General features: G+C 70.5%; 33 protein-coding genes and 1 pseudogene (1 of these 34 cut by a window edge). 17 read left to right on the forward strand and 17 right to left on the reverse strand.

What is annotated here, in order from left to right; translation table 11 throughout:
* Together RIC11_RS08440 and RIC11_RS08445 are read left to right on the forward strand one after the other, a co-directional pair.
* Positions 1–2,302 carry the 3' portion of an ABC transporter permease gene (locus RIC11_RS08440; protein WP_350210236.1) on the forward strand. 65 nt of this gene lie to the left of the window's left edge, so the window shows 2,302 of its 2,367 coding nt (coding positions 66–2,367); its start codon lies beyond the left edge, outside the window; it ends in the stop codon at positions 2,300–2,302.
* Between the two features lie 124 nt (positions 2,303–2,426).
* Positions 2,427–3,638 (forward strand): efflux RND transporter periplasmic adaptor subunit, encoded by a 1,212-nt coding sequence (locus RIC11_RS08445; RefSeq protein ID WP_350210238.1) that lies wholly within the window; start codon positions 2,427–2,429, stop codon positions 3,636–3,638.
* A 5-nt stretch (positions 3,639–3,643) separates the two neighbouring features.
* Here the strand turns inward: RIC11_RS08445 and RIC11_RS08450 are convergent, their stop codons facing one another.
* Positions 3,644–4,348, reverse strand: a complete 705-nt coding sequence (locus RIC11_RS08450; RefSeq protein WP_350210240.1) for a hypothetical protein — start codon at positions 4,346–4,348, stop codon at positions 3,644–3,646.
* A 260-nt stretch (positions 4,349–4,608) separates the two neighbouring features.
* Here RIC11_RS08450 and RIC11_RS08455 point away from each other — a divergent pair, with 260 nt between their 5' ends.
* On the forward strand, positions 4,609–6,576 hold the full coding sequence (locus RIC11_RS08455) for a TolC family protein (protein ID WP_350210241.1): 1,968 nt from the start codon (positions 4,609–4,611) through the stop codon (positions 6,574–6,576).
* 104 nt (positions 6,577–6,680) lie between these two features.
* On the opposite strand, the gene RIC11_RS08460 is transcribed toward RIC11_RS08455, so the two are convergent.
* The 5 genes from RIC11_RS08460 to RIC11_RS08480 all read right to left on the reverse strand — a co-directional run bounded on the left by RIC11_RS08460 (position 6,681) and on the right by RIC11_RS08480 (position 21,782).
* Positions 6,681–11,825: a WD40 repeat domain-containing serine/threonine protein kinase gene (locus RIC11_RS08460; protein WP_350210243.1), complete on the reverse strand. Its 5,145-nt coding sequence runs from the start codon at positions 11,823–11,825 to the stop codon at positions 6,681–6,683.
* 81 nt (positions 11,826–11,906) lie between these two features.
* On the reverse strand, positions 11,907–14,090 hold the full coding sequence (locus RIC11_RS08465; protein WP_350210246.1) for a site-2 protease family protein: 2,184 nt from the start codon (positions 14,088–14,090) through the stop codon (positions 11,907–11,909).
* Positions 14,091–14,093: 3 nt separating this feature from the next.
* Positions 14,094–15,005 (reverse strand): efflux RND transporter periplasmic adaptor subunit, encoded by a 912-nt coding sequence (locus RIC11_RS08470; RefSeq protein WP_350210248.1) that lies wholly within the window; start codon positions 15,003–15,005, stop codon positions 14,094–14,096.
* Positions 14,992–16,929, reverse strand: a complete 1,938-nt coding sequence (locus RIC11_RS08475; protein WP_350210250.1) for a biotin/lipoyl-binding protein — start codon at positions 16,927–16,929, stop codon at positions 14,992–14,994. The genes RIC11_RS08470 and RIC11_RS08475 overlap by 14 nt, the downstream gene beginning before the upstream one ends.
* Positions 16,926–21,782, reverse strand: coding sequence for a beta strand repeat-containing protein (locus tag RIC11_RS08480; protein ID WP_350210252.1), 4,857 nt, complete (start codon positions 21,780–21,782; stop codon positions 16,926–16,928). Before RIC11_RS08480 ends, RIC11_RS08475 begins: the two co-directional genes overlap by 4 nt.
* A 328-nt stretch (positions 21,783–22,110) precedes the next feature.
* On the opposite strand from RIC11_RS08480, the gene RIC11_RS08485 reads away from it, so the two are divergent.
* The 4 genes from RIC11_RS08485 (at position 22,111) to RIC11_RS08500 (ending at position 28,923) form a co-directional block, all read left to right on the forward strand.
* Positions 22,111–24,600: a DUF1549 domain-containing protein gene (locus tag RIC11_RS08485; RefSeq protein ID WP_350210254.1), complete on the forward strand. Its 2,490-nt coding sequence runs from the start codon at positions 22,111–22,113 to the stop codon at positions 24,598–24,600.
* Between the two features lie 177 nt (positions 24,601–24,777).
* Positions 24,778–26,220: a DUF1501 domain-containing protein gene (locus RIC11_RS08490; RefSeq protein ID WP_350210256.1), complete on the forward strand. Its 1,443-nt coding sequence runs from the start codon at positions 24,778–24,780 to the stop codon at positions 26,218–26,220.
* A 202-nt stretch (positions 26,221–26,422) separates the two neighbouring features.
* Positions 26,423–27,178 (forward strand): SDR family NAD(P)-dependent oxidoreductase, encoded by a 756-nt coding sequence (locus tag RIC11_RS08495; RefSeq protein ID WP_350210258.1) that lies wholly within the window; start codon positions 26,423–26,425, stop codon positions 27,176–27,178.
* Between the two features lie 308 nt (positions 27,179–27,486).
* Entirely contained in the window at positions 27,487–28,923 is a 1,437-nt protein-coding gene (locus RIC11_RS08500; protein WP_350210260.1) for a hypothetical protein, read from the forward strand.
* A 408-nt stretch (positions 28,924–29,331) separates the two neighbouring features.
* On the opposite strand, the gene RIC11_RS08505 is transcribed toward RIC11_RS08500, so the two are convergent.
* From RIC11_RS08505 to RIC11_RS08525, 5 genes are all read right to left on the reverse strand, one after another.
* Entirely contained in the window at positions 29,332–30,216 is an 885-nt protein-coding gene (locus RIC11_RS08505) for a transglutaminase family protein (RefSeq protein ID WP_350210262.1), read from the reverse strand.
* Between the two features lie 67 nt (positions 30,217–30,283).
* Positions 30,284–32,860, reverse strand: coding sequence for a circularly permuted type 2 ATP-grasp protein (locus RIC11_RS08510; RefSeq protein ID WP_350210264.1), 2,577 nt, complete (start codon positions 32,858–32,860; stop codon positions 30,284–30,286).
* Entirely contained in the window at positions 32,860–36,312 is a 3,453-nt protein-coding gene (locus tag RIC11_RS08515) for a transglutaminase family protein (protein WP_350210266.1), read from the reverse strand. Before RIC11_RS08515 ends, RIC11_RS08510 begins: the two co-directional genes overlap by 1 nt.
* Positions 36,313–36,393: 81 nt before the next feature.
* Complete coding sequence (locus RIC11_RS08520; protein WP_350210268.1) at positions 36,394–37,386, reverse strand: alpha-E domain-containing protein; 993 nt, start codon at positions 37,384–37,386, stop codon at positions 36,394–36,396.
* 111 nt (positions 37,387–37,497) lie between these two features.
* Positions 37,498–38,982 carry a circularly permuted type 2 ATP-grasp protein gene (locus RIC11_RS08525; protein WP_350210270.1) on the reverse strand — a complete coding sequence of 495 codons (1,485 nt, stop codon included), beginning with the start codon at positions 38,980–38,982 and terminating at the stop codon, positions 37,498–37,500.
* 486 nt (positions 38,983–39,468) lie between these two features.
* Between RIC11_RS08525 and RIC11_RS08530 the strand changes: the two genes are divergently transcribed.
* The gene (locus RIC11_RS08530) at positions 39,469–40,080 is read left to right on the forward strand and encodes an RNA polymerase sigma factor (RefSeq protein ID WP_350210272.1); all 612 of its coding nucleotides are present in this window, start codon (positions 39,469–39,471) and stop codon (positions 40,078–40,080) included.
* A gap of 291 nt (positions 40,081–40,371) precedes the next feature.
* Positions 40,372–41,187, forward strand: coding sequence for a spondin domain-containing protein (locus RIC11_RS08535; RefSeq protein WP_350210274.1), 816 nt, complete (start codon positions 40,372–40,374; stop codon positions 41,185–41,187).
* 77 nt (positions 41,188–41,264) lie between these two features.
* Here the strand turns inward: RIC11_RS08535 and RIC11_RS08540 are convergent, their stop codons facing one another.
* The 3 genes from RIC11_RS08540 to RIC11_RS08550 all read right to left on the reverse strand — a co-directional run bounded on the left by RIC11_RS08540 (position 41,265) and on the right by RIC11_RS08550 (position 44,812).
* A complete protein-coding gene (locus RIC11_RS08540) occupies positions 41,265–42,038 on the reverse strand; it encodes a hypothetical protein (protein ID WP_350210276.1) in 774 nt (257 codons plus the stop codon).
* 416 nt (positions 42,039–42,454) lie between these two features.
* Complete coding sequence (locus tag RIC11_RS08545; RefSeq protein WP_350210278.1) at positions 42,455–43,633, reverse strand: S1 family peptidase; 1,179 nt, start codon at positions 43,631–43,633, stop codon at positions 42,455–42,457.
* Between the two features lie 303 nt (positions 43,634–43,936).
* Positions 43,937–44,812 (reverse strand): type III secretion system chaperone, encoded by an 876-nt coding sequence (locus RIC11_RS08550; protein WP_350210280.1) that lies wholly within the window; start codon positions 44,810–44,812, stop codon positions 43,937–43,939.
* Positions 44,813–45,209: 397 nt separating this feature from the next.
* On the opposite strand from RIC11_RS08550, the gene RIC11_RS08555 reads away from it, so the two are divergent.
* The 3 genes from RIC11_RS08555 to RIC11_RS08565 all read left to right on the forward strand — a co-directional run bounded on the left by RIC11_RS08555 (position 45,210) and on the right by RIC11_RS08565 (position 48,249).
* Complete coding sequence (locus RIC11_RS08555) at positions 45,210–45,602, forward strand: hypothetical protein (RefSeq protein ID WP_350210281.1); 393 nt, start codon at positions 45,210–45,212, stop codon at positions 45,600–45,602.
* 253 nt (positions 45,603–45,855) lie between these two features.
* Positions 45,856–46,638, forward strand: coding sequence for a hypothetical protein (locus tag RIC11_RS08560; RefSeq protein ID WP_350210283.1), 783 nt, complete (start codon positions 45,856–45,858; stop codon positions 46,636–46,638).
* A gap of 153 nt (positions 46,639–46,791) precedes the next feature.
* Positions 46,792–48,249, forward strand: a complete 1,458-nt coding sequence (locus RIC11_RS08565; RefSeq protein ID WP_350210284.1) for a Gfo/Idh/MocA family protein — start codon at positions 46,792–46,794, stop codon at positions 48,247–48,249.
* Between the two features lie 463 nt (positions 48,250–48,712).
* Here RIC11_RS08565 and RIC11_RS08570 read toward each other — a convergent pair whose 3' ends face one another.
* Entirely contained in the window at positions 48,713–51,013 is a 2,301-nt protein-coding gene (locus RIC11_RS08570) for a serine/threonine-protein kinase (protein ID WP_350210286.1), read from the reverse strand.
* Between the two features lie 463 nt (positions 51,014–51,476).
* Here RIC11_RS08570 and RIC11_RS08575 point away from each other — a divergent pair, with 463 nt between their 5' ends.
* From RIC11_RS08575 to RIC11_RS08590, 5 genes and pseudogenes are all read left to right on the forward strand, one after another.
* A complete protein-coding gene (locus RIC11_RS08575) occupies positions 51,477–52,160 on the forward strand; it encodes a vWA domain-containing protein (protein ID WP_350210288.1) in 684 nt (227 codons plus the stop codon).
* 209 nt (positions 52,161–52,369) lie between these two features.
* Positions 52,370–53,134 (forward strand): PP2C family serine/threonine-protein phosphatase, encoded by a 765-nt coding sequence (locus RIC11_RS08580; protein WP_350210290.1) that lies wholly within the window; start codon positions 52,370–52,372, stop codon positions 53,132–53,134.
* Positions 53,091–55,193: a protein kinase domain-containing protein gene (locus tag RIC11_RS08585; protein WP_350210291.1), complete on the forward strand. Its 2,103-nt coding sequence runs from the start codon at positions 53,091–53,093 to the stop codon at positions 55,191–55,193. Before RIC11_RS08580 ends, RIC11_RS08585 begins: the two co-directional genes overlap by 44 nt.
* Positions 55,194–55,284: 91 nt before the next feature.
* Positions 55,285–55,512 (forward strand): annotated as a pseudogene (locus tag RIC11_RS20715) (REP-associated tyrosine transposase); the annotation flags it as partial.
* Positions 55,513–55,514: 2 nt separating this feature from the next.
* Positions 55,515–55,856, forward strand: coding sequence for a hypothetical protein (locus RIC11_RS08590; protein WP_350210293.1), 342 nt, complete (start codon positions 55,515–55,517; stop codon positions 55,854–55,856).
* A 173-nt stretch (positions 55,857–56,029) separates the two neighbouring features.
* On the opposite strand, the gene RIC11_RS08595 is transcribed toward RIC11_RS08590, so the two are convergent.
* Both RIC11_RS08595 and RIC11_RS08600 read right to left on the reverse strand, forming a co-directional pair.
* The gene (locus RIC11_RS08595) at positions 56,030–56,353 is read right to left on the reverse strand and encodes a cupin domain-containing protein (protein WP_350210295.1); all 324 of its coding nucleotides are present in this window, start codon (positions 56,351–56,353) and stop codon (positions 56,030–56,032) included.
* A 377-nt stretch (positions 56,354–56,730) separates the two neighbouring features.
* Entirely contained in the window at positions 56,731–57,339 is a 609-nt protein-coding gene (locus RIC11_RS08600; RefSeq protein ID WP_350210297.1) for a hypothetical protein, read from the reverse strand.
* Between the last annotated feature and the right edge of the window lie 332 nt (positions 57,340–57,671).

Raw genomic sequence — 57,671 nt, forward strand, 5'->3', positions numbered from 1 at the left:
GATCTCGCTGGTGGTGGCCGCCGGCGTGGCGACCTTCATCGAGTCGCGCACGCTGCTCGCGTCGCTCGAAACGACGCGCGACCGGTTCTACGAACGCTTCGAGTTCGCCGACGTGTTCGCGAAAGCCAAACGCGCGCCGGACCCACTCGCCGACCGCATCGCCGAGCTGCCCGGCGTGGCGCGCGTCGAGACCCGCATCGTCGAGGCGGTGAACCTCGACGTGCCCGGCCTGCCGGAGCCGGCCGTCGGCCAGTTGGTCTCCCTGCCCGAAGGACGCGACCCCCGGCTCAACCGGGTCTACCTGCGTCGCGGCAGGCAGCTCGCCCCCGGGCGCGACGACGAGGTGCTCGCCAGTGAGAAGTTCGTCGACGCGAACCACCTCCAGCTGGGCGACTGTGTGACCGCGATCCTCAACGGGCGGCAACAGGCGCTCGAGATCGTCGGCGTCGTGCTGTCGCCCGAGTATGTCTTCCAGGTCAAGCCGGGCGACTTGGTGCCCGACCCGCGGCGCTTCGGCGTGTTCTGGATGCAGGAGCAGGCGCTCGAGACCGCGTTCGACATGGAGGGCGCTTTCAACGACCTGGCGATCGGCCTGGCCCGCGACGCCAACGTCGCGGAGGTGATCGAGCGGGTCGACCGACTGCTGGAGCCCTACGGCGGCGTCGGCGCGTACGGCCGGAAGGACCAGCTCTCGCACCTGCTGCTGCAGAGCGACATCGACGGCCTGCGAGTGCACGCGACGGTCGCGCCGACGATCTTCCTCGCCGTGGCCGCGTTCCTGCTGAACGTGGTGCTGGCCCGCGTGCTCGCGTTGCAGCGAGAGCAGATCGCCGCGCTCAAGGCGTTCGGCTACACGAACGCCCAGATCGGTTGGCACTTCCTCAAGCTGGTGCTGATGATCGTGCTGCTCGGCTCGGCGATCGGCTTGGCGGGCGGGGTCTACCTGGCGCACGTGTTCACGCGGCTGATCGCCGAGGTCTACCAATACCCCCGGCTCTACATCGAGGTGCGGCCGTCGGTCGTGGCGCTGGCGGTCACGGCGGCCGGCGGCGCGGCCACGCTCGGCGCGATCGGGACGATCTGGCGGGCCGTGCGGGCGCCGCCCGCCGAAGCGATGCGGCCCGAGCCCCCCGCGTCGTTCCGGCCAACCCTCCTGGAACGCGTCGGGTTGGGACGGCTAGCGCCGAACGTGGTGCGGATGATCTTGCGGCAACTCGAGCGGCGTCCCGCGCGGAGCCTGGTCTCGGTGCTCGCGATCGCCCTGAGCGTGGCGATCGTTGTGGTCGGCCAATTCGTGCAGGACGCGATCGACTACACCGTCCAGCACCAGTTCTTCCGCGTGCAGCGGTACGACATGGCCGTGTCGCTGGTCGAGCCCGACGGGCCGCCTGTCGCCCACGACTTGGCCAACGTGCCGGGCGTGCTGCGGGTGGAGCCGTTGCGGACGGTCGCGGCGCGGCTGTCCAACGGGCCACGCGAGCGGCGGGTCTCGCTCGTAGGCTTGCCCACCGGCGGACGCCTGTTCCGCCTCATCGACAGCGGCGGGGCCTCGTACGAGCCCCCCAGCGGCGGCCTCTTGCTCTCGTCGAAGCTGGCCGACCTGCTGGGGGTGAGCGCCGGGGGCACGGTGCGCGTGGACGCGCTGGAGGGAAAGCGCCCCGGCGCGCCGATGCGCGTCGTTTCGTTGATCGACGATCTGCAGGGGCTCAACGCGTACACCACCTTCGAGGGGCTGAACCGGTTCATGGGCGAGGGGCCGCGCGTGAACACCGCCTACTTGGCCACCGACGCCGCGCAGCAGGACGCCACGTTCGCCGCGCTGAAGGAGACCCCGCGTGTCGCCTCGGTCACGGTGAAACGCAACGCGATCGAGAGCTTCCAAGAGACCTTGGCGAAGAACCTTGGCACGATGAAGAAGATCAACCTGTTCTTCGCGTGCGTGATCGCTGTGGGCGTGGTGTACAACGCCGCGCGGATCGCCCTCAGCGAGCGTTCGCGCGAACTCGCCACGCTGCGCGTTGTCGGCTTCACGCGGGGCGAGATCTCGGCCATCCTGCTCGGCGAGCTCGCGGTCATGACGCTCGCCGCGCTGCCGATCGGCTGGGGGCTGGGGTACGCGTTCGCGTGGATGCTCACGGCGATGGTGGACCAAGAGGTCTTCCGGTTCCCGCTCGTGGTGGAGAGGTCCACCTACGGCGTCGCGACCTCGGTTGTGCTGACCGCCGCGACCGTCAGCGGCCTGCTCGTGCGCCGAAGCCTCGACCACCTCGACCTGATCGCCGTGCTGAAATCCCGTGACTAGAAGCCGCCGAGATACTTGGCAGGGCCGTCGGCTTCCTGCCGTCGGCTACTTGTCCCACCCTGCAGCCGTGTCTGTCAGCCGATGGCCGTTAGCCTCCCTCACCGTCTCGGCGGTTGATTGAATCATGCACAACTGGCTCGGCAGGTCGTTTTTCTTTCTGATCGGCGCGCTCGTCGTCGGTGGGCTGGTGCTCGCCTTCTGGCCGCAGCCGGTCTCGGTCGAGGTGGCGACCGCCGCACGCGACACCGTGCTCGTCACCGTCGACGAGGACGGCAAGACCCGCATCCGTGAGAAGTACGTCGTCTCGGCGCCGCTCTCGGGACGGCTGCTGCGGATCGAGATGGACCCCGGCGACACGGTCACCGCCGGCCAGACGCTGCTGGCGGTGATCCAGCCGCGCGACCCCGACCTGCTCGACGCGCGGGCGATCGCCCAAGCCGAGGCCCGCGTCGCCGCCGCCAGAACGGTGCTCGAGCGCACCGCCCCGCTGCTCGAGCAGGCGCGGATCGAAGCGGACACCGCCGAGGCCGACCTGGTCCGCGCACGCAACGCGGCCGCGGCCGGCGAGGGGGTCGTCACCGCCAGCGAGCTGGACAACGCCCGCGCGCGGCACCGGCTGGCCACCGAGGCGGTCCGGTCGGCGCTCTACGACCGTGAGATCGCCGCGTTCGAGCTGCAGCAGGCGGAGGCCGCGCTGCTCCGCTCGCGGGGCGACCGGGGCGCCGCCGACCAGCAAGACTGGGCCTTCCCGATCCGCTCGCCGATCGACGGGCGTGTGCTCCGCGTGTTCCAAGAGAGCGCGGCGGTCGTCACGGCGGGCACTCCGCTGCTGGAGCTGGGCTCGCCGTCAGACCTGGAGATCGAAGTCGACGTGCTCTCGAGCGACGCGGTCACCGTCGAGCCCGGCGACCGCGTGCTGCTCGAGCGGTGGGGCGGAGAGCAGCCGCTCGAGGGCCGCGTCCGCTTGGTCGAGCCCGCCGGCTTCACCAAGGTCTCCTCGCTCGGCGTCGAGGAGCAGCGGGTGAACGTGATCATCGATTTGGTCGACCCGCCCGAAGAACGCCGCTCGCTCGGCGATGGCTTCCGCGTCGAGGCGCGGATCGTCACCGACACGGCCGCCGACGTGCTGACCGTGCCGGGCAGCGCGTTGTTCCGTGTCGCCGACAGGTGGGCCGTATTTCGCATCATCGACGGCCTGGCGCAGCTGACTCCCGTCGAGCTCGGCCGCCGCAACGACCGGCTAGCCGAGGTGCGAGAAGGCCTCGCCGAGGGCGACCCGGTGGTCGCGCACCCGAGCGACCGCATCGCCGACGGCGTAGCGGTCGAACCGTTGTGAGCCGCTCAAGGCACGAGGAACACGGCGCCCGTCGTCGCCGCTGCCTGCACGGCGAGGCCCCGCAGGCTGGGCCGCGGCAGCACGAGCTGGTGCGGGTTGCAGGACCCCGGGCGGTACGCGCCCAGCGTGTACTGGTGCTCGCACGGCCCGTACGCGCCGACCCAGTACGGCACGGCCGGCAGCGCGCCGAAGAAGTGAGCCGCCGAGATGGCCGACGGGGTCAGGTGGTCGTGCTCGCACAACGCGTGGTGGTGGCCGTACCGCTCCAGGTTCGGCTGCTCGAACAACAGCGGGCGGTGGTAGACCGCCGGCGCGGCCCAAGCGAACCCGCTCGGCCCGAACCGCGCAATCGGCGCGCCGGCCGCCGCGGGGCCACGGATCGACTCGGCCGCCAGATCTCTGATCCGGTTTTCCGGCCGGAGCCGCTCGTTGTTGGCGGCGACTTCCGGCGCCGGGTCGCCCGCTAGCTCGATCGCGCTGAGCGGACGGTTGAGCAGCACGTCGGCCGGCCGCGTCGGGCCGATGTCGGCGTCCGCGAGCGGCAGGCGCTCGGGTTTGACCTCTTCTGGTGAGGGGGAAGCTCGCACGGCGGAGTCCGGCGCGGCCGGGTTGAGCAACACGCCGCCGGGCTGTTGCCCGAGGGACACGCCGCCGGCGGCCGAGGCAACCCAAGCCAATGCGGTTGCGGCTCGTTTGGCGTTTCCGTTCATCGCGGTCCCGTGTTTGGTTGGCGGCGCAAACTTGGCCGCGGCTTCGGCCCCGTGGTCTTTCTTCGACCGCGCGGGGGGCCGCCGTTGAGCCGCCACGCGGCCCCGGCGGGGATGATTGGCTGCAGTCCGGCCCGCCAGGGGGCCGATGGCAGAATCGTCACAACCGGCGCCCGCGGTGTATCCGGACTGCGCGCGCCGACCTGCTGGCGCCGCCGGCGACGCAAGCGCCGGCGCGCCCCCGTTTCCGACAGGCCCGCGCGATGCAAGCACCCGACTCACGACCGGCGGCGTCCGGCCCGGCGGGCCGGCTGCGCCTGGCGCGGGTCTTGCTCGCCGCTGCGGTGGGGTGCTCGTCGACAGATTCAACCGTCCGCTACTACGATTCGGCGGCCGCGTCGGTCAGGTACGCGGCCGCGCCGGACACGGTCAGCTCGCTGCGGATCGAGGAGCCTTGCGTGGGCGTGCGGGTCGACGACGAAGCCCTCGTGCCGCCCCGCCCGCCGAACGAGACCGACGGCATCGACTACCAGGAGATCTCTCTCGACGAGGCGATCCAATACGCGCTGAGCCACGCGAAGGTGCTCCGCGACCTGGGGGGCGTGATCAACACGCCCGACGTGCTGCAGGACACCGTGTACGACCCGGCGGTCGTGAACACCGACCCGCTCACCGGCGAGGAGGCCGCGCTGTCGGCGTTCGACACCACGCTCGCAATGGGCGCGTTCTTCGAGAAGAACGACCGCGAGTTCAACAACACGTTCATCGGCGACGGCGGCCTGCTCATCCAGGACCTGATCGACGCCAACTTCGAGCTCCGCAAGCAATCCGCCACCGGCTCGCAACTCGCCGCGCGCCACCGGATCGAGATGGACTACGACAACAGCGTGGGCAACCGCTTCGGGAACCCCAGCGCGTCGTTCCAGTCGATCCTCGAGACCGAGGTCCGCCAGCCCCTGCTGCGTGGCGCGGGGGTGAGATTCAACCGCATCGCCGGCCCCGGCTCCCGCCCCGGCGCCTTCAACGGCGTGCTGCTCGCCCGCACCCGCACCGACATCGGCCTCGCCGAGTTCGAGGCCGCCGTGCGTGACCTGGTGGCGAACGTCGAGAATGCCTACTGGGACCTCTACTTCGCCTACCGCGACCTCGACGCGAAGAAACGCGCCCGCGACTACGCGCTCGAGACCTACCAGGCGATCGCAGCGAACAAACAGAGCGGCCGGCCCGAAGGCGTCGAGGAGAACCTCGGGCAGGCGCTCGAGCAGTACTGGAATTTCCAGGCCGCGGTGATCGACGCGCAGGCCGGCCGCACGGCCGACGGCACACGCACCGGCAACGGCATCGGCGGCGGCGTCGGCGCCGCGCCGGTCGGGGTCCGATTGGCCGAGCGGCGGCTGCGGCTGATCCTCGGCATGCCGATCAACGGCGGCTCGATGCTGCGGCCGGCCGACGAGCCCGTCGTCGCGCCGGTTGTGCTCGACTGGCCGGTCTTGGTGCAAGACGCCATGATCGCGCGGCCCGAGCTGCGCCGGCAACGCTGGCGCATCAAGCAGCTCGAGCTCGAGTTGATCGCTTCGCGCAACTTCTTGCTGCCCCGGCTGGACGTGGTTGGCCGCTACCGCTGGCGCGGCTTCGGCGAGGACCTGATCTCGCAGTCGGACCAGCGATTCGCCAGCGCGTACGGCAACCTGTCGGGCGGCGATTACCAGGAGTGGCTGCTCGGCGTGGAGCTCGAAGCGCCGATCGGCTTCCGCTTCGCGCACACCGCCGTCCGCAACGCGGAGCATTCCCTGGCCCGCGCCCGCGCCATCCTCGACGAGCAGCAACGCGACGTCGTGTTCGGCCTCACCAACGCGACCGCCGACCTGCAACGCGCCTTCGCGGTGAGTCAGGCGCAGTACAACCGGTTCCAGGCCGCGCGCCGGCAGATCGAGGCCCTGCAGAGGGCCGAGGAAGCCGGTCGCACCACGATCGACCTGGTGCTCGACGCCCAGCGCCAGGCGCTCGACACCGAGATCGCTTACCACCTGGCGACGATCGACTACGCGTTGTCGATGCGCAACGTGTACTACGAGACAGGCACGCTGCTGGAATACAACAACATCCGCCTCGCCGAGGGGCGCTCGCCGGTCGGCGCGTACGACGACGCCCTCGAGCTGGCCGCACGCCGCACGCGACCGATCGAGCACGTCGACCGTGGCGTCACCGTGTCGCGCGGGCCGGTGGAGTGATAGCAGAAAGCGGATTGCGAAGTTCGGACTCAGGGCGCAGAAACACGCGGGTTTCTACGGCTGGCCCTTGAGCACCGGCCACCGGCCACCGGCCACTGACCACTTCAAAACTCCAGCGCCACGACGCCGCCGGATGCGTCGCCGCTCAGCAGGGTTCTCTCGTCGGCCGCGTAGCCCAGCACCGTCACCGGGCCCGCATGGCCCGCGAGAGTCAGCAGGCGTCGCGATCCGGCGATCCCCGCGACCATCTCGGCTTGGTCCTCGATGAGTAGCGCTAGCACCTGGCCGCTACCCAGGCCGACGATTAGCCGCTCGCCATCGGGAGAGAAGGCGGCGGCGTTCACGCCGGGCTGGTCGAGCCGCGCTACGCTCCACCGGTCGGCCGACCGCTGCAACAAGTCGCAGGCCCCGCCTTCGTACACCACGGCGACCCGCCCGCCCGTGGGCGACACCGCTAAGGCGCTGAGCCGTTCGTCCCGCGGAGGGGGGAGTCGCTCCCACGGGCCGACTCGATTGAGGTCGATCAGGTACAGCCCACGCTGCGGACCACCGATTGCGACCGCCGCCCAGCTGCCCGACGCGGCCAGCCGTTGGCCCCGCCCAACGATCGACTCGCCGAGCGCTTCCGTTCGTTCCGCTGCCGCGGCGACCCGATAAAGCGAGGTGCTCCCGTCGTTGTCCACGAGCACCAAGCTCGATCCCCCAGACGCCGGCAGCGGCGTCGCGGCGACGACCGGCCCCGGTAGGTCGAGCGGGATGGCGCGTGGCGTGGCGCCCGCACCGGCCCAGCGATGGGCGACGCCCCCTCGGTCCACCGCCAGCACCGCCGGGTCGCCCGCGCCGAGCAACAGCGAAGCCGCTAGGGGCCGCGACCTCACACGGACAACCGAGCCGTCGGTCTGCCGCCAGTCGGCGGCCCCTTCGCCGTGAACGATCGAGCCGCCGCTCGGCGACGCGGCGATCCCGGTCGGCCTACCGACCGACCACCACGCCGGCGCCGCGGCGTCGCGCGGCGTCGGCTCGCCCGACACGGCGTCGAACGTCATCAGCTCCGCCGACGCCGTTAGTGCGACCAGACGCCCGTCGATGTTCGCCGCGTCGAGGATCGGCGACGCCGCGTCGAGCCGCCGCGGCGCGCCGTCGCGCCAGCGGTGGAGCGTGGTGACGCCGCCCCACGCCTGCAACGCGAACAAGCGGCCCCCGTCGCTCACGCCCACGCGTGTGACGGGGTGCGGCTCGTCGAGCAGCCATTCCCCGAGCAGCTCTCCCCCGTTTCGGCCGATCCGCCAGCGGCTGACCACCCCGCCGCTGTCGCCTACCAACAACTCGCCGGTCGACGCTTCGTGGGACATCGATCGGATCGGCCGCCAGTGGGGCCGGACCGACGAGGCCATCAACTCGACCCGCCCCCCGTCCCGCGACCACAGGTAGAGCTGGCCGTCGCGGAGGCCGACCGCCACGCGGCTCGCGTCCGGGGTGAGCGCGGCGACCGCCGCCACACGCGGGCCGCCCGCCCAGAGCTCGCGGCGCGCGCCGTCGGCGAGCGACAAGGCGAACGCCGGGCGCCCCGGCGCGGCGGCCACGAGCACGCCCGCTTCGGTGACGTCGACCACGTCGCGTCGGCCGAGGTCGAAGCGGTCCAGGAGTTGACCCGTGTCACCGCTCCACACGCACGCGGCGTCGTCCGCGGCCACGCTCACCAGCGCCGGCGTGGGCGAGCCGATCGCCCAGACCCGGAACGCGCGGTTGTCGGAATGCCCCACGTAGAGGGCTCGCGGGTCGGCCGTGGCCCGCCCCCGCGGCCAGACATGGACGAAGCCGCCGGCGTCGGCCGCGGAGACGGCGCCCGTCGCCGGGTCCAACGCCAGCCGCGTTACGGCGGCCGCGCGGTCGTCGTCGCTCTCCAGCACGAGGTCCACGGGCGGCGCGTCGATCCGCCAACGCACGACCCGCCCCGATGCGTCCGCCGTGTAGGCGAACGCCCCGGCGCCGACGGCCGCGGCCACCAGCGGCCGGTCGTGGTACTGACGCACTCGCTTGGGCGCGGCCGCGTCGGCCTCCGCGGCCGGCGCCAGCCGCACGAGCGACGCCTCGACGCCGGTCGTGACGATCAGCTCTCCGCCGTCGGCGTAGTGGATCGTCGCCACGGGGCCGAGGTGCGAGTCACGCAAGCGGACGGGCGTCGCGTCGATCCAGTCCTGGGCCGGCGGCGCGTCGCCCGACCAGGGGCCGGCGACCTCGTACGCGGCGCCGTCGGTGCAGCCGTAAGCCAGCCGCGCGCCGCGATCGGCGTCGGTCATCGCCGCGCACGTGACGCCGGCCGAGCCGGCCGAGCCCGCGTTGTGGCGGTACGACCAAGGCAGCTCGCCGCCACCGACGCGCCAAACCCGGACAATGCCCTCGGCGTCGGCCGAGTAGCGCAGCCGGCCGTCGGGAGAGTAACCCGCGCCGACGATCGGAGCGCGATGCCAGCGGCCATCGGTCGATTCTTGGACCAGCTTGTCGTTGTCTCCGATGCCCCACACCGACACCGACGTGTCGGCGCCGCCGACGACCAACCGGTGGTCGGTCGGGTGGAAGGAGAACGCGGTCGCCCCGTCGGGGCCGCCCTCCAGGCGCTTGCCGCTGGTGGTGTCCCAGACGGCGAAACGCTCGCCGCGCGAGGCCAGGTAGCGGCCGTCGTGCGAGAGCACCATCTCTTCGATCGGTGTGGGCGCCGCGAAGCTCCGCGTGGCCGCGTCCGGCCGCTGGGTCGGAGAGAGCGTGACCTCCGTAGCCCCGCCGGCAGTTGTCGCGACCGCTAGCCACCGGCCGTCGGCCGAAGTGGCGACCCGGGACTCGCCGTCGCCGGCGCCACGCAGCTCGGTGGCCTCGTCGCGCCAACGGGCCAGGCGCTCAAGGCGTCGCCACTCGCGGGCGTCGCGTTGTTCGGGCGTGAGCGCGGCGCCGAGCTCGTGGAGCGCCTTCGACGCCGCGTAGGCGCCGTCCTCGGCGAGGATTGAGCGGACCGACGCGATGGCCGCCAGGTAGCGCTGGTCGCGGGCGGCCTCCCGCGCCACGTCGGCCTCTTGCTGCGCGTCCCGCGCTTGGGCGGTTGCTTGCTGGGCGAGCCGGTTCGCGGCGTCGGCTTCGCTCTTGGCGCCGGCGGCCTGGGCCAGCGCGGCGTCGGCTTGCTGGCGGGCATCGGCCGCTTCGGTCGTTGCGAGCCGGGCCTCGGCCTTGGCGGTATCCGCCAGGCGGGTCTGCTCGTCGGCCCGGGCGGTCGCCCGGTCGGCGCGGCGGATCTCTTGGTGGGCGAGCCGGCCGTAGTAGCCGGAGATCCCGATGAAGACCAGCGCCGCGAGCAACGACGCCGCGGTCGCGTACTGCAGCGTGCGGTACCACGCGTCGCGCGACTGGCGGCGCTGCTGCGCGGTGAGGACCTCGTTGCGCAGCTGAGCGTCGGCCTCGGATTCTGCGTCGAGCATCGACAACGCGAGGTCGTAGTCGCCCCCCGCGTAGGCCGCTTCCGCGTAGTAGCGCAGCGTGCGCTCGAGCCGCCGCTGCGCTTTGGAGTTGCCCGGCCACAGCGCGAGCGCGTTCTCGAAGCCGTGCCGCGCGCGGGCGTAGGCCTCGTAGAGGCCCTTGGGCTCGGCGTCGCGGTCCTCCCGCATCTCCTGTGCGGACTTCAGCTCGCGCGACGCGCGTCGCGCGATCTCGACGCTTTGCGCGTGCTCTTGGTAGCCCTTGATCGATTCAATGAACTCGCTCGCGCTGGCGTGCCGGTTGGCCGGGTCGGTCGCCATCGCCTTGTAAGCGATTTCGAGCAGCTCGGTGCGGCGGCTGGTAGCCGCAATCGTGTTCCGCGCGGCGGACTGCAGCAGGCGGAAGCGGTCCTTGCCACGGTGCGGCGGCCGCCCGGTCACGATCCAGTACAACAGCGCCCCAAGCAGGTAGATGTCGCTGTACGGGCCGGGCGGGGTCTCGACCTGGGCGCGGGCCAACGCGCGGTCTTGTTCGCTCTTGGACAGCGAGTCGCGGCCCTCGGGCGTGAACTCGAGGAACCGGCGGTAGTAGGGCAGGGCCAGCTCGGGCGCCATGTAGCTGGGCGTGCCGCCGGGCTCGATCGCGCCCCGGTCTATCCGTGCGGCGAGGCCCCAGTCCATCACGAGGACCTCGCCGAAGTCGCCCAGGCGGATGTTGTTCGGCTTGAGGTCCATGTGGATCACGCCGCGCGAGTGCGCGAACGCGATCGCTTGGGCGACCTGCACGAGGACCGCCAGGTTGTCGGCCTCGGACATCGACCGCTGGTCGCGTGCGTCGTCCCAGTCGAGGCCGCCGACGAACTTCATCGAGTAGAACGGCAGGCCGTTCCCGTCGACGCCCAGGTCGTGGACCGGGATGATATTAGGGTGCTCCAGCGACCCGGTGATGACCGCTTCGCTGACGAGCTTGCTGCGGTCGCGGTCGGTCGGGTTATCCGACCGGACTTGCTTGATCGCCACGAACCGGTCGAGGGTCGCTTGCCGCGACTTCCACACCTGGCCCATGCCTCCTTCCCAAGGGCCCTCGGCGTGCTCGTAGTCGAGCGTGTCGGGCGGGGAGGCTTCGCCGGCCGCGGGCGGCCCGGCGCCGCCTAGCAGGTGGGACTTCAGCCGCACCCGTTCCGACTCGATCGAGATCGATTCGCCCGGCTTTAGCGACGCCGAAGTGCGGCCCGTGGGCATGCCGCGCGGCGTGGGCCGGCTGGCGCCGGGCAGGTCGCGCTCGGTCGGCCGGCGTGGCTTGGGCGTGGCGGGCGATTCGGTGAAAGCGAACGTGTCCGACTCGCGGTCGATCGTCGCAGCGTTCGGGTCGGACCGCGACGAGCCGCCCGCCGACCCCGACCCGCCCGACGCGGAGCCGCCGCCCGAGCCCGACTCGGCCAAGTCGGGCGTGGCGTCGTCGTCGGCGCCCTCGATGGCGAGGGTGAAATCCTCGTTCGGCGCGGCGTTGAGGTCGCCCGTGGGAGCGCCGCCGGCCAGCGTCGGCTCGTCACCCCCGGTGGCCTCGCCGCCGGGGTCGAGCGCGAAGGTCGCGTCATCGGCCGGCGACACGCCGAAGAACCCCGAGTCGAACTGCGGGGTGGCCTCCTCGTCGGCCGCGGGCGGGGCCTGCGCGTCGAGAGTCCGCTGCTCGTCCGCCGGCGAGCCGCCCTCGCCTGCGCACCAAGGGCACGCGGCGTGGCTCGCCGGGTCCCACCGCCGGTGGCAGTTCGGACACTCTTGCATGGGACTCGAGGGGTTGCTGAGGACCTTACGAAACCGACCGAACGCGACCTCAGACTAATCCTTACCGACCGCCGAAGCGAATCACCCGGCAGCTGCGCCCGGCCACAGCAGCCGCCGCGCCCGCCTGCCGAGCCATCCGAGGATCGATTCGTCGCCCGTGACGATCCGCGCCTGACCCAGCGCGCCGCTCTGGCACGCGGGGGTGCTTTCTTCCAGCCGGACCCAAACGCGGTAGGTCGCCCCCTCGCGCAGCGGGTCGCGGAGGGCCGATTCGAGGGCCACGTCGCTCGACGCGTCGGGGCGCGCGGCCGCGTGCTCGCTGGCCGCTAGGGCGACCGCTTCGACACGCCCGGCGAGCACCGTTCCCGGGTCGCGGTCGAGGGCCACCCGAACCGGGTCGCCCACCCCGACGAGGCCGCTGTCCTGTTGGTCGAGCAGCACGACCGCACGCAGCTCGTCGGAGGCCACGGCCCCTAGCTCTTCGCCGGCCTCGACCACACAGCCGACGTTCTCCGCATCCAGCGGCGCGCCGGTCCAGCGGGGCAGGGGCCCCGCCGACAGCGGGCCAGCAGGCCCGGCCGACTCCGCCGGCGGGGGCAGCACGCGGCCGGCCAGCGGCGCGCGGAGCGTGCCCGCTCCGGCGAGCCGGTCGAGCGTCGCCGATTGACGCCGCAGCTCGGCCAAGCGGGTCGTCTCGCGTGCGCTCTGGACAGCGAGCGAGTGGTCGCTGACCGACAGCCGCTCGAGCGCCGCCACGCGGGCCTCGGTGGCGGCCAGCTGTTCGCGGAGTTCCATGCGGTGGGCCTCGCGATCCGCGTCCCACACCCGCGCTACCGCCGCGCCGGCCTCGACACGTTGGCCGTACTCGACCAACGACGTCAGGTCGCCGGCGAAGGGCGCGGCCAGCACAGCCGCTCTCGCCGGTTGCAGGCGGCACGGCGACAGCAAGGTCTGCTCGAGTCGCAGCCCCAGCAGCACCGCGGCGGCGCCCCCGCCAAGAACAACAAGGCTCGCCAACCGCAAGCCGGCGCCCAGCCGGCGGCCGGGCGGCGCCGCCCCGACGGGCCGCCATGCCGCGGCGGCCAGGCCGATCACCAGCCACGCGACCAGCACGACAACGACCGTGTCACCGAGGGCCTTCAGCCCGACCGACGCCGCCAACTGCCGCGCGGCCCACAGCAGCAAAGCGATCACGAACGCCAGGTAGGCCGTCGACAGGGCCGCGTAGGCGGCGAGCCAACCGCGCGGCGCGTCGAGCGGCTCTTCGATCGGCGTCGCGCCGCTGACCCACCGCCGGAGGCCGCCCCACAACGCGCGGCGGCTCTGCTCGTGCAGGTTCGGCACGCCCCACAGGTCGGCCAGCAGGTAGTACCCGTCGAAGCGAACCAGCGGGTTGAGATTGACTGCCAGCGTCGACACCGAGGCGAGCACCGCGGTCATCAGCGCGAGCGTCCGCGATAGCCCCGGCTGCAAGACCAGCCACACGGCCGCCGCGGCGATCGCGACGAGCGCCTCGAAATACACGCCGCCCAGCGCGACCACCGCCCGCCGACGGCGGCTGGCGAGCATCCACGCGTCCGACACGTCGCAGTACGCGCACGGCGTGAGGGCCAGCAGCACCATGCCCGCGTCGTGGCACTCGCACCCCATGCGGCGGCACGCCAAGGCGTGACCCAACTCGTGCCACACCTTGGTGAGCACCAGCGCCGCCACGAAAGCCCAAGCCAAGCGGGAGTCGCCGCTCTCGAGGGCGCCGCGCAACTCCGCTGCGGCCGTGTCGACCCGACCGGCCAGACGCGCCGCCACCAGCAGCCCGACCGCAACCACACACCAGAGCGCAGGCCAACTAAACAGGGCCCGCCCCATGCCGCCGAGCCGGTCGAGCAGCGGAGTCGGGTCGAAGCCCGGCAGCTGGATAACGAAGGGGCTGACTCTCCCTCTCCGTCGCGACGGCCGCGCCTCGGCTCTCGCCTCCGAGCCCTGCACGAGCAGGCCGCACTCGCTGAGCGTGGCGCAAACCGCCAGCGCTTCGCCGGCGGAGATCGGCTCGTCCGACCACCGCTCGTTGAACCGGCGCCGCAGCTCGGCGACCGGCGTCGGCGCGGCGAGCGACCTGAGCACCCACAGCTCGCGCGGACCGAGTCGGAAGTACTCTAGCGACACCGGGTCCTTGATCGTGGCGCCGCCGCCGGCGCAAGCCGTCACCACCAGGTCCGGCCGCGCCTGCACCGCGCCGTCGCTCGAGTTGCCACGCGGGTGCGACATCTTTCAGGGGGCAGCCGCGGTGGCCCGTTCTCCGGGGGGGTGGATCGTGAGCACGGCGCGGAGGCCCGGCCGCAGCAGGAGCTCGGTGTTGTCGATCTGGGCCACGACGCGCGACTGCGAGTTTGCGGGTTCGACCTCGGGGCTGACGAACACGACCTCGCCGCTGGCGGAGATCCCTTGTCCGTCGGGCAGGCGGACCTCCACGGTCACCGGCCTGCCAACCAGGCCCGACAGCGCAGCGGCGACCTCGACGTAGCCCTCCGCCCAGAGCCGGTCCACACGGACTATCCGCGCGACCCGCTCGCCGCGGTCGACCCACTCGCCCGCGTGCTTGTACCGCTCAACGACCACGCCGCCCGTCGGCGCGGCGATCTGCAACCGTTCGGCGCGGTGCTCCGCCAGACGCAGCTCGGCCGCCAGCCGCCCGAGCCGGAGCTCGGCCAGCTCGCGATCCAGCCGCGCGCTCTCGATTGCCAGCTCGGTCTTCTCCAACGCGAGCCGCAGCCGGTCGACCTCCTTGGCGGAAACGGTGTTTGGCAGGGCGGCGTTCACACTCTCGGCGCGGGCCAGCTCGGCTTCGGCCACCCGGTGCTCTTTCTCCGCCAGTCGCACCCGCACATCGGTCCCTGCTTCGCGGCGGGCGACACGCAGGTCTTCTCGCGCTACGGCCGCCGCGAGCTGCTCGGCGCGAGCGTCGACGCGGCCGAGGACCTCCCCCTCGGTGACCGCTTGGCCTTCCGTCGCCGAGAACGCTACCAGCAGCCCCGACTCGGGCGCCGGCGCGTCGACCGACTCGGCCAGCGTCAACAACGCGGGCTCGACGACGATCGGCTCTTCGGCGCAGGCGAGGCTCGCGGCCAGGCAAGCGACAAGGCCGATGGCTAGGCGGCCGCCGACGGAATCAGAACCACGCACGACGGGCAGCGTCCCAAGCTTCATAAAACCAGACCATGGCGAGGCGATGGCGACCGCAGTCGATCTTAGCCGTCACCCGCGACTGGCCGCGAGCATCTGGCGGCGCGTCGCCCTGCGGAGCCGCTTCGATCCGCACAACCGGACGCCCCTTCGCGTTGAGCGTGGTCGAAGCGGCGATCCTCTGGACCACGGCGGCGTGTTCTCGACCGGGAGCGGCCTGCAACACATACCGGATCTTCAACGGCCCTTCCTGGTGCGCTTGCAGCACGCGGCCCGTCAGCTCGTCTGGCGCCAGCAGCTCGAGCCGTTTCGGCCCTTCGGTGGCGGCGATCTCGAGCAGACGCTCGCCCCGCCCGACCGCGCGGCCGTCGAGATAATCGTGCGGCCGCCAGCTCGTGACCGTGCCCGCGAGCGGGCTGACGACCTCCAGCCGCCGCGCCTGCTCGTCGAGCAATTCGGCGCGGCGTTGCTGGTGCGTGAGCTGCTCGGCGAGCGCGACCTGCCGGGCCGCGAGCGCGGCCGTTTCGGAGGCCGACTCGGCCGTGTTCGCGCGGGTGCTCAGCTTCTCGGTTTGCAGCGCCGCGAGCTCTTGCTTCGTGAGCGCGATGGCCTCGGCGAGTTCTTCTCTCTTGACCTCCAGCTCCTCCGAGCGGAGCCGCACCAGCGGCTGGCCGGGTGAGACCTTGTCGCCGTGGTCGACGAGGACCTCGGACACGATCGCGTCCCGCGGGGCGAACACCCGCGCCGAGTTGGCTGGCACGAGCTGCCCGTCGACCGTGACTTCCAGGCTGCCGTGGGAGCCGAAGAGCACCAAGGCGGCCGCCAAGATCGCCGCCGCCGCGGCCAGCATTGCCGTTGCGTGCGACCTCAGTCTGCGGACGAGCGTGTCGACCGGGCCCGCCGGCTCGCGGGCTGCCGCGGCCGCGGCCAGCCTACCGAGCGGGGCGAGTCGGCGAGGGAGCTCCGGTTCGAGGCCGCCCTCGAACGCCTCGACGAGGAGCGCCAGGTTCGCCGCGTTCGGCTCATCGGGGGCCGTGAACGGGGCGATCCACCAGGCCGCCGTGTCGGTCTGGTCCGCGTAGAGGTCGCTCGCCTGCAGCACGGGAGGGGCGGGCGTTGCTGCGGCGGGGTCTTCGGGCGGGCCGATTGTTGTTGCGCCGTCGGCGGCGCGCCACAGGGCCTCCCCCGCAGCGAGCGTCGTGTCGGCCATCCGCTCGATTCGTCGGACCGCGTCGGCCCGGGGCGAGAAGCCCCGCGATCCGCTCAGCGCCGCCACGCGCCATCCGCCGCGGCGCCGCAGCAGCACCGCGACCCGTCGCCGCTCGCCGGCCGCCGCGCCGAGCGCGTCGGCCGCGGCGCGGGCGACGTCGTCGGCTGTGCTTGTCTGCAGCAAGCGGGCGACGAGGCGGGAGGTCTCTCGATGCCGCTGCGACGACTCGGCAGAATCCACTGCCAAGCGCCGGAGCTCGTAACGTTCGGCGACTTCGGCGACCGCACGGAGCAGGTCCACGGCGGCCTCCCTTGCGGCGTCGGTGGCCCGCTCGGGCAACGCGGCCGCGAGCGCCCCGCTGGGGCCGCGCACGCCGGGAATCGCCGCGGCGACCCGCGGCCCGTCGGCCGCCGTCCAGGCGGCGGCGCCGTCGCGCCGGAGGGCGTCGACCGCTTCCGTCGGCGGCGGTCCGACAGTCGCTTGGCGTAGGGGGGCTACCCGCCCGGCGGGGTCGAAGCCGTTGGGAGCAACGGCCCACTGTTCGACGGCCGTAGCGCCGAGCGCGTCGGCGAGTGTTTCCAGCAACTCGGCGTAGAACACCGCCGGTGGATCGGACCGCCGGGACGCGCGGTCGAGGTCCTCCAGGCGCGCCTCGGCGCGTTCGGTGGAGGAGAGCGACCACTGCGGCGGGGCTTCGAAACGGGGAGAATTCACCGCGCGCCCTCCGAGTCGTTGGCGCCGGTCGCTTCGGCGTATCGCCGCCACCGCGATTTGAGCCGCCCGGCCGGACCGCGGCTCGCGGCCAGCCAAAGCGAGGCGGCCGCCACCGCGCCGCCCGTCTTGCCGTCGGCCGCGCCCTGGTCTCCTTCAGCCGGGGCGGGTGCGGCCGGGGCTTGGTCCTGAGGTTGTCGGGGCGTTTCTTCGGGCTGGGTCTCGGGAGCGGTTTGCTGGTCCTCGGGGTCGAGGTCCCCCTTAACCCATTCCTCCAGCGGCTGCACGCCGCGCGGCGTCTCGATCACGATCCGGTAGCGCCCCTCCGAGTAAGGGCCGTTGTCGATCAGCTCGCGGATCTCGCGGATGAAGTCCTGGTCGCTCGCGTCGGCGTCGACGGGCCCCTCCCACTGCTGCGGCCACACCTCGCCGGGCACGTCGGTCGCCCACTGATCGGGATCGTTTGGGTCGACCCTGCCGTAGAGGATCACCTCGACCGTGGCGATGTTCACCGACCGCTCGCCGAACTCGACCCGCCGCTCCACGCTGGGGGTCTCGGCGGTTGGGATCGGCGTGGGCTGCGGCAGGCGGCGGGCCGTTGGCTCGTCGCGGGGGATCGGCAGCGTGTAGCCCTCGACCGCGCGGATGTCCGGCTCGACCGCGTTGACCGACAGGTTCAGGTTGCGGAACGCCGGGGGCTGGCCGTCGGTCGGCGCGGTCACGTTGTCGTAGAGGTTGATCGCCGGGTCGTTGAAGACCGTGATCGCGGTGGGGAGCGAGTCTTGCAGCGGGTTGGCCGGGATGAAAACGTCCGCGTAGTTGTAGCGGATCGTCGCGACGCGGAAGTCGATCTCCGGCGAGCTCTGCTGGGTCAGCCCCGGTGAGGGCGCAGCCGCGTCGAGCGACTCCGGCGCGAGCGTCACGCCGGGCAGCGCCACCGAGCCGGGCAGCGCGGTGGTGAAAGCCACCCGCGAAGCGGGCACACCCGGCTGCAGCGGGTTGGCCACGTCGGCCCAGTCGAGCACGACGATCAGGTTGTCTTCGCCCCGCGAGCCAATGCCGGCCGTGACGCGTTGTTCGAAGTTGGTTCCGGCGAGGACCAAGCCCGTGGTGGCCGCGTCGGCGCCGTCGTCGGGCGGGTCGAGCACGAAACGCGGGCCGCTGTCGACGAACGCCTGGCCCGTGATCCCGTTGACGGTCACGAACGGATCGACGCTCGTCACCACGCCCGTCGCGCTCACCAGCCGTGTCGTCAAAAGGGCGCCGGGGTCCATCGTGTCGGGCGCGGCGGTGTCGATCGTGAGTTCGCCCGCGGCCAGCGCGGTGAACACGCCGCCGGCGGTCCGCACGACCACGCCGTCGGGGGCGGCCGGCCCCGGGCCGCCGGCGGTGAAGAGCAGGTCGCCCGGCTCGGGCGAATCGGGCGCCGCGAGCGTCTGCAGGAAGGCGTTGGCCGCGCCGACCTCAAGGCCGAGCAGGTCGGGCTGCGTGGCGGTCGAGTCTTGGACCAAGCCGACGGTGGCGTCGCCTTCGACTACCGCGACCACGCCATATAAGTCGCCGATCGCGGCGCCGCGCTGCACGACGGCGCCGCTCAAGTCTTCGAGGCCGCTCCCGTCGGGCCGCGGCGTGGAGGTTCCGCGCGGCTCGACGGCGATCGGCGAGAACGGGGTCGTCGCATCGCCGGGGATCAGCTCTAGCGGAAAGGCGCCCGGTCCTTCGGCGGGCAAGCCGGCGATGTCGAACCCGCCGCCCGCGTGCAGCGCGAGGTTCGGTCCCTCGTCCGCCGCTAGAGAGACCCGCCGGAGCAGCACCGCGCCGGCGTCGCTTTGGATCGCTATGCGCTCGGCGGCGAGCGGGGTGAGCTGGCCGTCCGCGCCGGGGACCTGTGACACCGTTCCGCTCGCGCGTAGGTAAAGAACGCCGGTGAGGGCCGGGTCGGTCGCTCCGGTTCGCAGGTTGACTGCCCCCGCAGCCACGATCGACACGTTCATAGCGACCAGCGCGAGGAACCGCGTGGAGTCCAGCGGCGCCGGGTCGCCTAGGTCGAACACCGCGCCGGCGTCGCCGAGGAGGATGTCCGAGCCGGCCGCGGCGAGCACCGCCGAGGTGGTCACCGCGGTGAGGGCGTCGGGCGCGTCGGTGAGGTCGCCGTCGGTGGTGAGCTCGAGCGTGGCGGCGGCGCTCTGGCCTTCGAGCAGCGTGCCGGGGGCGGCGCCGCCGAACTCCAAGCCGGTGTCCTCCGCGATCCGCACGCTGCCGCCGGCCGCGTCGAAGCTCAGCGACCCGAACTGCGCGACCGCCCGGGCGGGGAGGCCGACGGGCGTGACGCCGATGTCGATCGTCGGCGCCGAGCCGGTCACGGAGAACGCCGCCCGGCCCGCGACGGCCAGCAGGTTGTCTGTGCCGAACGCATCGTCGTCGGCCAGTGTGATCGAGCCGACGGCCGATAGCGTCGCGTCGCCCGTGACGACGAGGCTCGCGTCGGGGCTGTCGGTGATCGGTCCGGCGCTGATGAGGACCAAGTCGCCCGCGGTGCTGCTGGCGACCAACTCGGTCCCCGGCAGCGGGTCGCGTGCCGGCGAACTCTCCCGCACGCTCACGGAGTTGGGCGACTGGAACCAGAGCGCGCCGGCCGAGAACACGCCCTCGCCGCCCACGGCGATGCTCGATCCGTCCAGCCGAACCCGTCCGCCCACCGTCAGCAGGTCGCCCTGCGTGTCGGCCAGTGCGATCGCCCCGCCCGCGAAGAGCGAGGCCCCGCCGGAGACCGTTATGCTCGAGCCTGTCGCGTCGTCGATCGCGCCGGCGCTGCGGAGCGTCAGCCCGGCGGCGGAACTCGCGGCGCTCAGCAGCGTGGCGTCGTCTTCGGCGATGGCGACCGAGCCGTCCGGCGCGTTGAATCGCAGCGAGCCGAAGCTAGTCGTCGCCCCGGCATTCTCGCCCGCAGCGTCGACGCCGACGCGGATCGACGGATTAGAGCCACCGGAAACGAACGAGACGTTGGAGCCCACCGTTAGCGAGTTGGCCGGTGAAGCGCCCCCCGCGAGGCTGATTGCCCCCTCCGCGCTAAACGCCGCGGCGCCGTTTACAGAGACTTGCGTCGTGCCGGTGTCGGTCAGGGGGCCGGCCGTCGCGACGGTCAGCGAACCGGCCGAGTTAATACCGACGAGCCGCGTCCCGGGCCGCGCGTCGGCTCCGCTAACGCCCTCGTTGACGGTCACCAGGTCCGCGGTGAAATTCAGCGCGTCGGCGGCGAACAACCCCCCTCTGCCCAAGTCGACCTGGCCTGCGCGGAACGTGGCGACGGCCGGGTCGGCGTTCCGCGCAACGATGAGCGATTCGCCCGGTGCATCGGCGAGCAAGACATTGCTATCGGCAGTGAACATCGCGGGACCAGCAACCACGACCTGTGCGCCGGCGACGTCGGTGATCGATCCGCTCGTCAGCTCGAGTTCGCCAGCCGTGCTAGCGCCGGCGAGCGTCATCGAGCCGAGGGCGCCGGCCGGCGAGCCGGGCCGCGCTCGCTCGACGACCTCGACAGTCCCTTCGGCGTTGAAGGTCAGCGTGGTGGACGAGAACGTCCCCCCGACGCCGACCTGAACCGCCGACGCGGCGAACGACGTGCCCACCCCGGTCGGCGCCGCCCGGAATGAGCCGGTCCAAGCGAACACGTCGCTGGGCGTGTCGGCCAGCACGATCGAGCCTTCCGATTCGAGCGACGCACCGCCCGTGTGCTCGACGCTTGTGCCTGGCGCGTCGGTGATGCCGCCGTCGCTCACGAGCCACAGCGCGCGGGAGGTGTTCTCCCCTTCGAGCCGCAGGCCGTCGCCGGCGGTCTCGTGCACCGCCACGTCGCGCGCCTGGAAGCTGAGGCTGCCCAACTCGACGACGCCCCCCGACGGGCCTCCCACGGCGACGTCGTACCGCAGCGGCGAGGCGCTCGGGTCCAGCTCCGCGCGGGCCTCGAAGCGCGCGCGGCCGCCGACGCTGAGCACGTCGCCGGGGTTGTCGGCGAGCGTGATGCCGCCGTCGATGGCGCGCTCGCCCAGCGAGTCGCGCCACAGCGTGTAGTCGGCCGCGTCGACTCGGCCATCGCCGTTGGCGTCGCCGTCGGCGCGGTCGGCGCCGGACTGGACGCCGCGGCCGGCGGCCCACAGGTCGTAGTCCGCCTGGTCGACCACGCCGCTCGAGTCGAAGTCCGCGTCCGGCAGGTCGCGCAGCGAGAGGAAGGTTGCGTTGCCCGTGATCGTGATCTGCGCGCCGGGCGTGTCGGAGATCGGCCCCCGCGCGATCACCTGCAGGCTCCCCACGACGGTCAAGTCGCCCACCGTCGCGCCCAAGGCCGGCGCGGTGAACGAGAACGCTCGGAAGCTCGGCGCGGCCACGGTGGCGCCGGTCGGCTGGTTGATGCTCGTGGCGCCGATGATCTGGACCGGGCCGGCCATCCCTGAGAAATCGACCTCTCCGAGCGTCACGTCGAGGGAGCTCTCGCCGATGCCGACGATCGACAAGCCGTCCGGCGCCGCGTCGAGCAGGGGCTTGTCGATCGAGAGCACACCGCCGTCGACCGACACGCCCGGCGCGAGCGACCCGCCGACGTTCCACGAATCGCCCCCGAGGTCGAAGCGGTAGAAGCCGCCGGATTCCGACACGCTCAAGCTGTCGGAGCCGCCGTCGCCGAGGCCATCGATTACCAGCGACGCCCCGGTCAGCGAGAAGCTCGCGCTGAGCATGCGGCGCCGCTCCAGGCGGTAGACCCGCAGCGGGCGACTCAGCGGACGATGCCGCCGCGCAGGCGCTTGCCTTGCTAACGCTCGGCGGGCGGCACGCCAGAAGTCGGTGACAGATCGCATCGGGGCGGCGCCGTCGGGCGGCGTGGGCGGGACGCAAGAGCGGGGTATTCCGGGCCCCAGTGACACGCACCAGCTTACTCACAAACCGGTTTTCAAGCGCAAAATGGCTTGCTATCAGGGGAAACCGCCCGACCGCCCCCGGGGCGCCGTGCGACGGCCTGGGCGGAATACGCAGCAAGACCCAGGGCCATCCCAGCGGTCGCGGCCGAAATCCGCGCCTTTTCGGAGCCGAAACGGCTCGGTGGTCCGCCAAGAGTCGCGGATCAGGCGTTCGACTCGTTAAACTACGGGCGTCCGCCCGACCGCTCTTCTGAGGCCTTCTCTCTCGATGCGCTGGAAGCTCACCAACGCGGTTGCCGCGGCGATGCTGCTGTCGACGCCCCAACCGGCGCCGGCGGCCGACCCGGTCCGATCCGCACAAGCCGGAGCGACGATCGAGGTTGCTCCGGTCGCCGCTCCCCTGGTCGACCCTCCGGTCGATTACGCGTCAGAAGTCGCCCCGCTGCTCACGCGGCGCTGCTTCGCCTGCCACGGCCCGGACCTGGCCGAGAGCGGCCTCGCCCTGCACGAGGCCGACCTGGCGCTGGCCGAGACCGATTCGGGCCTCCGCGCGATCATGCCCGGTGACCCGCACAACAGCGAGCTGCTCCGGCGTGTCGCTTCCGAAGAGGACTGGCAGCGCATGCCGCCCGAGGGCGAGCCGCTGTCGGCCGACGAGGTCGACGTGCTGCGGCGGTGGATCGCGTCGGGCGCCGAGTTCGAGAAGCACTGGGCGTTCGAGCCGCGACAGCGGGTCGCCCCTCCCGCTGTGCAGGGTGAGGGCTGGGTCAGCAACCCGATCGATCGGTTCATCCTCGCGCGGCTCGAAGCGGCCGGCGTCGAGCCGTCGCCGCAGGCGGACCGCCGGACGCTGATCCGGCGGCTCTCTTACGACCTGATCGGCCTCCCGCCCACGCCCGCCGAAGTCGAGGCGTTCGTCGCCGACGACCGGCCGGACGCGTACGAGCGCCTGGTCGACGAGCTGCTCGCCTCGCCGCACTACGGCGAGAACTGGGCGCGGCACTGGCTCGACGTGGTCCGCTACGCCGAGACGAACAGCTTCGAGCGCGACGCGGCGAAGCCGAACGCTTGGAAGTACCGCGACTACGTGATCCGCAGCCTGAACGAGGACAAGCCGTACGAACAATTCGTCCGCGAGCAGCTCGCCGGCGACGAGCTCGACGAGGTCACCGAGGAGTCAATCATCGCCACCGGTTACTACCGGCTGGGCGTGTGGGACGACGAGCCGGCCGATCCGCTGCAAGCGAAGTACGACGAGCTGGACGACCTGGTCAGCACCACCAGCCAGGCGTTCCTCGGGCTGACCGTCGGCTGCGCGCGGTGTCACGACCACAAGATCGACCCGATCCCGCAGACCGACTACTACGGCATGGTCGCGCTGCTGGCCGACGTGACCCCCTACGGCACGCGCGGCGACGAAGCGACCAACAGCCAGTGGGACCTGTCGCCGCCGGACAAAAAGGCCGAGCGCGAGCGGCTCGCCGAGCGGCGCGCCGCGATCGCCGAAGAGCGGACGAGCCTGGAGCAAGCCGCCATCGCCCGGATGGACGGGCCCGACCAGCGTCGCACCGAAACGGCCGAGCGCGGCAACGTGCTCCGCGAGAAGCTCGAGCAACACCAGACCGAGGCCGAGCGCTCGCGCTACCTCGACCTGGCCGACCAGCTTGCCGACGCCGACACGCGGCTCGCGGCCCTCGGCCAGCCCGAGACCGCGCTGTCGCTCGCGACTTGCGACCCCAAACCGGCGCCGACCCGCGTGCTGATGCGGGGCAACCCGCACGTGCCGGGCGAGGAGGTCACGCCGCGCTTCCCCGAGCTCTTCGCCGACCCCGCGCCCGAGATCCCCGAACCCGGCCGCGGCGCCCGCTCCGCCGGCCGCCGGCGGGTGCTGGCCGAGTGGATCGCGTCGCCGGAGAACCGGCTCACCAGCCGCGTGATCGCCAACCGCGTTTGGCAGCACCACTTCGGCCGCGGCATCGTGCGTAGCGCGAACAACTTCGGCCAGCTCGGCACGCCGCCGACGCACCCGGAGCTGCTGGACTGGCTCGCGGGTTGGCTAATCGAGCACGAGTGGCGGTTGAAACCGCTGCACCGGCTGATCGTGACCAGCAGCACGTACCGGATGAGCTCGCTCCCCAGCGGCCAAGCGGCGAGCGTCGACCCGGCGAACGACCTTTTCTGGCGCTACGACCTGCGGCGGCTGACCGCCGAGCAGATCCGCGACACGGTCCTTACCGTGAGCGGGCAGCTCGACCGCTCGCTCTACGGCCCGAGCGTGTACCCGAAGCTCTCCGACGAGGTGCTCCACACCCAAAGCGTGCCCGGCAAGGGCTGGGACACTACGCCCGAAGCGGCCGAGGCCGCAAAACGCCGCAGCGTTTATATCCACATCAAACGCAGCCTGATCCCGCCCGAGCTCGCCAGCTTCGACTTCCCCGAGACCGACACAAGCTGCGAGGCCCGGTTCAACACGGTCCAGCCCGCCCAGGCGCTGAGCCTGATGCACGGCGGGTTCTTGCAAGAGCAATCCGCCGCGCTAGCCGACCGCGTGCGCCGCGAAGGCCCCGACGACCTGCAAGGCCGCGTCGAACACGCCCTCGGGCTCGTGCTGCAGCGTCCGGCCGATTCGGCGACCGTGTCCGACAGCCTGCAACTGATTGGCGCTTACCAAGCCAAGCACAACCTGTCCGCCGAAGCGGCGTTCGACCAATTCTGTTTGATGGCGATGAGCTTGAACGAGTTTGTGTTTGTTGATTAGCAGTCCTTAAGGAAGCGACCACGGATGAGGCGGATTGAAAGTAGCCAGTAGTCCGTAGTCCGTAGTCCGTAGCTAACAACTTGCGACCGGCTACTGACAACTGACAACTGACCACTGACCACTCACAACTGACAACTCCTCATCCGTGGTCAGCCCCAAACGACCAAGCGGCGTCCCATGCAACGCAACTTCTGCGGCCGAACCCGACGCGAATTCCTCTGGCAGACCGGCGGCGGCTTCGGCGCCGCGGCGCTGGCGGGGATGCTCGGGGCCGATGGCTTTTTCCCGAAGGCCGCCCACGCGTCGGCCGATGGCCTCGCCAAAGTCGCGCCGAAGGCGAAGAGCGTGATCTTCCTGTTCATGTACGGCGGCCCGAGCCACATCGACACGTTCGATTACAAGCCGGGCATGGTCGGCATGGACAACCGCACGGTCGAGGTCACGACCTTCGGCCGCGGCGGCAAGAAGAACGAGGGCCGCATCGTTGAGCCGCGCTGGAAGTTCAAGCAGTACGGCCAGTGCGGCAAGTGGGTCAGCGACCTGTTCCCGAATGTCGCCCAGCACGTGGACGACATCGCGTTCCTGCACAGCATGACCGCCGACAGCCCGATCCACGGCTCGGCCATGCTGATGATGAACTCCGGCAAGCTCCTCTCCGGCAGCCCCGCGATGGGATCGTGGGTCCACTACGGCCTCGGCACGGCCAACAAGAACCTGCCCGCGTTCGTCGTGATGCTCGACCCGTCCGGCGGGCCGATCTCCGGCGCGAAGAACTGGTCTAGCGGCTACATGCCGGCCGAGCACCAAGGGACCGTGTTCCGCCACGAGGGGGCGCCGATCCTCGACCTCTCACGGCCCGAAGGGGTGAGCCGCGAGCAGCAACGCGACACGCTCGACACGCTCGCGCGCATCAACCAGCGGCACCTCGACGCGCGCACGGTCGATGGGGTGACGCCCGACTCGTCGCTCGCCGCGCGGATCGCCAGCTACGAACTCGCCTACCAGATGCAGATCACCGCCCCCGAGGCGACCGACCTCACCGACGAGTCGCAGGCGACGCTCGACTCGTACGGCGTCGGCAAGAAGCCCACGCACCACTTCGGCACGCAGTGCCTGCTCGCGCGGCGGCTGGTGGAGCGCGACGTGCGTTTTATCCAGATCTACTCGGGCGGCGCCCACAACGACGCGAACTGGGACGCGCACGGCGACCTCGAGGACAACCACAACCTGCACGCGGCCGAAACCGACCAGCCGATCGCCGCGCTGCTGAGCGACCTGAAGCAGCGCGGGCTGCTCGACGAGACCCTAGTCGTCTGGGGCGGCGAGTTCGGCCGCCAGCCGACGGCCGAGTACGAGAAGGGGACCGGCCGCGACCACAACTCGTACGGCTTCACGATGTGGATGGCCGGCGGCGGAATCAAAGGCGGCGTGTCGGTCGGCTCGACCGACGAACTCGGCGCGGCTGCGGTCGACAACCCGCTGACCGTCAAGGAGATGCACGCCACCGTGCTCACGCAACTCGGCCTCGACCCGAACCACCTCAGCTACTTCTACAACGGCCTGGATCAGAAGCTCGTCGGCGTCGAGGGCGCCGAGCCGATCCGCGAGGTGATCGCGTAGCGGGGTATCCCCGTCAGGGGCGACAGCGCGTAGCCAGGGGCGCCAGCCCCTGGTAACGTGTCGCCGCTTCTTCGAGAGCCCCAGAGGGGCGACAGCAGCTTCCGGCGATCGCGCTGTCGCCCGCCTGAATTCCAGGGGCTCGCGCCCCCGGGCTACGCGCTTTCGCCCCTGACGGGGCTGTTCAATCCGGACGCAAACCCCGATGTCGATTGATCTACAGGGCCGCACAGCGCTCGTCACCGGTTCTACCCGCGGCCTCGGCAAGCAGATCGCGCTGGAGCTCGCGCGCCGCGGCGCGCGCGTGGCGATGAACTACCACGGCAACCAGGAGGTCGCCGAGGCCGCGTTCGCCGAGCTCGAGGCCATCGGCGGCGAGCACTGCCTCGTCCGCGCCGACGTGACCGACGAGGCGGGCGTCGACGAGCTGATGTCGCGGGTCGCGGACCAGATCGGCCCCGTCGACATCCTCGTGCCCAACGCCACGTGCGAGCAGCCCCTCAAGCCGATCGACCAGTACGACTGGGCGTTCTTCCAGCGGATGGTCGACTTCTTCCTCAAGAGCCCCTTCCTGCTCACCAAGGCCTGCCTACCCCACATGAAAGAGCAGCGGTGGGGGCGGATCGTCCACATCACCAGCGAGGTCTTCTCCGGCGCGTGGGCCAACTTCTGCCCGTACGTGGCCGCCAAGGGGGGGCAGACCGGCCTCGCCCGCTCCAACGCGCGCGAGCTCGCGCCGCACGGGATCACCGTGAACATGGTCTCCCCCGGCTGGATCCCGGTCGAACGCCACGAGGGCGCGTCCGAAGAGGACCGCGCGGCGTACCTGGCCACGGCGCCGATGGGCCGATTCGGCGAGCCGGCCGACGTGGCCGCCGCCGTGGCCTACCTGGCGAGCGAAGAGGCGAAGTTCGTCACCGGCGCGACGCTGCAGGTGAACGGCGGGCGGACGATCGTGTGAACGAGAGCCTGCCGCCACGGCGGGGCCTTGACTGATAGCTCTCATCGATCGTCCACCGACACGCCCGCCCTGACGGTCTTGCCGAAATTCGATCATTTGCCTGACTACCCGGCGATCAGAAGGTCGCTACCGTGTCAGTGCTGCGATACGCGCCGGAATTTGTTGACACCTCACGACGCTTACAGTTAAGACAGGATGGCGCCAACGGCGGGAAGACGGGACTGCCCGACCTTCTCCTTATCTTAACATTCTGGCGCCGGTGAATTTTCGGCCGAGGCCGAGACCCCTTATCCCCCGATAGGCCACCCATGCTCCCGAAGACACGACTCGCCTTGCTGCTCGCAGCGGTCTCGCCGTGCGCGGCCGCAACCGCCCAAGAGTTGCTGCAGAGCCCGGGCGTCGAGGTAGCGACATCCCCTCCGGGGTGGACGCTCGACGAGTTCGCCAGCGACCCGACAATCACCGCGGTCGTCGACACGGCGCGGCAGGCGGGCTTTGCAAATTTTGAGGAGGGGGGAACCCTCGGAATCTGGTTGCGGCCGTTCGTTGGGGCGTTCATCGGCAACGAGCAAGAGCTGACCAACGCCGTGCTCTCGCAGAGCGTTCCCGCCGTGCCCGGCGAGACCTACACGTTCTCCGGCTACTCGCAATTCGAGACCAACTACTCGGGGGGCACGTTCGGCACGCCGACCACCACAACTTTCGAACTGGCGTTCCTCGACGCGGGCGGGTCGGTGATCGGCGCCCCGAATCTGCTCGACCTATCGACCGAGCAGTTCAACGGATTCGGTTGGACACAGCACACGATCACCGCCCCCGCCCCGGCCGGCACGGCGACCGCGCGGGTGATGGCGTCGGCCCTCGACATGCAGCCGGCCGAGTTCAATCCCCAGTCGGCCTTCCTCGACACCTTCTCGCTGACGACAAGCAGCGCGCCGACGACCGAGCTGCTCGAAAACGCCAACTTCGAGATCGACGCGAGCGAGCCGGCCGGCTGGGTGCGCGAGGTCGGCGAAGGGACCACGGCCCGCTACGAGGGCTTCGCCGCCCGCACGGGGTCCAACGGCTTCTGGATCGCGCCGCGGAGCGCGAACGCTGAGCCGCTCGACGCGCTCTTCGCGCAGACCGTCGCCGCCACGCCGGGGGCGGAGTACGAGTTCAGCGGCTGGTCGTTCTGGGAGACCGACTACCCGGGCGGCGTCGAAACGCTCAACGCCGACAGCCCGTTCGGGGCGATCCCCTCCGACACCGAGACCTACTTCTTCATCGAGTTCCTCGACGCGTCGGGCGGGGTGCTCAACTCGTCGCTGCTCGACCTGCGCACCGTGCAGTCCAACGACCGCACGTGGCGCGAGGGCGGCCTCTCGGCGGTGGCGCCGGCCGGCACGGTCGACGTGAAGGTCGGCGTGCTCGCCGAGTCGCTCCGGTCCAACCGGGTCGGCGACCCGTTCGACGACGCCTACTTCGACGACTTCTCGCTGATGGTCTCGACCGGCTTGACCGGCGACTATAACGGCGACGGCGTCGTCGACGCGGCCGACTACACGGTCTGGCGCGACGGTCTCTCGCCCGACAGCACGCAGGCCGGCTACGACGCGTGGGCCGGCAACTTCGGCGCGACCGCCGGCGCGTCGGCCGCCGTGCCCGAGCCCTCGAGCCTCATGGCGGCATGGCTCGCCGCCACGTTCGCCGCGTGCCGCGTCGCGGGCCGACACGCAGAGGCCGCCCGAGCACGCGCTATTTGAGCACGTGGGCAGTGTCCGGATGGCTCAGAGGACGGTCTGTCGTAACTCGACGACGGACCCGACTTACGACCGTTTGATGGTCGATACCGACTTCCGCCGCGGGCGAATGCAATCCGATGCGGGTGGTCCTTCGGGTCACGTACGCCAAGCTGAGGCAAGCGGTGGCTGAGGCGTCCGATTGCAGCCTGCGTGCGCCCGCCGCTTTGCCTCCAGCGTCTGGTTCTGCGATTCGTGTTTCATGGCTGTTTGTCCCTCAAACTGACAAACCAGCCGCCCAGGCCAATCAGACCGACTGCGCAGCCCACGACCTGAACGAACAGCTTCGCGTTCGCCAAGATAATCCCCTGGCGAGGGGCGATCCAGGCGGGCTGCGTCGGCGTGGAGCTCGCCGGCAGCCGCGGCGAACCGCTATCCCCGGCCGCGTTCGGCCGGCGCCACGTCGACCGACACGCTGAGCGTGGGCGTGCCGCCCCCCACGACCACCCCCTGCACGGGGCAGATGTCCGCGTAGTCGCGGCCGATGGCGATCGTCACGTGGTCGATCCCCGGCCGGCAGTTGTTCGTGGGGTCCGCGTCGAGCCAACCGGCCGTCGGACTCCACACGCTCAGCCACGCGTGCGACTCGTCGGCGCCGACCAGGCGCTCCTTGCCCGGCGCGGGGTACGTGCGCAAGTAGCCGCTCGCGTACCGCGCGGCGAGGCCCAGCGACCGCAGGCACGCGATCCCCAGGTGGGCGAAGTCCTGGCACACGCCGACACGCGACTCGAGCGACTCGTGTACCGTCGTCGCGATGGTGGTCGCGCCCGACTTGTACTCGAAGTCCTTGTAGATCTGCGCGGTGAGCGCGTCGAGCGCCTCGCCGAGGGGCCGGCCGGGCGTGAAGGCCGGCGCGGCGTAGTCTCGCAGCCGCTGGTCGATCGGGATGTGCGTCGACGAGAAAACGAAGCGGTACTCGTCGAGCAACGCCGCGCTGTCGCGGCGGAGCCGGTCGCGAACCTGTTCCCAGGGCGTCGGGTCGTCGGCCGGCTCGGCCGGCGGCGCGGCGACCTCGACCTCGCACATCGACGTCAGCGACAGGCCCCGGTGCGCGTCGTGGATCGAGAAGTACTCGACCCGGTTGCCAAACAAATCCTCCCGCGACGCCTGGTCCGACGGCTCGGGCGACACGATCAGCCGATAAGAAACCACCCGCTGCCGCTCGTCCGCCCGCGGGGCTAGCCGCACCAGGTTGTGGCACACCGCGACCGGCTGAGAGTACTGGTACTTCGACGTGTGGCGGATGCGGTAGAGCATGGGGGCTGTCGGCTGTCGGCTGTCGGCTGCGGCTGCTTGGGAGCGGCCGAGAGCCGAGAGCCGGGCTTCATGTCGGCGCCAGTTGCCGCGGCGGGGCCGCGTGGGCGAGGTACTTCAGGCCGATCGCGTTGGACAACGCGGGAAGGTCGCGGATCACCTCGGCGAGCAACCGCTTGAGCGGCTCGACGCGGCCCAGCTCGTACGACTCGGCGAGGTCCGACACGTCGACCATCCGCACCGCGTGCGCGAGCGACAACGCGAGCCGCTGCTCGTTCGAGGCGTTCGGCTCCCCCTCGCCCGACCGGGGCAGCTTGCCCACGTGCCGCTCGAGCGTGTTCAGTTGATACGCGAGGCTCCGCGGGTTCGACTCGTCGGTCACCAGCAGGTCGAGCACCGGCGCGAGCGTCAGTCGGGCCCGGTACCGCGCGCGGTAGGTCATCAGGCTGTCGGCCGAGTCGACCAGCGCTTCGAGCAGCTCGGGGCAGGGGGGGCCGCTCTCGACGAGGCACGTTTGGATCAGCTCGGCGGCCTGGATGCCGCGTTCCAGCCGGCGGCCGATATCGAGGAACCGGTAGAACTGAGTGCGGGTCATGCTCTCGATGACCATGCCGCCGATCGCGGCCAGGTCGACGACCAGCTCGTCGGTCAGGTTGAGCAGGTCGGTGAGGTCCGCCTCGGCGGTCCGCTGCTTGCGGAACTTGTCGCTGATCCGCAGCAGGATGCGCCACGTGTCGCGCGACAGGCGGTCGCGCACCTGGGCGGCCGACGCGAACATCCGGTCGACGGTCGCGCTGAGCGACCCGGGCTGCGTGTGGTCGAGCACCTCGCTCGCCAGGGCGCCCTCGACCCGCGGCAGCAGGTCGCGCATCGACTCCAGCGCGTGGCCGGCCTCGATCTGGCCCTGCTCGGCCAGCCCCCGCACCAGCGCGGGCAGCTCGGGGTACTCCGACGCGTCGCGCTCGCTGGTGAGCCGCGTCACGACGATCCGCGCGAGCCGCGCGTACGCGTCGGCGCGTTCCATGTAGCGGCCGAGCCAGTAGCTGTGCTCCGCCACGCGGCTGGGCAGCTCGCCGCCGATCCGCACCAGCTCGGCCGGCTCTTGCTCGCTCGGCAGCAGCGTGACCTTCTCCACGGGCGACTCGCCCACGATCCACACGTCCTTGCTCCCCTCGCCCGAGAGGATCGACGCCTCGAGCGGCTCCCCGCCCGAGTTCGTGCGGGCCAGCGCTCCCTGCATGACCTCGTAGTCGCCGCCCGAGGCCACTGCGAACGCGCGCAACGCGACCCGCACCGGCACGACCCGCCCGTCGCGCCAGGCCGGCGCGGTCGAGCGGAGCACCCGCTCCTGCGCGACGTACGCGTTGGGGTCGCTGCGGATGAGTTGCTCGAGCTCGGCACGCGGCTTCTGGTTCAGCCGCGTGAGCAGCAGCGACTCCTCGCCGCGGCGGCGGTAGGCCTTCTTGAAGATCAGCCGCTCGGCGTTGGCGAGCACGAAGTCGAGCGACTTCTCCTCGCCGCACCACCACGTCGCCACGCCCGGCAGCTTCAGCGGCTCGCCCAGCAGCGCCTGACAGAGCCGCGGCATGAAGGCCATGAAAGCGGGCGACTCGACCAGGCCGCTGCCGCACGCGTTGGCGATCGCCACGGCGCCGTTGCGTTGGGTTTCTAGCAAGCCGGCGACCCCGGCGGGCGACTCGCCGCCGAGCTCCAGCGGGTCGCAGAGCTCCGCGTTGGGCCGGCGGACGACGACGTCGATCGGCGCGAGCCCCTCGAGGGTCTTCATCCACAGCTGGCGGTTGCGGACCGTGAGGTCGCCCCCCTCGACCAGCTGGTAGCCGAGGTAGCGGGCCAGGTAGGCGTCCTCGAAGTAATTGGGGTGGGCCGCCCCTTGGCTGAGGATCGCCACGGTCGGGTTGCTGCGGCCCGAGGGCGCCAACTCGCGCAGCGTCTGCTGCAGCCGCAAGAAGAAGGGCGCGAGGCGGCGGACGCGGCGGTCGCGGAACGGCTCGGGGAGCATCCGCGACGTGACGAGCCGGTTCTCGAGCGCGAACCCCGCGCCGGAGGGCGCCTCGGTGCGGTCGGCGAGGACCCACCACTGGCCGGTCGGCGCGCGGCCCAGGTCGGCCGCGTAGTAGGTGAGCATCGTGGGGAGCGTGCGGCCCGCGCGCCGCTCCCAGTGCAGCGGCAGGCGGTAGCCCGGGTGGCCCAGAACGAGGTCGGCCGGGAGCACGCCGCTGCGGACCAGGTTCTGTGGCCCGCACAGGTCTTGCAGCAGCAGCTCGAGCAGCCGCGCGCGTTGCCTGAGGCCCGTCGACACCCCCTCCCACTCGGCCTCGTGGAGCAGCATCGGCGCGGGGTCGAGCGCCCAGGGGCGGGGGCGGTTCTCGGGGTCGCCGTACGCGCTGAACGAGACGCCGTTCTCGTAGATCAGCCGCTGCGACTGGGCCCAGCGGCGGGCGAACTCGGCCTTGCCCAGCCGGTCGAGGTACTCCCGCACGGGCGCCCACACGGGCCGAACGGCGCCGCCGGGAGCGATCAGCTCGTCGTAGGCGCCCGGCGCGATCGCGTACTGGCCGAAGACCGCGGCCGGAGCGGCGCCCTGGGTTGGGGATGAGCCGCCGGCCGACGGGGTCTGGCTCTGCATCAAGGCCTGCCGCGTCGGAGATCCAGCGTGTACGGGAATTCGGGGCTCTCGTCAGCCGGTGGAAGCATAACCGGCCCGCCCGTGTGGCCAATAGCGAGGAACCGCGTGGCGCGGCGGGTTTCCGCTTCGAGCGCGTTGACCGGGAAGGTCGTCGGGTTCAGTCCGCCCGGGTGGCCCACGTGGTACTGGCAGCCGCCGGCCGACCGCTCCATCCACTCGTCGACCAGGTCGAACACCAGCGGGCCGTCGACGGGGATGGTCGGGTGCAGGCAGCTCGGCGGCTGCCACGCGCGGTACCGCACGCCGGCGATGAACTCGCCCTCGGTCCCGGTCGGCTTGAGCGGCACGCGGCGGCCGTTGCACGCCAGCGCGTGCCGCGGGTCGGTCATGCCGGAGACCTTCACCTGCAGCCGCTCGACCGACGAGTCGACGTACCGGGCGGTGCCGCCCGGCGCCCCCTCTTCGCCGAGCACGTACCACGGCTCGATCGCGCGCCGCAGCTCGACCGTCACGCCGCGCTGGGTGAACGAACCGACGAACGGGAAACGGAACTCTTGGTGCGGCGCGAACCACTCCGTTTCGAGCGGGTACCCGGCTTCGCGGGTCTCGGTGATCACGTCCTCGAAGTCTTGCCAGATGAAGTGCGGCAGCATCCAGCGGTCGTGCAACGACGTCCCCCACGACACCAGCGGCTTCTCGTACGGCCGCTCCCAGAACCGAGCCACCAGCGAACGCAACAGCAGCTGCTGCGTGAGGCTCATCCGCGCGTGGGGGGGCATCTCGAACGCGCGGAACTCCAGCAGTCCCAGCCGCCCCGACGCGGTGTCGGGCGAGAACAGTTTGTCGATGCAGAACTCGGCGCGGTGGGTGTTGCCCGTGCCGTCGACCAGCAGGTGGCGGAAGATCCGGTCCACCATCCACGGCGGGCAGGGCTCGTTCTTCGCGACCTGCTCGAAGGCGATCTTCAGCTCGTAGACGGAGTCCGCGCGGGCTTCCTCGACCCGCGGCGCCTGGCTCGTGGGGCCGACGAACTTGCCGCTGAACAGGTACGACAACGAGGGGTGGTTGTTCCAGTAGCCCACGAAGCTCCGCAGCAAGTCGGGCCGCCGCAGCCAGGGGCTGTCCGACGCGGTCGGCCCCCCGAGCACCACGTGGTTGCCCCCGCCCGTGCCCGTGTGCGACCCGTCCAGGTCGAACTTCTCGGTGCCCAGGCGGCTCTGCCGCGCGTCGTCGTACACGCCGGTCGTGATGTCGACCAGCTCGTCCCACGCGTTCGCCGGGTGCACGTTGACCTCGATCACGCCGGGGTCGGGGGTGACCTTGATGTGCTTCAGGCGGCTGTCGTGCGGGGGCAGGTACCCCTCGATCACGATGGGCGTCTGGAGGTCTTCGGCGGTCTCTTCGATCGCCGCGACCAGGTCGAGGTACACGTCGAGCCGCTCGGTCGGCGGCATGAAGATGTGCAGCGTGCCGCCCCGCGGCTCCACGCACAGCGCGGTGCGGATCAAGTCCTGCGGGTCGTTGTAATTGACGTCGGCCTTGGGCGTGTCGGGGCGGAGGCTCTCGGGCAAGCGGTTGCGGCGGCGCTCGCTCTGCTCGCGCTCGGCCGGACCCGATCCGCGGGCGTAGCCGTTGTCGTCGCCGTGGTGGTCGCCGTAGTCGCCGTCTTCGCCGGGGCCGAACGGCCCGTACGGGCCGCCGGCGCCGTGGCCGACGGCCGACGGCACGCGCAGCTGGCGGCGGAGGTGCTGGCGGGCCGGCAGCTCGCGCTCGGCCTCGAACGGGTCGGCTTCGAGGAACGCGGTGGCGTGCTCCGGTCGGCTGTCGTAGAGCAGCGACTGCAGCGGCAGCCGGTAACCCATCGGCGAGTCGCCGGGGATCAAGAACATCTCGCCGGAGCGCACGACCCAGGGGCCGCTCTGCCAACGGGGCTGGGCCTCCCACCAGCGGTACTGCAGGGGCAACACCACGCCGACCGAGCTGGTCACGCCCTGCTCGAACACCCGCGCGAGCCGCGCGCGTTCCTCGGCGTCGTCGAGCTTCGCGTCGCGCACGTCGACGTTCGCCGGCAGCCGTCGCTCGCGCCAAGCGTAGTACATGGCGTCCTCGTAGCCGTCGATCACGTGCTCGGCGTTCACTCCCAGGCGCTCGGCTAGCTCGCGGCCGAAGCGTCGCGCGTCGTCGGTGGTGTGCCCGTAGGAGGCGCCGTCGCGGGCGAACAGCTGGTCGTTCTCCCAGACGGGCTCGCCGTCGGCGCGCCAGTAGCAGGACAGGGCCCAACGCGGCAGCTGCTCGCCCGGGTACCACTTGCCCTGCCCGTAATGCAGCAGGCCGCCGGCGCCGAAGCGACGCTTCAGCCGCAGCAGCAAGTCGTCGGCAAGGCGGCGCTTGGTGGGGCCGACCGCGGCGGTCTGCCACTCGTCGCCGTCCATGTCGTCGATCGACACGAACGTCGGCTCGCCGCCCATGGTCAGGCGCACGTCGCCGCTGACGAGGCGCTCGTCCACCTCGTGGCCGAGGGCCTCGATGCGGGCCCATTGCTCCTCGGTGTACGGCTTTGTGACACGCGGGTCCTCGTGCACGCGCTCGACCGACATCGCGAAGCCGAACTCCACGCCGCACGGCTCGTGGCCGCCGGTGATCGGCGCGGCGGAGGTCGGCTGCGGCGTGCAGGCCAGCGGGATGTGCCCCTCGCCAGCGAAGAGGCCCGACGTCGGGTCGAGCCCAACCCAACCCGCGCCGGGCAGGAACACCTCGGTCCAGGCGTGCAGGTCGGTGAAATCACTCTCGGGGCCGGACGGCCCGTCGAGCGACTTCTGGTCCGCCGCGAGCTGGATCAGGTAGCCCGACACGAACCGCGAGGCGAAGCCCATGTGCCGCAGCACCTGGCAGAACAGCCACGCGGAGTCGCGGCACGAGCCGCTCCGCTTGGTGAGCGTTTCTTCGCACGTCTGCACCCCCGGCTCCATGCGGACCAGGTAGGCGATGTCGCGTTGGAGCTGCTGGTTGAGGTCGACGAGGAAGTCGATCGTCTTGCGCGGCGAGCGGTCGACGGCGCCCAGCAACCGGTGCATCAACGCGCCGGCCGGCTCGAGCGCGAAGTACGGCTTGAGGTTCGCCGCGGTCTCGTCGTCGTAGCGGAACGGGTACTTCTCGGCGGTCGGTTCGAGGAAGAAGTCGAACGGGTTGATGGCCGACAGGGCGGCGACCAGGTCGATCTCGATCTCGAGCTTCGGCGCCGCCTTGGTGAACACGCACCGCGCAAGGTAGTTGCCGAACGGGTCTTGCTGCCAGTTGCAGAAGTGCTCCTCGGGCGTGACGCGGAGCGAGTAGCTCTCGATCGGCGTGCGCGCATGCGGCGCCGGGCGGAGGCGGATCACCTGGGGCCCGATCGAGATCGGTCGCTCGTAGTGGTAGGTGGTGCGGTGGTGCAGCGCGACGCGGATACTCATTTTCTGGCGGCAGGGCGGGATCCGCCGGGTGGGGCGGGCGGGGGAGGGCGGCGGGATGGGCCGGTTGTCGCGGCGGGGGGGTCAGGGAAGCATGCGTTGAGTTTGGCTCTGGCGCCAGGTATCGACATCCCGTTCCAGCGTAAAAAAGTCTGCGTGCAGCCCGCCGCCGATTTGGTTCAGCCGCTGCTGGAACTGATCGATGTATTCGTGCATACCCTGCTGGACGACGTCGTCGATACTGGTGTAATCCATCTCCGATCGCAGCCGCCCGGCGAGCTGCTCGCTGTGGCAACGGAACGTGCCGGGGCGGCTGCCGGTGATCTCGCAGACCGACTCCTGCACGCGCATCAGGCAGAACCGCATCGACCGGGGGAAATCCCGGTCCAGGATCAGGAAGTCCGCCACCCGGTCCGGCGTGATCCGCCCGTGCACACGCCGGTACATCGTCAGGGCGCTGGCGGACCGCAGCAGGGCGCTCCAGCGGACCACGTCGAGCGACGTGCCCACGTCGGTCACGTCGGGCAGCAGGTGGAAATACTGCACGTCGACGATCCGGGAGGTCTTGTCCGCCCGCTCGATCAGCCGCCCGACGCGCGAGAAGTGCCAAGCCTCGCCGTGGGACATGGTCGTGTAGGTCGCGCCGACGAGCGTGTGGCTCGCGTGCTTGACCATGTCGCAGAACTGGTTGGGCTCGGTTATGAACCGGCTGGTTTGCGCCGATTGCTGGACCATCAGGTAGAACTTGTTGATCTGCTCCCACATCGGCGTGGTGATCGACTCGCGCACGCTGCGGGCGTTCTCGCGCGCGGCCGACACGCAGGAGAGCACGCTGTTGGGGTTGCGCGGGTCGAACGCGAGGAACCTCAGCACCGCGTCGCGGTGGGGCTCGCCGTAGAGCTCCTTGAACAGCTCCTGGTCGCCGGTCGTGTAGACCAGCGGCGCCCACTGCTCGACGAGGTCGACCCCCTCGCCGAGGGTCAGGTTGTCGTTCACGTCGATGAACCGCGCGACGTTCTCCGCGCGTTCCACGTAACGGCTCATCCAGTAGATCGATTCGGCGACGCGGCTGAGCATCTTGTTCGGCGCCGGCGGGGCGGCGCGGGTTGAGGAGCTTGCTGGTCAGGGCGGCGCGCCGGGGCGGCAAGACCACGGCGGCCGGCGCGCGGGGGGCTAGGCCGTCGAGGGCTAGGCCGTCGAGGGCTGGGCCGTCGCGGGCTGCGTGTGGCCGTTCGCCGCGCCGTGGCCGTTGGACTCGCGCAGCACCCAGGTATCCTTGCTGCCGCCACCCTGGGAAGAGTTGACGATCATCGACCCCTTCACCAGAGCCACTCGCGTCAGCCCGCCGGGCATCACGTAGATGTCCTTGCCGGCGAGCACGAAGGGCCGCAGGTCGATGTGACGCGGCTCGAGGTCCCCGTCGGTCAGCGTGGGCGCGGTCGAGAGCTCGAGCATCGGCTGCGCGATGTACTCGCGCGGCTTGGCCCGGATCCGTTCGGCGACCGCTTCGAGGTCCGCCTCCGACGCACGCGGCCCGAGCACGATGCCGTAGCCGCCCGACTCGTTGGTCGGCTTGATGACCAGCTCGTGCAGGTGCGACAGCACGTACTCTCGCTGCTTCTCTTCCCAGCACGTGTAAGTCGGCACGTTCTCGAGGAGCGGCTCCTCGCTCAGGTAGTAGCGGATGATCTCCGGCACGTACGCGTAAACCGCCTTGTCGTCGGCCACGCCGGTGCCCGGAGCGTTGGCCAGGGTTACCTTGCCCGCCCGCCACGCACGCAGCAGCCCCGGCACGCCGAGCATCGAGTCGGGCCGGAAGCACTCGGGGTCCAGGAAGTCATCGTCGATCCGGCGGTAGATGACGTCCACCCGCTGCATGCCCTGCGTGGTGCGCATGTAGACGACGTCGTCCGAGCTCACCACCAGGTCCACGCCCTGGACCAGCTCCACGCCCATCTGCTGCGCGAGGAACGTGTGCTCGAAGTACGCCGAGTTGTAAACGCCCGGCGTGAGCACCACCGCCTGCGGCCGCTCGGCCGACGGCGGCGCGCAGTCCAGCAGCGTCTGCAGCAGCCGCTCGGGGTACTGGTCGACCGGCGCGACGCTCATCCCTTGGAACACCGTGGCGAACGTCCGCTTCATGATCTCCCGGTTCTCGAGCACGTAGCTCACGCCCGACGGGCAACGGAGGTTGTCCTCCAGCACGTAGATCGTGCCATCACGGTTACGCACCAGGTCGACGCCGCTGATGTGGCACCAAGCGTTGTTCGTCGGGCTGAACCCGCGCAGCTCGGGCCGGTAGCTCGACGCGCTCTGGATCAGGTGCATCGGCACGACGCCGTCGGCGATGATCCGCTGGTCGTTGTAGATGTCGTCGATGAACAGGTTCAGCGCCGTGACGCGTTGCTTCAGGCCCGCCTCCACGAGGCGCCAGTCGTCGTCGCCGATGATGCGCGGCAGCACGTCGAAGGGCCAAACCTTCTCGACACCGGCCTCGTGCCCGTACACGTTGAACGTGATCCCCATGTTGTTCAGGTGCAGCTCGGCGGCGATCTGGCGGTTCTTCAGCTCGTCGATCGTGAACTCTTGCAGCCGGTCCACGAACGCCCGGCACGGCGCCTGGGGCTCGCCGTCGCGGGTGAACATCTCGTCGAAGCCTTGCGTCTGATACATGCGCGGTGGCCCAGGTAAGGGACGGTCGGGGGGCGGCTGCGGCGGCTGGCTGTCGAGGCCTGCCGGGCGCGTCAGCGGGCGTCGGCCACCCGAAGCGGTGAGCATCGCGGAGAGACCCGTCGGCAGCCGAAGCTCCCCCGCAGCCTAATGGTCGGGCCGCCCCCGGATCGAGGCGTGTTGCGAAAAAAGGCGTTGGATGCGCAGCATTTAGGCAGCCGGCGCCGCAAAATCGCGCCGCGCCGCGGAGCCTTCGACCGGTTTTCGCCGCCGCTTACGCCGATTCGACGACGGGGAGCCGTTCTTCCCAGGCTGTCTCGCTGGTCTGAATGGCAACGGCTGTGCCAAGCAGCCTCGGCGTTCGAACCGCCTCGCCAGCGGCGCCGCTGAGCTTGGCTCACTAGCCACTTCGGCCTTGTTGTTCAGGCGGCTCGCTCGATCGATTACCATGCCCCGGCTTGCCACGCCGATGCCTCCGGAGCCGAGCCGATGACCGAGGAAGAACTCGTCGAGCGTGTCCGCCGGCGCGACGGCGAGGCCCTGGCCCTGCTTATCGATTCGCAGCGGCCGCGGCTGACCGGCTTCGTGCGGTCGATCATGAGCGAGCGGCTGTTGTCGGTCGTGGAGCCCGACGACCTGGTGCAAGAGGTCTCGGCGACCGCGCTGTCGAGCCTCGAAACCGCGCCGCTCGACCAGTACGACCCGGTCCAGTGGCTGCAAGAGATCGCCCGCCGGCGCGTGATCGACGCGCACCGCTTCCACTTCGGCGCGCAGCGTCGCGACGCGGGGCGCCGGCAGTCGCTGCACGGCCCGGGTGGCGACGACGCGGGCGGCGGCATCGAGGCGATCCTCGCCGCGAGCATCACCTCGCCCAGCGCTGCCTTCAGCCGCGACGTGCGGGTCGAGCGCATGCACGAGGCCGTCGGCGGCCTGTCCGAAGAGCAGCAAGCCGTCATCCAGATGCGCTACGGCCAAGGCATGCCGACCAAAGAGATCGCGGCCAAACTCGGCAAGACCGACGTGGCCGTGCGTGTGCTGCTCTCCCGCAGCGTGCGGCTGTTGGAGAAGCAGCTCGAAGACGTGCGGCCTTCGCGCGACTGAGCGCGGCGAAAGAGAACCACGAAGGCACGAAGGGCACGAAGAAGGGTATGCCCGTGAAGGGCTTCCATCCGTGTCTCTCGTGTCTGGGTGGTTCTCGATCCTGGAGAGCCGAGCGGGCCAAGCATCGCTGATCGGCGGTTGATTCTCGCCTTCTGTGCCCCACCTCACCCTCCGCGGCGGCGGCGCGCGGAAGTTGCTTGTGTCTCGGCTTTTCCGCGTTCGACTGTCGCTACGACGGTCGTGGCGATGGTCGCCGCGGCGCTAAGCGACACCCGGACGAGGAGAAGCAGAATGAGATTCAGCGCGAAAAGCTTGCTAGGTGCGACCGCCCTCACGGCGGCCTTTTGGGCGACCGACGATGCGGCCGCCGTTCAGGTGCGGATAACGGTCGAGAACCTCGCGCCGGCGGGTAGCGTGGCGATCGCACCGCTGCGGTTCGGTTTCGGCGACGGCACGTTCGACGCGTTCGACGTCGGCTCGCCGGCGCCGCTGTTGGGCGCCGCGTCGATCGCCGACGCGCCGATCGTCAGCATCGCCGAAGGGGGGTCGGGTGCGACCTGGTTCCCAGCCTTCGAGGCGGCCGAGCCCGACGCGGACCTCGGCAGCGTGCTCGGGCCAGAGATCCCGCCGTTCCGCCCGGGGGACGTCGCGTCGGCGGTGTTCGAAATCGACCCCGCGAACCGCTACTTCACGTTCGCCACGATGGTGGTCCCGTCGAACGACCACTTCCTCGGCAACGATAGCCCCTTCGCGTTCGAGGTGTTCGACGCCGACGGCAACTTGATCTTGAACGAGATCGTCGAAGACGCCAGCCGCATCTGGGACGCGGGCTCCGAGACCGAGAACCCCCTCAACGCCGCGTTCCTCGTCGTCGGGAACAACGCGCAGCGCGAAGACGAGAACGATCCGGTCACCTTCAACTTCGCCGACCTGGCCGCGTTCGACGGCCTCGAGACCGCCGCGGGTTACACGTTCGACGCCGGCCTGCTGAGCGCCGACACGCCCGTGATCCGCATCGGCTTCGAGATCGTTCCCGAGCCGACCGGGGTAGCGCTGCTCGTTTCGGCGATGTCGCTGGTCGCCGCTAGCCGGCGAAGGAGGGCCTGAGCCGCCCGCGCCAAACAAACGAAGGGCACGAAGGTTTCCCTTCGTGCCCTTCGTGCGTTGTTGGTCCGGGCCTCGGCTCAGCCGCGAGCGAACAACAGGCCGCTGTCCCCGTCGCCGCCGAGGTTGAAGCGGAAGCCCGCCCCCTCGGCTGTCCAGGCGCCGGCCAGTTGCTGCTGGTCGCCGGAGCGGACCAGGGTCAGCCGGCCGTCGGTCACGGTGAACACGCCGTCGAAGGTGCTGACCTTGCCCTTGCTGTTGGCCGTCCACTTGAACGTGCCGTCGGCGTTGAGCACCAGCTCGACCCGGTTGTCGCCCGGCAGCGTGGCGGTCCAGGCGCCGATGTGGCCGGCGGCGTCGGGCTGCGGGGCGGGGGCAAACTGCGGGATCGACGCCGTCGCCTGTCCGCCGCCGAGCGAGGCCAATGCGTCGAGGGCCGCTTGCTGGGCCGACTGCTGGGCCGACTGCTGAGCCGACGGCTGCGGCGCGGCTTGGGGCTGGGCGGGCTGCTGCACGATCCGCGGCTGCACGGCGGGCTGCTGGATGGCCGGCTGCTGAGGCTGCGGTTGCTGAAACTGGGGCTGCTGCTGGAATTGCGGCGGCTGGTAGGCGGGCTGCTGGTAGACGGGCTGTTGGTAGACGTTGTGGTTGTAGCTGGGCGTGTGGTGGTAGTTCTGCTTCGGGGCGTGCGACCGCATGTGGGGCACGTTACGGCTGTAGGCGATCGACAGCCGCCCGGAGCTGCGTCCGCCGCCCCCGCCGCCGCAGCCGAACGCATTCGCGTCGGCGCCCGGCAGCGCGGTCAGGGCGATCGACAGGGCGGCGAGCGTCGGGCGAGTGAGCGAGCGAGACATGGCTTGGGTTCCTTTCGGCTTGGGTAAGCGATTCGTTGGGGTTGGCTGCGGGGCTTGTTGTCCCCGTCTGTAAGGCCAAGCGGGGGCGCCGCGACGGTGCTACCGGCTTTTTCGAAGATCTCGAAAAACCCGCGAATCGACGCGAATCGGCCGGGCGTCGCCGCCGACGCCCCGGCTAGCCGCCAGGGGCCTGGACCCGCGAGGATCCGCTCGATTCGTGGGCCAAAAATACGAGAGGGGACGCCCCGGCCGTCTCCGGCCGAAGCGCCCCCTCTCGGGCCAACCCAAGGTTTGGTGGGGCTTCCGACTTCGGGCCTCAGGCCTCGGGACAAATCCCGCGCCCAAGCCCCCGAAGCCCGAAGCCCAAGCCCCCGAATCCCGAATCCCGAATCCCGAAGCCCGAGGCCCGAGGCCCGTCAGTCGGCGAGCCAGCTAGCGAGGGTCTCGCTGGCGGTCGCCTTCGCCTTTTTCGGCTCGAGTTCCTTCTTCATCGCCGCGGTGATCTTGCCGGTGTACTTGATCACGCTGGCCAGCGAGTCGGGCGTGGCGGTCGCGTCGATCTTGACCACGTAGATCAGCAGCCGCTTGCCGGACGTGTCTTGCTCGATCGACCAGCCGCCCAGCTTCGTGCGGGCCGACTGCTCGAGCAGGCGCCGCATGGTGTCGGCCGACGGGTCCGCGTCGAGCGTGGCGGCCAGGCTCCAGATCTTCCGCACGTCGGCGCGGCCGTAGTACTCGGTCTCCTTGGTGATGAAGACCTCCTGCTTCGCGTCGCCCTCGGCGGCGACCTCGACGCGGAAGTGGCCCGTCTCGTGCTGCGTGGCGCCCAGGTCGGTCTTGTCGAGCACGTCGGCGATCGGCAGGGGGGCCGGCTTCCAGTCGCTCGCCAGGAACTCCTTGACCTCCGTGATGTCCACGCAGTAGCTGATCAACGAGCCCTTCTTGCTGATCGCCTGGACCACGCCGACGAGCTTGCCGTCCGGCCCCACGACCGGCCCCCCCGAGTCGCCCGTGTTGAGCGGCGATTGGGTCTCGACGACGGTGAACTCGTGCTCGCCCGCCCCGGTGCGGAACCGCTTCAGGTACACGCTCCGCACCTTGCCGGACGTGTAGACCCACAGGGCCTCGCTCGCGCCGGGGTTGCCGATCGAGTCGATCGACACGCCCGGCGAGGTGCTCTCCTCGGCCAGCTCGAGGGCGGCGGCCGATTCGGGCAACTTATCGAGCTCCACCAGCGCGAGGTCCCGCTTGCGATCCACCGCCACGACCCGGCCCCGAACGCCCAGCTTGCGGACGTTCTCCAGGTAGTGCGCCTTCTCGACGACGGGGCGGTCGTCCTTGAGGTCGCGGAAGAAGACCACCGCGCTGCGGCTGTCGCCGACCACGTGGGCGTTGGTGATCACCAGCTTGCGTTCCTTGTCGACCAGCACGCCGGTGCCGCTAGAGGTCCCCTCGCTGTTCTTAGAGAGGACCCATGTCGTGGCGTCGAGCGCCCGGCGGTAGTTATCGGCGTCGGCCAAGGCAGAGCCGCCGGCGGCGAGCAGCACGCCGAGGGCCAGAGCGAGGGATCGGACTTGAGGGCTGAAACGGGACATGGCTTGGGCCTCCGGGTCGTGTTCTTGGGTTGGCCGCCGCGGCTTCGTTTGGGCCGCGGCCTTGATTGGGTTCTGAAAGACTCAGCGGAGAGCCAGGCCGGGTGTTACAAGCCGCTAGCGGAATCGGCTCAAAGCCGAGCAGCGGAGATCAGCCAAGCCAAAAGACACCGGAGCCGAGGGCATCAGCCCTCGGAGCGTCGCACCAGCCCGCTCAGCGAGCCTCGACGTAAGCGCACTCCGAGGGCATCTGCCCTCGGCTCCGGTTACGAATCGCTTCGGTTGGACCGAGGGTGGCCGCGACCGCTACTTGCCCGCTTTCTTGAACGACAGCTTGCGGCCACTAGCGAGGGCCAGCTCGAAGCCGGCCGAGGTAGCCCCCGAGACCGTGCCGCGGATCGTCACGCCGCTGTCGCCCACCAGGCTGAGCCGGTCGCCCGCCTGCTCGGCCTTCCCTTTGGAAGTCGTGGTGCGGCCCGCTTTCACGTGGGCCAGCGCAAACCGCCCGGCGGCCAGCCGGATAGCGAACGCCTCGCCCGAGCCGAGGTCGGCCACCCAAGAGCCGTCGAGCGTCGCCGGCCGGCTATCGGGCGTCTTCGCCGTGGTTTCCGCCTTCTTCTCCTCGGTGTACCAGGCCGACTCGCGCGACACGGCCAGCTCGGCCATCTCGGTCAGCTCGCGCGCCAGCTCCGCCCCGCTCAGCGCCCGCGCAGGCAGGCTCTGCCGCAGTTGGAGCTGGTTCTTGGTCCGGTCGAGCGCAAAGTACGCCCCGCCGGTGTCCGGCGCGGCGATCAGCTCGAGCAGCTTGTCGGACTTCCAGGCGTCGGCGTCTTTGCGGGTGGCGAGGCCGAGCACGAGGTCGACACGGTCGCGGTCGACCGCCGCCCGGAGCGTGAGCGGGATCTTCCACTCGCCGTGGGCGAGCGTCGTGGCGACGGTCTTGGCGTCGACGCGCTCGGGCTTCATGCCGATCGACCGGCACAGCTCGGCGAGCTGCGCCGCGCTGGTCACCCGCACAGCGGCGTCGGCGCTGGCCGCCGTCGGCTCGCCCGCCGAGCGCGCCGCCGAGCCGGCGAAGACCGACTCGACCGCGACGGAGCTAAACAAATCGTCCTCGCCCGCCGCGGCGAACGTGGCGGACAAGGGCAGGGCGAGCAGCGCGAGGCAGAGGGAGCGTCGCATGGCGGACTCCGCGTTAGCAGGTGGGGGATAGGGTTGGGCCAATCTCCCCAGCGGCGCCGTCGCTGCTTTGTTACGCGCAATAGACAGCCCGCGAATCGAGCGACCCCTCGCCAATCAAACCGCGCCGCGCGCGTGGGGGGGCCGCCGACCCGCCTCGCCCGAATCCAGATGCGGTAGCGCCGCCAGGCGAAGCCGACGGCTCGCTTCCCGAGATTCGCGTCGATTCGTGGGATCCGTGGGCAAAACAAAAAAATCCGAGAACGCCTCGGTAACGCATCGCGCGGCCCGTCGCTTGGTCCGGCAGAGACGCAAACACGGCTCTCACCGGCCACGACGAGACCACGGCAGGCTCCTCGACGGCCTTTCACCCACCCACTGCCGCACCGGAGACACGACGATGCTCAAGCAAGTCACCTTCCTGTTCGCGACGATGGTCCTCGTCAGCGGCTCGGCCAAGGCCGGCGACCTGATGGACGAGCTCTCGACCGCCAGCGTCGACTCGATCGCCTCGGCCGACATCGCGATCGAAGAGTTCGACCTCGACGGGGTCGACGTCGACGGCCTGTCGGCCGAAGCCGGCGAAGAGACCGACGCCATCGAGGCCTGCTTCCGGCGGTTCGGCGGCTACCGCAGCTGCGGATGGCGGGGCTGGGGCGGCTACTCGGGCTACGGCTACCGCTCGTTCGGCCACTGCTACAACTACTGCCAGCCGTACTACTGCCACCGGCCGATCGTCCGCTGCTACAGCTACTGCGCCCCGGTGATCACGCACTACTGGGGCTGCTACTGAGCCCCCCCGCGTCGACCGACTCCCACTTTCAAGGAGCGACGCCCCACGCGGCGGCAAGCGAAACCTCTCCGGGCCAAGGCGAGCCGATCCCCACGCGGCAGCCCGCCGGACACGCCCTAGCTCGCTTCGCCGCCCCGTCAGGCGGACTCCCCAACTCCCCTCGGCCCGGCGACACACGGCGACGTGGTCGCCGGGCCTTTTTTAATCCCCACCTCCGCCCCCCCTCGCGCGGAGACAAACAGGAGACTTACCGATGAACCTCACGAAGCCCTTCGCCCTGCTGGCGGTCGCCGTGATCGGCGCCCCCGCGGCGGCTCAACTGCCGGGGCAGCCGCTGCACTCGGCCCTGACCGGCGCGCCGGGCTGCGAGCACGTGCTCGACCTGCTGATGCGCTACGGCCCGCTCGAGGGCCAAACGCTCGGCCGCCCGGACACGGTCGTCGCCTCGCCGTACGGCTCGTTCGTGCTGCCCGGCGAAGAGTTCGGCGACCTCTGCCTGGCCGCCCTCACCGAGGCGCCCGGCGACCCGTCGTGCCCGCCGACGTTCGTTGTCGCGGTCACGAACAACTCCGGGCGCCCCGTGTGCGACGTGTCGGTCTCGCTCGTCGCGTTGCTCGGCCCGATCCGCCCCTGCGACCCGACCGCCACCGTCAAGATCGCCGAGATCCCCGCCGGCGCGACGGTCGAAGTCGACATCACGCTCCCCCCCGAAGCGCTCGCGATGGGCGCCAATGGCGGCGCGCCGGTCGGCTTCCAGAAGCTGCTCGTGGCGATCGACGCGTGCGACCGCTACATGGAGACCGACGAGGCGAACAACCTGCACCTGGTCTGCCGCGCAGACATCCCGCAACAGGCGATCGCCGAAGAGCCGCTCGCCGAGGCGGCGCCCCCCGCCGCGCCCGTCGAGCCCGTCGAGCCCGTCGCGCCCGTCGAGCCCGCCGCGCCTGGCGAGTCGGTCCCGTCGTCGATCGATTCGGCGCTCGAGAGCTTCGGCCTCGACGCGGAGAACTCCGAGGCGGTCGCCCAGCGGCTCTGAGGCCTCCAGTCGTGCTGCACGCCGGGGCGGGAGGCCGCTAGCACCCGCGGCGGCCTCCCGCCCTCGGCTGATTTTCAACCGTCGCCGGAGTAGACTGGGGAGCCGAAAAGGCTCACGAACCGCCCAACCTCTTCTCCGGACCCCCGACTCGTCATGCTCCGATCCAGCCGCCGCCAGTTCCTCAAATCCGCGTCGCTCGGCGGAGTGGCGTTCGCCTCGGGCGGGTTGTCGCTGGCAGCCGACCGCGCCCTCTCCACGCCCGGGGAGCGGATCAACGTGGGGATGATCGGCATGGGCGGCCGGGGCGAGAAGATGGCCGACGCGTTCGCGGCCGTGCCGGGCGTGCGCCTGGCGGCGATGTGCGACGTCGACAGCGAGCGGGTCGACGCCGAGGCCGCCAAGCACAACGTCGCCGCGCGGCACACGAATTACGAAGACCTGCTCGCCGACCCGTCGATCGACGCGGTGGTCGTCACCACGTGCAACCACTGGCACTGCCTGGCCGCGATCCACGCGGTCCAAGCCGGCAAGCACGTGTACGTGGAGAAGCCGCTCGGACACGACATGTGGCAACAAGAGCAGCTCCTCGCCGCCGTGGAGCGCTCCGGCAAGATCGCCCAAATCGGCACGCAGCAACGCAGCGACCCGATGCAAGGGGAGATCAAGCGCTTCTTGCACGAGGAGAAAGCGCTCGGCGAGATCCAGGGCGTGGTTGCTTGCCGCTTGGGACCGCGCGGGCCGATTGGCAAGCGCGCCGAGCCGCTGCAGGTCTCCGACTCGGTCGACCTCGACCGCTGGTTCGGCCCCAGCCAGCCGCAGCCGCTGTACCGCAACGAGCTGCACTACGACTGGCACTGGGACTGGACCACCGGCGACGGCGAGATGGGCAACTGGGGCGTGCACCTGCTGGACGACGTGCGGAACGTCGTGTTCCGCGACTCGGTCCGCTTCCCCAGCTCGGCCGTCGCGCTGGGCGCGCGGGCCGTGTGGGACGACGCCGGCCAGACGCCCAACGTCCACGCGATGCTGCTCGACTGCGGCGGCACGCCGGTCACCTGCGTGGTCAACAACCTCCCCGCCCCCAAGGGCAAGCCCAAGCCGATGATCGAAGGGGTCGAGTCCGGCTACGTGGTCTACGCCGAAGGGGGCCACTACGAGGGCCAACGCGGTAAGGGGGTCGCGTACGACCGCCAAGGCAACGTGATCCGCCGCTTCAAAGGCGACTCGGGCCACCCGCACCACGCGGGCAACTTCGTGAAGGCCGTGCGCGAGAACGAGCCGAGCCTGCTCAACGCGCCGCTCGAGCAAGGCCACGCGTCGACCGCCTGGTGCCACTACGGCAACCTGGCCTTCCTCGCCGGCGACGACGCCCCCGGCCACGACGCGCTCTCCGCCGCCGGCGAAGAGTCCGCGTGGGGCCGCACGCTCGGCGCGGTGCGTGGCTGGATGGAGGACCACGGCCTGCAAGTCGACAGCGCGCCGTTCGTGATGAGCGACACGATCCGCGTCGACCCCAACACCGGCGCCGTCCGCGGCGCGCTCCCCGAAGCGGCCCAGCAGATCGTCAAACGCGACTACCGCGACAAGTACGCGATCCCCGAGATCGCCTGACGCCCCGCGCGGCGTTCCCAGGCCGGCGCCCGAAGGGGCGGCGTGCGCGAATGTAGGGCGCTATCCCGCGCAGCGGAATCGCACCACGGCCGATCATGCGCCCGGGTCCAGCGCTGGCCTTGATTGTGCGAACGGGCTTGGCCGGTTCATCGCCCGACGGCTTGGCCGTTTCATCGCCCGACGAGAACAGCCAAGCGAAGACTCCCGAGCCTCGGGCATTAGCCCGGGGAGCGCGTCGCGCGGCACCGGTAGCCAGCGCGGTACAGTCGCACGCTCCCCGGGCTGACGCCCGAGGCTCAGAGGTTGCACTCCGTCGGGCGCCCGGCGCCGAGGACCAACGCGCCGCCACGGCCGACTCGCAATCCAACTCAGCGGTGCGAATCGGCTTCGCCGGTTGGCGCCCCACCTTTTCCTACAGCCTACAGCCTACCGCCTCCGCCCGCGTCATCCGCGGGCGCCTCCCTCACCCGATCGAGTCCCAAACGTCCGGGGCGCCGGCCTTGCGGCGCTGGGACAGCACCGGGCGGATCCGCGCCCACACGCCGAGCACGTAGCGGTACGCGTGGAACGACGCGAACAGCCCCAGCAGCGTGGTGAGCACCGTGTACACGATCAGGTCGGCCATGCTGTCCGAGCCGTGGCCCACCAACAGCAGGATCGTCACCAGCGGGATGACGGCCGCGGCCGCGAGGAACCGCTCGCCGTCGCGCCGCAGGGCCTCGCCCCGCGCGTCGAACTCCGGGTCGGTCATCGACTGGCGCACGACCCGCGGGTAGTACACCGCGGTGACCAGCGTCACCAGCAAGAAGTACGGGTACACGGCCGCCACCGCGCCACACACCAAGAGCGACAGGCAGAAGTGGGCCGCCTCGGTCGTGGGGAAGGCCGGGTGCAGGACCGACAGCACGATAGGGAAGATCAGGCTCGCCGCTGCCCACAACGCGCCGCCGATCCACGCGCCGCGGTAAGGGAGCAAGAACAGCCGCCGCAGGTCGTCGGGCCGGGCGCCCTCGCGGCGCTTCGCGCGGCGGACCGCGCGCGCGACCGCCACGCCGACCCAAGCGGCGATCGCGCCGCCGAGGGGGAAGAACGTCGCGTTCACGCAGGTCGACAGCCACACGAAGTCGCGCTTCATCTCCGGGTGCAGGCCGATGATCTCGCGCTCGTTGTAGAAGTAGTTGAACAGCCCCGCGGCGATGTTCGGCGTGAGCGTGGCGAGCGCGATCAGCAGGATCGCCGGCAGCGAGAACAGCCACGCGCGCCACGAGTCGGACGGCGGGTCGAACAGCTCGGCCGCTTCGGGGTGCAAGGCCAGTTGCAAGCGGCCGGCCAGCTCGGCGCCGGTCGCCGGGCGCTGGTCGGGGTCCGCGTCGAGCGTGCGGCGGAGCGTGCCTTCGAGCACGCGCTCGCTCGGGTCCTCCACACCGCCCGCGCGGGTCCGCTCCGGCTCGACGAGCGGCTCGCCGCGCGCGTCGGCTTGTTGCCGCAGGGCGGTCGTCCAGCAGTCGGCCTGCCCCTGGGTGGCGAACGGCCGCCGGCCCTGCCACAGCTCCCAGAGCAGCACGGCCAGCGAGTACAGGTCGGCCCGCTCGCGCACGCCCTCGGGGGTGGCGCCGGGCTGGCCGCCGATCGCGGCCAGGTGCTCGGGCGCCATGTAGCCGATCGAGCCGCCGAGGGTCGCCGCCGCGCCGGCCCGGCCCGCCGCGCCGGCGAAGCTCACGTTGAAGTCGGCCAGCTTGGGCACGCCCTCGGGCGAGAGCAGCACGTTGGCGGGCTTCACGTCGCGGTGCAACACGCCGCGGCGGTGGGCCTCGTCCAGCGCGTGGGCGAGCTGCACGCCGAGCCACGCCACGGTGACGGGCCAGTTGGCCTCCGCCAGCCACTCCCGCAGCGACGAATCCTCGGGCCGCTGCTGCGACGCGCTCAGCAGGTTGTCGTCGACCGCTTCGAGGAGCATCCGGCCGCTGCGCAGCGAAGGGCCGTTCCAGCGCACGCGCTTGACCACGTCGGCCAGCGTGCCGCCGGGCAGGTACTGCATGTAGAGCAGGTGCGTGGCGCCGTCGTCCATCGCGCGTTGGTCGTACACCCGCACGATGTTCGGGTGGTCGAACTGCGCGAGCGCCTGCGGCTCGTCCCCCTTGCCGGCCGACACCTTCAGCGCGACCAGGCGCTGCATAGAGAGCTGCCGCGCGAGGTAGACCTGGGCGAACGCGCCGCGGCCGAGCTGCTGGACAACGGCGAAGTCGTCGATCCGGTCGCCGGGGGCCAGCTCGGCTGGCGCGGCCGGTTTGCCGGCGGCGGCGACCGTCTCGGCGTTGCAGCTGAATCGCTCTAGCAGGTCGGCGTGCTGGGGAAACCGCTCCGCGTATTCGGTCCGTTTCGGGTCGTGGCCCAGCTCGCGGCGGAGCTGGAACTCTTCGATCACCAGGTCGAACGGGGTGCGGTCGCGCGGCAGCAGGTCGGGCGCGGCGTCGAGGTAGTCGTCTAGCCGCGGCTCCACGCCACGCTCGGCGAGCGCGGCCATGTCGAGCTTGACCATCTCGGCCATCAGGAACGCCGCGTACTGCGGCGCGTCGGCCGGCAGGTGGTCGCGGAGCCGCCCTGGATCGGCGACCGGCGCGAGCGGCAGGAACTGCGCGAGGCAGGCTTCGAGCAACTCGTCGATCCGCCCGGTCGGGTCGTCCTCCGCGAGCGGGACCGCCGCGAGGGGCGGCGCCGCCGGCAGGGGGCTAGAGGTTTCGACCCCTAAATCGGGCGAGTCCATCAAGATGCTCCCGAAATGGACGAATCACCCCCGCCACACGGCCGACTCGGCAATCGTACCGTATCGCGCCGCAGGTCCCAAACCGTTTCCTAGCAAGCACTTTCGCGGATTGTGCAGGGAGCCGCCAACACGCCAAGAGCGCCACGCCCGCCGAGCCCGCCACGCCCGCCAAGGTGACTGCTTGAGCCGGCGGCGCTAGCCGCGGGCGAACCAGGCGTAGCGGGCCGTGCTCCGACCGCCCGACGCTAGCGCGTTCGGCTCAAGTTTCGTTTCGTAGCGGACTGGTTTCGTTTCGTAGCCGACTAGGCGCTCGCGACGTGGCGCCGGTTGATCCAACGGGAGCGCAACGAGAATTCGCCGTTTACGGCGTTGATTAAACCGGCCGCATTACCCAGGCTAGGGCCCTAGGGGCAAGACCCGGGGGGCGGCGCCCGCCACAAGCCGCGTGGGGATAACAAACGCGATGGACCAACTCAGCGCCGAGAGCGCCTTTAGCAGTGTCGAGTTCGCCGAGAACCCCGAGCCGCGGGTGCCCTGTGTGCTGCTGGTCGACACGTCGACCTCGATGTCGGGCATGAAGCTGATCGAGCTCTCCAAGGGGCTGAAGATCTACCGTGAAGAATTGATGAAGGACCCGCTGGCGAGCAAGCGGGTCGAGGTGGCGATCGTCACGTTCGGCGGCCGCGTCGAACGCAAGACGAAGTTCGTCACCGCGCCGGACTTCGAGCCCCCGCGGCTCGACGCGATCGGCGGCACGCCCATGGGCGAGGCGATCCTTGAAGGGATCACCATGGTCGAGCAGCGCAAAGAGCAGTACCGCGCAAACGGCATCGCCTACTACCGCCCGTGGATCTTCTTGATCACCGACGGCGAGCCGAACGACCACTGGCAGCCGGTCTGCTCCAAGGTCGGGGCCGGCGAGAAAGAGAAGGCCTTCTGCTTCTTCGCCGTGGGCGTCGAGGGGGCGAACATGGAGGTCCTCAAGCAGATCTCCGCGCGCAAGCCGCTGTGGCTGATGGGGCTGAAGTTCGCCGAGCTGTTCACGTGGCTCTCCAACTCGCAGCAAGCCGTGTCGCGGTCCAGCCCCGGCGACGCGGTCGCCCTGGAGGACCCCACCAGCGGCCCCTCTGGCTGGGCGGCGATTTGATGAGGGACGCGGGACGAGGGATGAGGGACGTGGGACGTGGGACGGGGGACGGGGGATGAGGGAAAGCATCTTGCGACAAGTCCAACCCGTTTCTTAGTCACGATCCGGCGCCGGCTCATAACCTCCAAAGCCCCATCACAAGCAACGCGCCAGCGCTTTCCCCGTCCCCCGTCCCTCCTCCCCCGTCCCTAAGCCCTAGTCCCTCCCCCATGTGGCGCAGCATCTCCGCGAGTGTCGCCGGGCCGTCGCACGAGAAGACCGGCGCGCCGTGCCAGGACAGCTGCCTCACGCGCGAGCTCTCGCGCCTGAGCGAGTCGTCGCTGGTCGCGTGCGTGGCCGACGGCGCGGGGTCCGGTTCGCGGTCGGACGACGGCTCGCGGCTGGCTTGCGAAGCGGTCGTCGAGCTAGCCACCGCCTACTACGACGCCCACCAGGGCTCGTTCGAGGGCCTCACCGAAGAAGAGGCCCTGGCTTGGTGCCGGGAGGCCCGCTTCCGGATCGAGCAGTTGGCCGACCTGCGGAGCGAGAGCCCGCGCGAGTACGCGACCACGCTCTGCCTCGCCTGCCTGTCGCCGGGGCACGCGGCGTTCCTGCAGATCGGCGACGGCGCGATCGTTGCGCGTCGCGGCGGGGTGCTCGGCGTGGTATTCTGGCCACATTCGGGCGAGTACGCGAACACCACGGTCTTCCTGACAGGCGACCCGCTAGACCGGAACCTCCGGTTCGCCGCGGTCGAGGGAGACTTTGCGGACGTCGCCCTGCTGACGGACGGAATCGAGAGGCTGGCTCTATCGTTCGAACAGCGGACGCCCCACGCGCCGTTCTTCGACCCGTTGTTCAACGTGCTACGCTCTGCCGCCGACCCAGCCGCGCTCGCGCCCGAGCTCGCGCGGCTGCTCGATTCCGATTCGATGAAATCCCGTTCCGACGATGACAAGACCGTCGTCCTCGCTGCTCAAGCAGCCGCTCGATAAGCCGCTGCTGTACGACGCGTCCGACCAGGTCGTCCCGCTCGGCGAGGCGATCGGCTCGGGCGGCGAGGGGACCGTATTCGACGTGCAGGGCGCGCCGAAGCTGGTCGCCAAGGTCTACCACAAGTCGCCCCTGCCCGAGCGCCAAGACCGCAAGCTCCGCAAGCTGGTCACCCTCGGCGCGACCGACGTGATGACCATCGCCGCGTGGCCCCGCGGCCTGCTCTTCGACCCCCGCACCAAGGGCGTGCGCGGCCTGCTGATGGACAAGGTCGCCGACGCGCACGCGCTGCACGAGCTGTACGGCACCACCGCCCGCACGCGGGTCTTCCCCCACGCGCAGTGGGGCCACCTGGTGCTGGCCGCGCGGAACCTGGCCGCGGCGTTCGCCACGATGCACGAGCGCGGCATCGTCATCGGCGACGTCAACCAAGGCAACCTGCTGGTCGACTCCGGCATGTGCGTGCGGATGATCGACTGCGACTCGTTCCAGGTGAAGCACCGCGGCCACGTGTTCCGCTGCCCGGTCGGCACGCCCCACTTCACGCCGCCGGAGCTGCAGTCGCAGAAGCTCATCGAGGTCGACCGCACCCCCAACCACGACGCGTTCGGCCTGGCGATCCTGGTCTTCCACCTGCTGTTCGTCGGCCGCCACCCGTTCGCCGGCCGGTTCCTCGGCGAGGGGGACATGACCATCGAGCGCGCCATCGCCGAGCGACGCTTCGCGTACTCCAAGCACACCGCCGAGACCCAGGTCGAGCCCCCGCCGGCCACGCTCGGCATGGACGACCTGCCCCCCACGATCGGCGAGCTGTTCGAACGCGCGTTCCGCACGCCCGACGAGAAGGCCCTCCGGCCGCAGCCCGAGGAGTGGGTCGCCGAGCTCGAGAAGGTGATCCGCCACCGCCAGTCGTGCCAGTTCGAGCCGGCCCACGTGTACGCGTCGGCCTCGCTCGACTGCCCGTGGTGCCGCATCGAGAACGCCGGTGGGCCAACCTTCTTCCTCAACGTCGCGCTGGCCGACGGCTCCAGCGAGTCCCGCCTGGCCGCGCTCGACGAGCAGCTCGCCAAGGTCAAGGCGATCCACTTCCCCGAGATCCCCTCGGGCGCGCTGAAGCTGCCGAAGCTGCCGCTGCTGGTGAAGCCCAAGAAGGCGCCGCCGCTCGGCGCGGCCGACTACCTGGCGGGCGGGTGGATCGCTTCGGCGGGGCTCTGCCTGGCCGGCGCGTTCTACTGGCCGGTGCTGGCCGTCGGCGCGGCCGGGTCGCTCGCCACGGCCGGCGCGTTGGCCTTCGCCGGCGCCGGCCGCTCGCGCCGGGAAGAGGTCGACCGCCGCGACGCGGAGCTCGACGAGAAGCTCCAGCAGCTCCGCGTCGGCGCCCGCTCGATCACCGCCGCGCACGACGGCCGCCGCCAAGAATACGAGGCCTACGCGGCCAGCGTGTCGACCGGCGTGGAGCGCTACAAGTCGGAGACCGAGGACCTCCAGACCATCCTCGAGCAGCTCCGCATCGAGCAACGCGAAGAGCACCTCAAGAGCTACGCGATCCGCGACTACCGCCGCCGCATCCCCGGCCTCACCCCGCAGCAGATCGCCATCCTCCAGTCGTACGGCATCGACTCGGCCTTCCAGGTGCAGAAGGACCTGCTGACCGGCGTGCCCGGCCTCACGCCGGCCGTGACGATGGAGATGATCGCCTGGCGCGACCGGATGGCCGAGCGGTTCGAGTACAAGCCCGAGGAGGGCTGCAGCGAGGCCGAGCTCAACGCCGACCGCCAAGAGGCCACGCGCCGCTTCAAGATCAGCCTCGCCCGCAAGATCCTCCGCGGCGCGCGGCAGATGCGCGCGATGGCGTTCGCCGCGCAGGCGGAGCTCGACAAGGACCTGTCGCGCTACAAGAAGTACCTCGAGCAATGGCGCGGCCTCGCCCGCGACCGCCAAACCGCCGAAGCCGCCCGCAGCCCGTGGGAGCGGAAGCTGAACCAATCGGTCGGCGTGCTCGTCGCCGCGGGCCTCCTCGCGCCAACGATCGGCGCGCTGCTGTGGCTTGTGATGCGGTAGGCGACGATCATCTACAGAGTAGGTCAGGCTGTGCCTGACGCACGTCCATCCAACAAGCGTTCCACAGCCGCTCTAGCCAAGGGAGCACAGCATGCCCAACTACCGCCGCGCACGAGTGCCCGGTGGAACCTACTTCTACACCGTCGTAACGCATGACAGAGCCCCCATACTGGCGACCGACTTGGCATTGAACCACCTGCGAGACTGCTTCCGCCGCTGTCGCGCACAGTTGCCGTTTAGGATCGATGCGATCGTGGTCCTTCCCGACCACCTGCACTCGATCTGGACGCTCCCTCCCGGCGACGACTCCTACCCAGCTCGATGGGCGTACATCAAGAAAGAGTTCACGAAAGGGTGGCTGGCGGCAGGCGGCGTGACACGCGCCGTGACGACCGCACGGAAAGAGAACGCCGGCGCGGGGTCTGGCAGCCGAGGTTCTGGGAGCACACGATCGAGGATGATGAAGACTTCGAGCGGCACTTCGACTACGTGCACTACAACCCCGTGAAGCACGGTCTCGTCGCGTGCCCGGGTGAGTGGCCGGCCTCGTCGTTCCAAAGCTGGGTGCGGCGAGGCGTCTATCCACAGCAGTGGGGCTGCGGCCCCGCGTCGAGTGCTTTGGAACAGCGGCTGACGGGGATGGACGCCACGACCGGCGAGTAGACCTCGAATGGGCGCCGGACGAGCAAACGATCCTGAAGGTAGAACAAGACTGACCGGAGTGGGAACGCGTCAGGCGAAGCCTGACCTACGAAGCTTCGTTCGGAAGGAAGGGAGTCGGGCGGAGCCTGCACTCCGAAACTCCGCGACTTGGGTGTCTCGCATCGTTCGGCGCGTCACAGCGAGATGGTTACCAACAAGGATGCGTCGTCGATCCCTTTCACGGAGTGCTCGGTTCCGCCGGATAAGTACAGCATCTGCCCTGCGTGCATCTCCCGCGTTTCGCCTAGCGCCGTGAATTCGACTCGCCCCTCGAGACACTGTACCGTGATCGCGCCCGCCACCTTGTGGGGCGGGATGGTTTTGCCCGTCGGCACGACGAGCCGGATCACTTCGAGCCGGTCGGTCTTGATGAGCGTTTTCGTGACCGCCGCGGAAAGCTCCGGCCCCAGCGGGCGGATGTCGATCGCCTGTCCCGGCGGCGCATGGGGGATGGCCATTGAAAAGGTCTCCTTGTCGTGTGGAGTGCGGGCCGTTTGGCCGCCGAACGCCGCCGATCACGGAGCGGCCATCGTGCAGGTTTGAAGTTCCGAAAAGGAGGCTGGCCGCTGCCGCGCGTCGGAAGGTTCGCCTTCTGCGATGGGCGTCACGTCTAGGTCCGCAGTGTACAGAACTTCGGCCGTCCGGTCGGTCTTCTGCGCGCAGTTGAGAAGGAAGGGAGTCAGGCGAAGCATGACCTACAAAACTACCCGCACTCGGAGGGCCCGTCCGCGCAAAATAAAACGGGGTGGGAGCCATGGCTCCCACCCCGTTCGTTGCTCTGTCTTTCGAAGGCTAGGTTCTGTGGCCAGGCCTCGCCGTAGCCCGGCGTCAGCTCTCAGCAAGCCTCTCTACCACGGCGCAGGAAAACGCATCCGGCCAGACCAGCCCAGGCGAGCAGGGACGTCGGCTCGGGGATGACGTCGTACATGCCGGAGATGTTGTCAACTCGGAGGCCCGTCGGGTTGTCCGAGTTGTTGGCGTTTGTTGCGTTATTCAGGACGAACTGCAGTGTGTTGATACCGGTCTGGAAGCCGCTCGTGACGCTGAAGGCCGTCAGCGAGGTGAAGCCAACGCTCGTCTGACCGGTGCTGACCGAATTGATCAGGATGTCCAATCCGCCATTGTCGGTCCCCCAGTCGCCGCTGATCGCGACCGACGAAAGGTCCGCGTTCGCCGGCAGCGTGAAGGTGGTTTCGTAAGTGAAAGCTCCCCCGGGCGCTCGCGCGTCAGGCGTGGTGGCGGGCCCGATCCAACGCGAGCCAGCATTGTTGCTGACCCAGGTGGCCGGGGGGGCGGCGACAACCGCGTCCACGAGCGTCGAGCCGCTAATGATCTGGTAGTTGGGGTCGTCGCCGGCGGCGTTAACGCCCGTGTTGAACAGGTCGACAATCGCTATCGCGGCGTGCGACCGATCAGCGGTCGCGACCGCGGCGATCATCGCCACGGCGAATCGCACGATAAATGGCTTCGAGAGGTGGGCCATGGTTCTTAAATCCCAGGTGACATTTTGCTTTTTTCAATGATGCCCACGTTGCCGTAGGCCGCTCTTGCCCGGCCGGTGTCCGAGAGTCAGCGAGCTATTCGATCTTCGTAAGCCGTGCAGCCGAGCCGTTTTTGCAGCTGAGCCCTTCTTGCAGCCGAGCTGCTTCGTTTTACTGGCAAGTGATTGCGGATGGCCGCAGAGGCGGCCGGCCGCTACCAGCCCAGAGAATAAACCTGCGGCAGCCAACTAGCAACGATTTTCCGCAAGAAATGGCTTGAACGCTCGTCGTCGTC

Origin of the sequence: Botrimarina sp. (assembly GCF_040219535.1) — a bacterium.
Classification (GTDB): Bacteria; Planctomycetota; Planctomycetia; order Pirellulales; family Lacipirellulaceae; genus Botrimarina.

What these genes read in the sequence shown, in the direction of transcription:
- RIC11_RS08515 (WP_350210266.1), bottom strand. Translation starts at nt 36,312, where the DNA reads ATGAGTATCCGCGTCGCGCTGCACCACCGCACCACCTACCACTACGAG.
- RIC11_RS08525 (WP_350210270.1), bottom strand. Translation starts at nt 38,982, where the DNA reads ATGTATCAGACGCAAGGCTTCGACGAGATGTTCACCCGCGACGGCGAG.
- RIC11_RS08465 (WP_350210246.1), bottom strand. Translation starts at nt 14,090, where the DNA reads ATGTCGCACCCGCGTGGCAACTCGAGCGACGGCGCGGTGCAGGCGCGG.
- RIC11_RS08460 (WP_350210243.1), bottom strand. Translation starts at nt 11,825, where the DNA reads ATGCAAGAGTGTCCGAACTGCCACCGGCGGTGGGACCCGGCGAGCCAC.
- RIC11_RS08555 (WP_350210281.1), top strand. Translation starts at nt 45,210, where the DNA reads ATGCTCAAGCAAGTCACCTTCCTGTTCGCGACGATGGTCCTCGTCAGC.
- RIC11_RS08505 (WP_350210262.1), bottom strand. Translation starts at nt 30,216, where the DNA reads ATGCTCTACCGCATCCGCCACACGTCGAAGTACCAGTACTCTCAGCCG.
- RIC11_RS08585 (WP_350210291.1), top strand. Translation starts at nt 53,091, where the DNA reads ATGACAAGACCGTCGTCCTCGCTGCTCAAGCAGCCGCTCGATAAGCCG.
- RIC11_RS08540 (WP_350210276.1), bottom strand. Translation starts at nt 42,038, where the DNA reads ATGTCTCGCTCGCTCACTCGCCCGACGCTCGCCGCCCTGTCGATCGCC.
- RIC11_RS08530 (WP_350210272.1), top strand. Translation starts at nt 39,469, where the DNA reads ATGACCGAGGAAGAACTCGTCGAGCGTGTCCGCCGGCGCGACGGCGAG.
- RIC11_RS08510 (WP_350210264.1), bottom strand. Translation starts at nt 32,860, where the DNA reads ATGCAGAGCCAGACCCCGTCGGCCGGCGGCTCATCCCCAACCCAGGGC.
- RIC11_RS08590 (WP_350210293.1), top strand. Translation starts at nt 55,515, where the DNA reads ATGGGCGTACATCAAGAAAGAGTTCACGAAAGGGTGGCTGGCGGCAGG.
- RIC11_RS08450 (WP_350210240.1), bottom strand. Translation starts at nt 4,348, where the DNA reads ATGAACGGAAACGCCAAACGAGCCGCAACCGCATTGGCTTGGGTTGCC.
- RIC11_RS08570 (WP_350210286.1), bottom strand. Translation starts at nt 51,013, where the DNA reads ATGGACTCGCCCGATTTAGGGGTCGAAACCTCTAGCCCCCTGCCGGCG.
- RIC11_RS08485 (WP_350210254.1), top strand. Translation starts at nt 22,111, where the DNA reads ATGCGCTGGAAGCTCACCAACGCGGTTGCCGCGGCGATGCTGCTGTCG.
- RIC11_RS08565 (WP_350210284.1), top strand. Translation starts at nt 46,792, where the DNA reads ATGCTCCGATCCAGCCGCCGCCAGTTCCTCAAATCCGCGTCGCTCGGC.
- RIC11_RS08595 (WP_350210295.1), bottom strand. Translation starts at nt 56,353, where the DNA reads ATGGCCATCCCCCATGCGCCGCCGGGACAGGCGATCGACATCCGCCCG.
- RIC11_RS08520 (WP_350210268.1), bottom strand. Translation starts at nt 37,386, where the DNA reads ATGCTCAGCCGCGTCGCCGAATCGATCTACTGGATGAGCCGTTACGTG.
- RIC11_RS08560 (WP_350210283.1), top strand. Translation starts at nt 45,856, where the DNA reads ATGAACCTCACGAAGCCCTTCGCCCTGCTGGCGGTCGCCGTGATCGGC.
- RIC11_RS08575 (WP_350210288.1), top strand. Translation starts at nt 51,477, where the DNA reads ATGGACCAACTCAGCGCCGAGAGCGCCTTTAGCAGTGTCGAGTTCGCC.
- RIC11_RS08455 (WP_350210241.1), top strand. Translation starts at nt 4,609, where the DNA reads ATGCAAGCACCCGACTCACGACCGGCGGCGTCCGGCCCGGCGGGCCGG.
- RIC11_RS08580 (WP_350210290.1), top strand. Translation starts at nt 52,370, where the DNA reads ATGTGGCGCAGCATCTCCGCGAGTGTCGCCGGGCCGTCGCACGAGAAG.
- RIC11_RS08500 (WP_350210260.1), top strand. Translation starts at nt 27,487, where the DNA reads ATGCTCCCGAAGACACGACTCGCCTTGCTGCTCGCAGCGGTCTCGCCG.
- RIC11_RS08495 (WP_350210258.1), top strand. Translation starts at nt 26,423, where the DNA reads ATGTCGATTGATCTACAGGGCCGCACAGCGCTCGTCACCGGTTCTACC.
- RIC11_RS08535 (WP_350210274.1), top strand. Translation starts at nt 40,372, where the DNA reads ATGAGATTCAGCGCGAAAAGCTTGCTAGGTGCGACCGCCCTCACGGCG.
- RIC11_RS08490 (WP_350210256.1), top strand. Translation starts at nt 24,778, where the DNA reads ATGCAACGCAACTTCTGCGGCCGAACCCGACGCGAATTCCTCTGGCAG.
- RIC11_RS08545 (WP_350210278.1), bottom strand. Translation starts at nt 43,633, where the DNA reads ATGTCCCGTTTCAGCCCTCAAGTCCGATCCCTCGCTCTGGCCCTCGGC.
- RIC11_RS08480 (WP_350210252.1), bottom strand. Translation starts at nt 21,782, where the DNA reads ATGCGATCTGTCACCGACTTCTGGCGTGCCGCCCGCCGAGCGTTAGCA.
- RIC11_RS08550 (WP_350210280.1), bottom strand. Translation starts at nt 44,812, where the DNA reads ATGCGACGCTCCCTCTGCCTCGCGCTGCTCGCCCTGCCCTTGTCCGCC.
- RIC11_RS08445 (WP_350210238.1), top strand. Translation starts at nt 2,427, where the DNA reads ATGCACAACTGGCTCGGCAGGTCGTTTTTCTTTCTGATCGGCGCGCTC.